Origin of the sequence: Azospirillum isscasi (assembly GCF_030849505.1) — a bacterium.
Lineage (GTDB): Bacteria > Pseudomonadota > Alphaproteobacteria > Azospirillales > Azospirillaceae > Azospirillum > Azospirillum isscasi.
Map to the genome: position 1 here is coordinate 1 of NZ_JAUJFI010000014.1, position 57,451 is coordinate 57,451.

Consider the following 57,451-nt stretch of genomic DNA (forward strand, 5'->3'; position numbering starts at 1 on the left):
TGCAGGACCTTCGGCAGGTCCGACTTCATGCGGGTGCCTTTGCCGGCGGCGAGAATCACGCAGGCGAGCGGGCGGTGAGTTGTCATGACGGAGGCTCCGGCTCCATGGCATGGTTGTTGTGATGGAACGGGCGCGTGAACGTCCGACCCGCGCCCCACACCGACATGCGGCTGTTGCCGCAACGTGGCGGCAAGAAAATAAAGTTGCGTTAACTTTTTCCCTTCACATGGGCGGTCAGCAGGCCCGGCAGCGCCCGCCACAGCAGCGCGCTGCCGCGCAGGACGGCACGGGCGTCCGCCGGAGACCGCGCCGCAACCGCGTGCACCAGCCGCGTCACCGGCTCCACCGTCAGGGTCGCCGCCGTCACCAGACCCGCGGCCACGGGGTGGAAATGCTTCGCCGCGAACAGGATCCGGCTGCGCAGAGCGTAGAACAGCCGCCGGTCGCGCACCTGGTCGGTGGTGCCGCAACCCTTGTGGAACGCTTCCGCCCCGGCGAAATGCACCACCTCCCAGCCGGCGCGCCGGGCGCGCAGGCACAGGTCCACGTCGTCGAAATAGACGAAGAAGCGCTCGTCGAAGCCGCCCAGCTCCTCGAACAGGGAGCGGCGGATCAGCAGGAAGGCGCCCATCACCTGATCGACGGGGCGGCTGTCCAGATGATCCCACTCCGTCATGAAATGCGGCGGGAACAGGCCGGGCGCCAGCCGGTCGAGCCCCACCGCCTGGGCGAGGATGCGGCCCGGCGTCGGCGCCCGCGCGCAGGACCGCTGGGTCCGGCCCGTCTCGTCCACCAGCCGGACGCCGAGGATACCGGTGCGCGCCTGCGCCGGCTCCGCCAGGAAGGCGAGCGCCGGGGCGAGCGACCGTTCCGACAGCCGGGTGTCCGGGTTCAGGAACAGAAGCCAGTCGGCCCGCGATCCGGCGGCGCCCTGGTTGCAGGCGGCGGCGAAGCCGCGGTTCTCCGGGTTGCGCAGGACGGTCGGCGGCCCGCCGCCTGCAACCGGGGCGCCGGCCTCCAGCCCGTCCGCCGACCCGTCGGTGGAGGCGTTGTCCACCACCACCATGCCTTCCAGCGCCATGCCTTCCGGTGGGGCGGCGCCGGTCAGCGCCGACGGCACCGAGGCGGCGCAGGCGCGCAGCAGGTCCCCGGCGTTCCAGTTCACGGTGACGATGCGGACGCTTGGGATCATGGCCGGTGCGGGGACGATTCGGCGTTCCAGCCGCCGGGGGAATGTGGTCTGTTACCGCGCTCTCCCCGTCCGGGGCAACGCCTGTCCGCCGCGAAGGAAGAAAAAAGAGAGGATGCCCGGCCGCATGCGCACGATCTCCCGGCATGAGCCGGCCCGGTCCGGTCCGCGGCTGGCCGCCGCACTTCTTTATGCCGCCGCGGCGCTCTTCTATGTGGTGTTCAGCGCGCAGCTTCTGGTGAAGACCCCGCCCTATGCCGGGCTGGACGAGCCGTTCCACTGGCAGCGGGTGCTGCAGATCGCCCAGGGCCGCTTCCTGGCCGAGGAGCTTGGCCCCAACTCCTGGGGCGGGCCGATCGACCGGGCCAGCTACCTTCACATGCTCCACTACATCGTGCTGATCCAGAAGCACGCTCCGGTGGACGCCGCGGAGGCCCGCGCCCTGTCCGACCAGCTCGCCGCCCAGCCGCCGCGGGACGAGGTGGTGCCCTTTCCCAGCTCGGCCAGCTTCGCGCCGCTCGCCTACCTGCCGCAGGCGGCCTTCACCGCCGCGGCGCGCGCCTGGGGGCTGGGTCCGCTCGACCAGATGCACGCGGGGCGGATCGGCAACGCCGTGACCTATGGGCTGATGGTGCTGGCGGTGCTGTGGGCGCTTCCCGGCGGGAGGCTGGTCTTCGCGGCGCTCGCCCTGTCGCCGGTCGCCCTGCAGAGCGCCTGTTCGCTCAGCGCCGACCCCCTGAACCTGACCATTCCCGCCCTGCTGCTGGCCCTGGTCTGGCGGTTCCGTGCCCGCGCCGCGCCGCTCGGGCCCTGGGAGGTGGCGGGGCTGCTGGTCCTGTCGGCGGCGCTCGGTTTCCTGAAGCTGACCATGGCGCCCTTCGCCGCGGCGGTGTTCTACCTGCCGGGCGCGGTGGCGGGCGGGACGCGGGGGCGGATCGCGCTGACCGCGCTCTGCCTCGGCCTCGCGGTGGGCATCGCGCTTGCGTGGAACATGGCCTATCCCTTCGTCCCCGGCCCCTACTGGGGCACCGCCGCCGACCCGGCGGCCCAGGTCGCGGCCATGCGCGCCGACCCGCTGGAGACGCTGCGGATCTTCGCCACCACCACGCGGGACTGGGCGATCATGTGGTGGCGCGACGGCTACGGGCGCTACGGCGGCCACCCGCCGCCCTGGAGCGGCTACGCCGACGACCGGCTGATCCTGGCGGCCTTGTGGGTCCTGCCGGCCCTGGCCCTGTGCGACGGGGCCCGCCGCCGCGATCCGGTGGTGGCGGTGGGCTATCTGCTGCCGGCCCCGGCCTATGTGCTGCTGGTCATGGCGGCCTTCTGGGTCGGCTTCACCCCGGTCGGGGCGGACACGGTGCTGGGGCTCCAGGGCCGCTACTTCCTGCCGGCACAGGTTCTGGTTGTCCTGGCGCTCGCCGCGGGGGCGGGACCCTGGCACCCGGCGGGTCTGCGCCGCGGGCTGCGGTTCGGGCTGTTCGCCGTCTTCATGGCGCTGAACGGCGCGGTTCTTCTGGACGTGCTGGCCGCCTGGGGGCGGCTGTGGGTTCCGGCGGGCGGCGCGAATTGACAGCGGCGCCGTACAACGCCTATCTGTTGCGATCCGTTTTCTCCTTCCCGCGCCGGTGGCGGTGCCGCCTGCGGAGCCTTCCAGGACAGTCGCATGGAACAGCGCCCTTCCGCCCTCCGCCTCGCCGCCAGGACCCTCCGCACCGCCCTGACGCGGACCGGCCTGACCCCGCCGCCGCCGTCGCGCAAGCCCTTCGTCTACGCGGTCGAGGTCTTCTGGTGCGACCGCGACGGCGCCTATCTGGAGGGCTGGATTCACGCCTATGAGCGGCGGATCCTGACCCTGCGCGTCGCCGCGGGGGAGGACGCCTATGAGATCACCAGCTTCGCCCCGCGCCCCGACGTGCTGCCCCATTACGCGGAGTTCCCCAACAGCGCGGAGAGCGGCTTCAAGCTCTATCTCCCCTGGCGGGCCGGCACCCCGGTAACCTTCGAGGTGATCACCGCCGACGACCGTTTCGTCGAGACGATCGAGCTTCCCCGCTCCCCCGAGGCCACCCGCAAGCCCTACTGCCTGACCGACGGCAGCGCTTGGCAGGACCCCAAGCCGGAGCACGGCGCCGCGGAGCGGGCGTTCGAGGACTTCCAGCGCGCGGTGAACGAGCGCAAGCTGGTCGTCGCCGAGGTCGGCGCCCGCGTGGTCAGTTCGCAGATGAGCCCGCTGCGCGCCGCCTTCGCCGGGGCGGAGCGCTACATCGGCATGGACATCCACGCCGCCCCCAACGTCGACGTGGTCGGCGACGCCCACTACATCCACGACCTGATCGGGAAGGAGGCCGCCGGGGCGGTCTTCTCGCTGTCGGTGATGGAGCATCTGGCCCAGCCCTGGCTGTTCGCCTACGGCGTGAACCGGGCCTTGCAGGTGGGTGGCCTGACCTATCACCTGACCCACCAGTCCTGGCCCCTGCACGAGGAGCCGAACGACTTCTGGCGCTTCAGCGACGAGGGGCTGAAGGTGCTGTTCGGCCCGGCCATGGGCTTCGAGGTCGTCGCCGCGGGGCTGAGCAGCCGCGTGCGCATCTATCCGGACCAGCGCCAGCCGGCGCAGGCGCTGATGCCGCTGGTCTCCTCCTTCGGCGGCGCCTTCGTTCTGGCGCGCAAGGTGCGGGACCTGCCGGACGGCGCGGTGGCCTGGCCGACCGACCGCGACACGTCGGAAAACCGCGCCAAGCACTACCCGCAGCGCGGCTGAACGCGGCATCAAAGGCGGGGCATCAAAGGCATTGCGCTTTGCCGAGTGTTTCTCTTAGGTCATCCCGCAGTGTTGCGGGTGGATACCGTATTTCGGGACACCGTTTTTTGGGGACAGGGGACTGATGGATACGATCTCGTGGGATTCCGTGTCGTGGGAAGACGGCGGCGAGACGATGCCGGCGGTCTGCCCGGCCTGTGGCGACGCGGCGGCCAAGCCGGTGCGCCTGAAGGTCCGTTCGCCCTGGCCGCCGAACCCGGTCCAGTCGCTGGTGGTGTGCAGCGCCTGCGGCACCGCCGCCTACCCGACGCTGACCCAGCCGCCCTACGAGGCCGTGTTCGACCCCCTGGTCGCCTGCTATCTGGAGCAGAACGCCGGCATCGACAGCATGGCCCGCGTCCTGTCCTCGGTCGAGCCGTCGCAGGTGAAGCGCTATCTGGAGCTGGGTTGCGGCTACGGCCTCCTGCTCGACTACGCGCGGACGGTGTTCGGCTGGCAGGTCCGCGGCTTCGACCCCGGCTTCAGCGCCCAGGAAGGGCGGCAGACGCTGGGCGTGGACATCTCCCACAGCTATCTGGAGAAGCCGGAGGACGCCGGGGAACCCCATGACCTCGTCTTCTGCTCCGAGGTCATCGAGCATGTCTTCGACCCGATCAGCCTGCTGGCTCTGCTGCGCACCGTGCTGACCCCCGGCGGCACGCTGATGCTGACCACGCCGAGCGCCGGGGCGATCCATGCCGGCACCCGGCCCGGCACGCTGCTGTCGCTTCTCAGCCCCGGCTATCACTTCGTGCTGTTCAGCAAGGAGGGGATGGAGACGATCCTGCGCCGCGCCGGCTTCGCCGACGTCCGTGTGGTCGACCAGGGCCATTCGCTGCTGGCCGCCGCCTCGCCGGGGACGCTGTCGGTCGACTTCGACCGCCCTTACGACCGCCGGCTCTACCGCTCCTACCTGGAGACGCGCATCCCGACGCTGGACCCGGCGTCGCCGCTCGGCCTCGGCTACCGCTACCGCCTGCTGAAGGAACTGACCCACGCCGGCGACTACGCCGCCGCCCGCGGTGCCGCGGATCAGGTGGCGGAGGCGCTGCGCCTGCGCTGGGACCATCTCGACCTGTCCGACCCCGCAGCCCTGCTGGCCCATCTGAAGGCCGCCCCGGTGCCGCAGGGGGTCGAGCCCTACCACGCGACGGCGCCCTTCAACCTGTGCGGCATCCTTTATTTCCACGGAATGCTGGCCTGGCAGCTCGACGGCCGCCGCGATCTGGCGGCGCTGTGGTTCGAGGCCTCGGCGCTCGCCGGGGAGCGGATGCGCGCGGCCCTGCACGTCATCGGCGCCGACGACGGCGAGACGGAGGAGCTGTCCTGGCGCGCCCGCGCCAACATCCCGCACGTGCTGGCCTGGGACGCTCCGGACCGCGCGGCGGGCGGCGCCGCCGGGCTCGGCACCCTCGAAAGCCCGCTGCTGCGCGAGCGCATTCCCGGCGACATCCTGGAGGACGCGCAGCGCAAGATCTTCGTGGATCTGGTCAATCTCGGCCAGTACGGGGCGGCGGACCGGCTGGCCGCGGCGGTGGAAGCCGCCCTGCCGGAGAGCGGCGCCGTTCTGGCCTCCACCGCCTTCGCGCTCGGCATCCTGACGCTGAACCACCGCAAGGCGCCGCGCAGCGCCGCGGCCTTCTTCGGGCGCGCCCACCGCGCCTGCCTGGAACTTCCCGACCGCGCCACCGCGCCGATCGTCCAGGCCCTTGTGTGGCCGGCGCTGTTCCACCAGGGGCAGGCGCTGGTCAACGCCGGAAAAAAGGAGGAGGCGGGCGAGGCCCTGCGCGGCCTGCTGAAGCCGGAAGCCGGCCTGCCGTCCGTGTCGCTCGATCTGCGGGCGCGGACGGAGCTTCTGGTCCGCACCCAGCGCCTGCCCACCTGACCGCGAGCCAGAGGACGGAAACGCCCCCATGCTGAGCACCCTGATCCGTCTTCCCTTCCGCCTGCGCTTCGTGATCGCCTGGGCGATCGTGCAGAGCAAGATCCTCGCCGGCTATGTCTCCTACGCGGTCAGCGCCTTCCGCAAGGACAGCTATGTGCGGGAGCGCTGGGACGGGCGGGTGCCGCTCGCCGGGGCGCGCCGCGTGGTGGTGTTCGTGCATTACGACCGGCAGGGCGTCGTCCATGATTTCGTGTGGCATTACCTGCGCCAGCTCCACGCGCTCGGCTTCGCCATCGTCTTTTCCAGCAATTCCCCGCGTCTGGCCGACTCCCAGATCGAGCCGCTGCGCGACATCTGCGCGCTCATCCTCCGGCGCGACAACGTCGGCTACGACTTCGGCGCCTACAAGGAGGGCATCGCCGCCGTTCCGGATCCGTCTGCGCTGGACATGCTGCTGCTCGCCAACGACAGCGTCTATGGCCCGCTGCACCATCTGGCGGGCCTGCTGGAGCGCATGGACCCGCAGGATGCCGACGTCTGGGGCGCGTCGGACAGTTGGGAGTTCTCCTTCCACCTGCAGAGCTATTTCCTGCTGTTCCACAAGGCGGCGCTCGCCTCTCCGGTCTTCGGAGCCTTCTGGGGCCGGCTGCGCTACGTCCAGTCCAAGACCTGGATCGTCCGCAAATACGAGATCGGGCTGACCCGTGCGCTGCGCCGCGCCGGCCTGCGCTGCCGCGCCGCCTTCCCCTACCGTCAGGCGGCGACCGCCCTGATCGAGGCGGTGGTGGAGCGCAACATCGCCGGCGACGGTCTGGACCCGGTGCGCAAGTCCTTCATCCAGCAGGTCTTCCGCACCATCAACGCCGGCGTGCCGCTGAACGGGACGCATTTCTTCTGGGATTACCTGATCGCCCAGATGGATTTTCCGTTCCTGAAACGCGACCTGCTGCAGAAGAATCCGGCGCGCATTCCGCTGCTGAACTACTGGGAGCGGGTGGTGAAGCAGTCGAGCGACTACGACACCGAACTGATTTTGCGCCACCTGGAGTTGTCCTTGAAGAACCGTAGCGTCTGAGCCGGTTCTCCGGTTCGCGCTTGTGAGGGATGGGGGGCACACCGGTTCGGAAATCGATCCACAGTGCGCGTCGCCCCTTCCCGTCGCGCAGGGTGCTGCCCTATGGTCGGAGCGCAACGGTTGCCGTGCCGCGAACGAGATCGTCGATGGAAGAGCCTCTGGTCAGCGTCGTCATACCGGTCTTCAACCGGGCTCACACGCTGCGCCGTGCCATCGAAAGCGTGCTGACGCAGGACATCGCGTCCTGGGAATTGATCGTCGTGGACGACGGCTCCACCGACGGCAGCCTGGATATTCCCGATTCCTTCGGCGATGCGCGCATCCGCCCGGTCCGGCACGAGACCAACCGCGGGGCGGCGGCGGCGCGCAACACCGGGGTGGAGGCGTCGCGCGGCCGCTACATCGCCTTCCTCGATTCCGACGACGAATGGCTGCCGGGCAAGCTCCGCGCCCAGATCGACGCGCTGGAACGCGGGCCGGACGCACCGCAGGCGCTGTGCACCGGCTTCATCCTGCACCGGGAGGAAACCGGCCGCTGCATGAAGCGGTGGCCGAAGCCCGAAGGAACCTGGTTCGAGACGATTCTCGACGGCTGCTACGTCTCCCCCGGCTCCACCCTCATGGTGCGGCGCGACTGCTTCGCCGCCGTCGGCCCGCTCGACGAGACGCTGCCCCGGCTCGAGGACTGGGACTGGCTCCTGCGCTGCATGGAGCGTTTCACCTTCGACTGCCTGCCGGTGCTGGGGGCGGTGGTGCATGTGGGACGGCCCGCGCGCTCGGGTCCGGTCGCCGTCGCCATCGGCCGCCTCGAAGGGCTGCACGCCGACCGGGTTCTGCGCGTCGCCGGGCCGGAGGGGCTGCGGCGTTTCCGGGCCAGCCTGGCCATCGAACAGGCGGTCGCCGCCGTGCACGAGGACGCCCATGCGAAGGCCCTCAGCCACATCGGGCGCGCCTTCTCCTGGTCGCCGACGCGCACCGCGCGCTTCCTGGCCCGCTGCGCCGTCCGCGCCTTCTGACGGCCGCCCGCGTCAGCGGTGGGCGGGCAGGCGGCGGTAAAGGGCCAGCAGCCGGTCGGCGGCCCCCGGCCATGTGAAGTCCTGGACGCGGCGGCGCCCCCCGGCGATCAGCCTGCGGCGCAGGGCGCCGTCGTCGAGCACCCGCTCCAGGGCCTCCGTCAGGCTTTCGGGATTGGCGGGGTCGAAATAGACGGCGGCGTCGGCGGCGATCTCGGGGAAGCAGCTCCGGTCGCTCAGCACCGCCGGACAGCCGTTGGCGAAGCTCTCCAGGATCGGCAACCCGAACCCTTCGTACAGCGACGGGAAGACGAAGGCGGTTGCGTGCGCGTAGGCGTAGGCGAGGTCGCCGGCGGCCAGCGTGCGCTGGTGGAGGCGGTCGGCGCATCCGGCCTCCAGGAAGGGCTGGCGCTCCTCATCCAGGATATGGCCGCCGCCGACGCAGACCAGATGCAGATCGGGCCGGCACGCCAGCAGGGCGGCCAGGCGCCGCGCCGCGCCTGCGAAGTTCTTGTAGCCGTCGCGCCGGCCCACGATCAGCAGGTAGCGGTCCGGCAGCGCGATCCCCGCCCGGCGCCCCGGCACCCACACGGCGTCCCGCGACAGGCCGTGGTGCACCACCTCCACCCGCGCCGGATCGATTCCGTAAAGCCGGACCAGATCGGCCTTGGTGTGCTCCGACACCGCGACGATGGCGGCGGCGGCGGTGCAGAGCGCCCGCTTGCCGGGGTGGATCTCCTCCGGCTTGGCGAAGATCTCCGGCATCAGCTCCGGCGCCATGTCGTGGACGGTCACCACCATGGGGCGCCCATGCAGGAGGCCGGTCAGCTCGGTGTCGTAGAAGGTCTGGTGGAAAACGTCGAAGGCCCCGCGGCTCAGCGCCCGGCGGATCAGCCTGCGGTTATGGGCGCGCAGCAGGCTGCGCTTGCCGGGGAAATGCCGGTTGCCCAGGAAATTCCGGACGTCCAGGCCCGGCTGGTCCATCAGGTGGCTGTTGATGATCTGCCGGAAGGGCAGGAGCACCTGCACGCCGGGACGGGCGCGCAGCTCCGTGATGATCTCGGCGAAGCAGCGCGATACACCGCCGTGGCGCTGGATGGAGAAGATGTGGTCGTCGAAGAGGACACGCATGCCGCGGCTCAGCGCCGCCAGTTCACGCCGAGCCGCACCAGGACGCCCAGCGTGACCGCGCGCAGCCGCCAGAAGGGGCTGTTCTGCATGCTGGTCAGCTCGTTCTGGACCGTGCGCAGATGCTGCTCGCTGCGCTCCAGGCGGCGGCGCAGCACCCAGGGCGACTCATCGTCCTCGTCACCGGCGCCGCTGGCCATGCCCACCGCCTGCGCGGTCCGCAACTCCTGCCACACCGGCGGCGGCGGGGACAGCCGCCCGTCCTTCAGCTTCTCCGCGCTGTCCAGCAGGTGGGCGGCCATGGTTGCGGCCATGTCGCGGAAGGTGAAGCGGACGGCCTGCTCCAGCCCGCGGGCGACGAGGCCGGCGCGGCGTTCCGGGTCGCGGGCCGCCGCGATGGCCGCCACCACGCCGGCGGCATCGTCCTCGCCCACGAACAGCGCGGCGTCTCCGGCCACCTCGATCAGCGAGGAGTTGGCGCAGGTGATGACCGGGCAGCCGCAGGCCATCGCCTCGACCACCGGCATGCCGAAGCCCTCGTAGCGCGACGGGTAGGCGAGCGCCTCCGCCCCGGCGTAGGCCAGCCGCAACTCCTCGTCGCTCAGCGACAGGCGCAGCGTCCGGGTGTCGGGAGCCAGGGCGCGGAACATCGGCTCCACCTCCTTGGCCCCGCCCACGCACAGCACGGTCAGGCCGCGGGTCGCGGGATCGCCGAGGCCGAGCGCGCGGAACAGCAGCAGGCCGTTCTTGTAGCCCTGGTAGCCGGACCGCTCGCCGACCATCAGCACATAAGGGCCGGTCAGCCCGTGCGCCTTGCGGAAGGCGTCCACCTCCGCCGCCTCCGCCGGGCGGAAGGCGTCGCCCGCCCCGCAATAGGCCACCGCCGTGCTGCCCGCCGGCACCGAGGGAAACAGCCGCTCCAGGTCGCGGGCGGAATTCTTCGAGATCATGATGTGGGCCGAGGCGTGCAGGATCGCCCGGTGCTTCTCCCGCCACGTCTCGTCGGCGAGCGGAAAGCCCAGCGCCTCCGGGATCATGTCGTAGCCCATGAAGACGGAAGGCGTGGCGGTCGGCGCCGTGTAGTAGGTCGAGACGAAGAGATCGGCCCCCTCCTCCCGGCAGATCCGTTCCAGGTGCAGGCTGTCGGCGCCGGGGGAGGCCTTGTCGTGGGCGCGGATGGTCCGGGTGTGGATGCCGGGGATGCGCGGCGCGGTGCCGGCGCGGTCGAGCAGAACGACATGCTCCGCGAAGCCGGAGGCCGCCCAGGCGTGCAGCACCGCGGTCCAGACCCGCGCGATGCCCGAACCGAGATGCTGGTAGAAGACCCCGTCCACCAGGATCTTCGGGTGGACCGCCGTCAGGGCCTTGCGCCGTTCCGCGACCTCCGCGGGATCGAGGAAGCGCCAGGCCCCGTTCCCTGCCCCGTTCCCTGCGGCGTCGTCCGGCACGGCGATCGGCACCACGCCGCGGGAGGCGGCGGTGTCGGCCAGGGTCTCGTCGCTCACCCAGGGCAGGTAATCGCGCAGCAGCGCCGACCCCGTCACCTCCTCCTGAAGGCGGCGCCAGTGGGCACGGGCGTCCTTGTAGCCGTAATAGCTTTCCTTGAAGGCGGCCTGCGCCTCGGTCGCGTAGGCGAAATGCTGGAAGACGACGCCGGCCTCCTCCATCTCGTCCTGGGTGAAGGGGTCGATCTGGGCCAGATCCTTTCCGTCGGCCCCGACGAGGGTCGGCGGCTCGTGCGCCGCCCAGGCCATGCCGGGCTCGAAACGCCAGGTGCGCAGCCATTCCTGCCGCGGGTTCTGGGCGTAGTTGTGCCGCGTGCTGATGATCCGCTCCGGCCCGACGAAGTAGTCGCACCAGTAGAAGGCGGCGGTGCGCTTCGGGTTGGCCTCGAACATGGCGTGGACGGTGCGGATCTGCTCCGCCGTCCACAGCTCGTCGGCGTCCACCTGCCAGAGCAGGCCGGGTTCGCGGATGTGGGGCAGGGGGGCGTTGACCATCTCGCGCTTGCCGTCCCAGAAGGAGTCCAGCGGCTTGCGGTGGATGGTGACGCGGTCCGGATAACGGGCGGCCAGCTCGTCCAGATAGCCGGAGGTGCCGTCGTTGCTGCGGCCCCGGTCGTGCACGCTGTCGAGCACCCGGCCGCCCGACGCCAGGCTCCAGCCGGTGTCGTGGGACAGCGAGGCCACGCCTTCCACGATGTGCCAGTGCCACCGCAGGGGCAGCGAGGCGAAGACCGCCTCGTGGTAGCGGATGAAGGGCTCGCCGTTCAGGACGATGGTGAAGAAATGGATCGGCAGGCCCGTCTCGGACTCCAGCGGGGACCGCCGGAAGGCCGCCCAATCCTCGCCCTGGGCGATCATTTCCCAGCCGGACTCCTTCCGCAGGCGGCGGCGCATCACCCAGCCGCTGCCGCCGCCGGCCCGGATCACCACGGTGGCGGTGTCGTCGGCCCGGTCCAGCGCGCGCAGCCCGGCGAAGCCGGCCTCCTCGATCATCAGCAGCCCGAAGCCGCCGCGGGGACGCTGGGCGCCGGCCCCGGCCGGTGCGGCGGAATGCCCCCTCATGTCCTGTTCGAGTTCGGAGAGCAGATCGGCCAGCGGCGGCAGATCGGCATCGTTGCGGAACCGCAGCCAGGTCTCCCCGATCTCGTGGGCGTTCGGAAGCGGAATGGCGACGTCGTCCGTCTCTCCGTTTCCGGCCCGTGCGCTCGCCAGGGTCGGGCGCAGCGGGTTGCGCGCCATTCCGCGGAGCAGGGCGTCCCGTCCCGGTCCCGCGCCGACGGCCAGAATCCGGGCGACGGGCTCGGTGCTGGCAAGCCGCTCGACGATGTCGGTGAAGCCGGTGGTGGACGAGGACTGCGGGAAGGACATGAAGAGGGACTCGGCTGGAAAGGCGGGGGGTATCAGGATGTACCGGGGGGTTCCTTTGCCCGTTCGTGGCGGCGAAGGCAATAGTGGCGAAGGCAATAGCCGGTTGCCTGAAACGCGAAACGGGCCGCCCAGAGGGGGTCCGCGGCGGTGCCGCCGACCGCCAGCCGGGCCGCCGTCCCCGCGGCCCCGGCGGCCAGAGCGCGGACGGCGGCCCGGCCCACCTCGAAGGCGTGCCAGTCCCGCGCCTCGCGGCGCAGGGCGGGTGGGCTGGCCGGATCGTTCATCACCCGGCGGGCGATCCGCAGATGCTCGCCGAGCCATGGGACCGTGTGTCGCATGCCGCCGACGATGGTCATCGAGCCGGCGTGCTGGCGGTAGACGTAAACCCGGTCCGGGACCGGAATTGTCTTCATGCCGGCGGTCCAGGCGCGGATCAGGAACTCGCGGTCGCCGGCGTAGCGGTAGGACGGGTCATAGGTGCCGACCCGCTCGTACAGGCCGCGCCGGAAGAAGCGCGCGTTGATGATCGGCACGCCCCGGCACAGATCGGCCGGGCGCAGCGCCTTCAAGCCCGGATCGTCGTAGCCGCAGACGTCGTGCCCCGACCCGACCCCGTCGGAACCGGCGGCCACGACCGTGGCGCCCCCGCAGGCCGCGTCGGCGTCCGGCGCCGCGGCCAGGGCGCGGGCCACGGCGGACAGCGCCCCCGGCAGCAGGAGGTCGTCGCTGTTGAGATGCCCGATGATCGACCCGCGCGCGATGGCCAGCCCGCGGTTGATGGCGTCGTAGACACCCCGGTCGGGGCCGCTGAGCACGCGCAGATGCGGGTAGCGCGCCAGCACCTCCAGCGTGCCGTCGGTGGAGCCGCCGTCCACCAGGATGTGCTCCACCGTCACCCCGTCCTGGGCCAGCACGCTGTCCACGGCTTGCGCGATCAGGGCCGCCCGGTTCAGGCAGGGGGTGATGATGGTGAAGAGGGGGGTGGCGCCCTGTTCCGTCACGGCCGGTGCGGTCTCTCCGCCGCCGGTTTCCGTGGACCGTCCTCCAAGCATGCCCGTGATCGTCGCTTCCCCCTGGATTCGGGCTCCGGAACGCCGGCCCGTCGACGCGGCGGCCCCACCGCCGGCGAGGGCGCAAGGTGCCGGATTTCGCTGTAGCATGCCTGCGGCAAAACCTCTACACAGGGAGTCGAGTTCTTAACCAAAGGTGCAGTTTCGCCAGCCATGACGAACGCCTCCCAGAACAGCCGGATACATCCCGTGATCTTGTCCGGCGGTGCCGGGGTCCGGCTCTGGCCGATGTCGCGGGAGCAGTATCCGAAGCAGTTCCTGCCGCTCTGTTCGGAACGCTCGATGCTGCAGGACACCGCGGGGCGGGTATCGGACGCGGCGCGCTTCGCCGATCCGCTGATCGTCTGCAACCAGGAGCACCGCTTCGTCATCGCCGAGCAGATGCGTCAGACCGGGCGCGGCGCGGCGCGGATCGTTCTGGAGCCGGTTGGGCGCAACACCGCCCCCGCCGCCGCGGTCGCCGCCCTGATCGTGGCGGAACAGGACCCCGACGGTCAGATCCTGCTGCTGCCGGCGGACCACGCGATCCAGGACCAGGGCGCCTTCCTCCAGGCCGTCGCCACGGCGTCCGCCGCCGCCGCCGCGGGGCTTCTGACCACCTTCGGCATCGTCCCGACCGCACCGGAAACCGGCTACGGCTACATCCGCCGCGGCGAGATGGTGAAGGATCATGACGGCGCCTTCCGCGTCGCCGCCTTCGTGGAGAAGCCGCCGCGCGAGCAGGCCGAGCGCTATCTGGCGGAGAAGGACTTCTTCTGGAACAGCGGCATGTTCCTGCTGCCGGTGCGCCAGTATCTGGACGAGCTGGAGCGCTGGGCGCCGGCGGTCCTGGACGCCTGCCGGGCGGCGCTCGCCCGGGGCCGGTCCGACCTCGACTTCTTCCGCCTGGACGAGGAGGCCTTCGCGGCCTCTCCCAACATCTCCATCGACTATGCGGTGATGGAGCGCACCGAGGCCGCCGCCGTGGTGCCTTGCAGCATCGGCTGGACCGACGTCGGCGCCTGGTCGGCGCTGTGGGAGATCGGGGAGAAAGACCAGGGCGGCAATGTCTGCCACGGTGACGCCGTCGCCTGGGACAGCCGCGGCTGCTACGTCCGCAGCGAGGACGGCGCGCTCGTCGCCCTGCTCGGCATGGAGAACGCGGTGGTGGTCGCCACCGAGGACGCCATCCTGGTCGCCGCCAGGGACCGGGCGCAGGACATCAAGCCGCTGGTCGAGCACTTGAAGACGCAGGGCCGCAGCGAGCCGCTGCTGCACCGCCGGGTGCACCGTCCCTGGGGCTTCTACCAGTCCCTGCACGCCGGCGACCGCTTCCAGGTGAAGCGCCTGACGGTGGCGCCGGGTGCCCGCCTGTCGCTGCAGAAGCACTATCACCGCGCCGAGCACTGGGTGGTGGTGAACGGCACCGCGCTCGTCACCCGCGGCGATGAGCAGATCCTGCTGCGCGAGAACGAGTCCGTCTACATCCCGCTGGGCACCCTGCACCGGCTGGAGAATCCCGGCAAGGTGCCGCTGAACCTGATCGAGGTGCAGTCCGGCTCCTATCTGGGCGAAGACGACATCGTCCGTTTCGACGACCATTACGGCCGCTCCTAGTTTCGCCCGCCCGGTCCGGAGGCCCCCGTGCCGCGCGGGGGCTTTCCGCCGGGATGGCGCGGCGCACGGCCTGCGATGGAATGCCTCCCGGATGCCCCCGACACAGATCAGCCTGCCCGATGATGCCGTCATCCTGACCCTCGCCTCGCCGGGTTTCGACGCCGCCTATCCCCGGATTCTCCACAAGGACCTGATCCCCCAGCCCGTCCTCGACGTCATGGAATGGGCGTGGAGAACGCCGCGCTTTCCGGAACGGCCGGTGCGCGTGGCGCGCCTGTCCGACGTCTGGGTGGCCCGGGAAGGGCTGGTTTTCGACCGGGAGGGCCGTCTCTACCACGAAACGATCACCCAGCATTCCGGTGCGGAGATCGAGGAGGCCCACGCCGCCGTGCTGGCCGCCATGGCGGCCTGGCCGGAGCGGGAGCGGGGCGCCGACGGCAAAGGGCCGGTCCTGCTGTGCAAGAAGCGCGGCATCGGCAATTATGGGCACTGGATGATGGAGATGCTGCCCAAGGCGCATCTCGTCCACAGCCGTCTGCCGGACCTGGACGCGCGGTTCCTCGTGGCGCAGGCGCCCGGGCATCTGAACAACGCCATGGCCTTTTCCCTGTCCATGCTGGGGATCGACCTCGCCCGGACCATCGTCGCCAACGACGCGCCGCGCCGCTTCGCCGACCTGCTTCTGGTGGACGGCTTGAGCGAGCATGGGGGCTACATGTCGCCGCTCGTCCTGGAGGGGGTGGACGCCATGGCCCGGGATACGGCGCCCGCCGGCGCGGACCGGCTGTTCGTCACCCGCCGCTCCACCGGTTTCCGCCGCGTCGTGGACGAGGACGCGCTTGCCGCCCATGCGGAGGCTCACGGCTACCGGCTGGTCGAACCGGGGATGCTGTCCCTGCCGGAGCAGGTCGCCCTGTTCAAGGGGGCCTCGCGGATCGTCGGGGTGATGGGGGCGGCGATGACCAACATCGCCTTCGCCCCGCCCGGTGCGCGCGTGGTCAATCTGGCGCCCGCGGGCATGCCCGACACCTTCTTCTGGTTCATCGCGACCCTGCGCGGCCTCGACTACACCGAGGTCCGCTGCGTGCAGGACGGCCCGGTCCGCGGCGTCATGCCCTGGGACACCGACCTGATCCTTTCCCCGGACGACCGGGACATCATCTTCGGCGGCTGACGCCGGGCGCGGAACGACGGGGGTATGCGGGGATGACGACGCCCGAACCATTCGACCACTACATCGAACGCATCGAGGTCGGCACCGAGCTTCGGATCGAGGGCTGGGCCTTTCACCGGACGCATGGCCTGTGCGGCTTCGACGTGGTGATCGACCGGGGGAATTCCCCGTCCGCTCTCCATGTCCGGAGGGGGATCGACCGGCACGACGTCGGCCTCGCCCTCGGCAACCCTCTGGCCGACCGTTCGGGTTTCGTGGTGCTCGCGGCCGTGCCGCTCAGCACCTCGGCGGTCGTCCTGCGGCTGACCGCCGGGGGGGAGGAGTGCATCATTCCCCTGATGCTGCGCGAGGGGTTGTCGCTGCGCAGTTGGCAGGTCGCCTGCGAACGCGCGCCGACGGCCGTCGAGTACCGCTTCCTGACCGAACGCGGCCTGCGCTACGCCGCCGCCCTGCCGGCGCCGCTGACGCGGGCGCGGAACGCGGTGGATGCCGGTCTTCCGGCCATCGCCGCTCCCGTCGCGACCGCCCCGGTGACGGGCGCTTCTGTGACGGGCGCTTCTGTGACGATCGCCCCGGTGACGATCGCCCCGGTGACGATCATCGTACCGGTGTATGGCGGCAAGCGCTTCCTGACCCCTTTGGCGCACGCGCTGATCGAGACGGTCGATCCCCGGCACCACATCGTCTTCATCGACGACGGCAACCCCGACCGCAGCATCTCCGCCTTCCTGGTGGCGCTCGGCACCGCCCTCGACCATGTGACGGTCGTCGCCAAGCCGCGCAACGAGGGGTATCTGAAGGCCGTGCTCACCGGGCTGGAGATGGCGGAGCGGCTGAATCCCGACGGGCATGTCGTCCTGCTGAACACCGACGTCGAGGTGCCGCCGGGCTGGCTGGAGCGGCTGGTCGGGCCGATCGAGGCGACGCCGTCCATCGCCAGCACCACCCCCTTCACCAACGCCGGCACCATCTGCGGCTTCCCGGCCATGCCGGAGGACAACGACCCCTTCCTCGGCGCCACGGTGGCGGAGATCGACGCGGGCTTCGCGGCCCTGGGGGATCTGCCCCCGGTGGAGGTGCCGACGGGAGTCGGCTTCTGCATGGCGCTGAACCGCCGGGCGCTGCGCGAGGTCGGCGTTTTCGACCAGCAGGCCTTCGGGCGCGGCTATGGGGAGGAGGTGGACTGGTGCCGGCGCGCCATGCGGCGCGGATTCACCAACGCCGCGGTGCCCAACCTCTATGTCCACCACCGGCACGGCGGCAGTTTCTCCAGCGCGGAGAAGAAAGCCCAGATCCAGGCGTCGGGCGACATCATCCGGCAGCGCTACCCGGAGTTCGACGCGGAGGTGCAGGATTTCATCCGCGCCGACCCGCTGCGCCCCATCCGCGCCGCGGCGGCGGTCCGCATCCTGGGCGCGGCGGCGGCGGGCCGTCCGCAGACGGTGCTTCTCTTCGACCACGCCGGCCACGGCGGGGCCGCCGCCTTCCGCGTGAAGGAGATCGCGCGCCTGCACGCGCAGGGGCGGGCGGTGCTGCTGGTGCGGCCCTGCGTGGAACCGGCCTTGGGAATGCCGGACGGCGCGCTGGACATCGAGCTGCTGCACCGCGAGGCCGCCTTCCGCTTCCCGGCGAACGATCTCGCCGATCTCGGCGCCCTCGCCGCCGCCCTGCCGCTGGCGGAGGTGGTCGTCAATTCGCTGGTCGGCTACGCGGCGCCGGACGCGGTGATGGGATTCCTGCGGACCCTCCGGCGGGAGCGTGGGGTGCCGTTGCGCCTGATGCACCACGATTTCTTCCCGGTCTGCCCCTCGCTGAACCTGATCGACGCGGAGGACCGTTTCTGCGGCGTGCCGGCACCGGGACGCTGCCGGACCTGCGCGCCGGCCAACCGGCATTTCCGCCACCCCGGCGGGGAAGGGCCTCCGGGCGAGGGCTTCGACATCGTGGGTTACCGCCGGGCGTGGCAGGAGCTTTTCGACCTCGCCGACCGCCACGTCACCTTTTCCCGAAGCGCGCTCGCCACGCTCCGGCGGGCCTTCGTCCTGCGCGATGACCGTCTGCGGATCATCCCGCATCTGGCCGACCATGTGACCGTGACGCCCCTGCCGCCGCCCGCTCCGGATCGGATCGCCCGCGTGGCGGTGGTCGGCGGCATCAACGTCGCCAAGGGGTCGGGGATCCTGAAGGCGATGGTGCGGCTGGCGGAGACGCAGCGGTTGCCGATCCTGTTCGAGCTGTTCGGCGACAACGACCAGCCGGTCGTCTCCCCGCACCTGCACGACAACGGCCGTTACGAGCCGGAGCGGCTGGCCGGCTTGCTCGCCGCCCGCGGCTGCCACGCGGTCTTCCTGCCGTCGGTCTGGCCGGAAACCCACTGCTACGTGCTGGACGAGGTGGTCGGGCTGGGGCTGCCGGTCGGCGTCTTCGACATCGGCGCGCCCGCCGAGCGGCTGCGCCACTGGCCGAACGGCTTCATCGTCTCCACCATCACCCCGGAGGCGGCCCTGTCCGCCCTGCTGCGCGTGACCGGCCACGGGATGCCGGCGCTCTCCGCAAGTGGCGGGGGCAAGGCGCCCCCGCCGCACGGCGATCAGGCGTCGTAGCCGCGGGGCAAGTAGCTCTGCCCCGTCTGCGGGTAGAGGCGGGGGTTGTACCAGCGGCTCGTCCGCGGCACCGCCACATTGAGAGCCGCCAGCAGCGTCCCGCTGGGCGGCGGCGGCTGGATGCAGGCGGGCTTCGCCAGTTTCCAGGCACTGAACGGCGTGTAGAGCACCCGTTTGCCGTCTCCATGGGCGCGCAGCGCAATGGCGCCGGCGATCTGTCCGGCGGTGGCGTCGCGGGGAAGCTGCCGCAGGAGGCCGCTCAGGAAGTCGCTGCGGGCCAGCCAGTGGCTCGACGACACGCCGTCCACGGACCGTTGGCAGAAGGCCATGCCGTGATAGCCGCCGTCGTCCGCGTCGCGTCCGTAATCCGCGGTGGCCAGGAAGCCGCCGAACCCGAAGAAGCCGCCGGCCCAGGCGACGCGGCCATCCGGGCTCAGGACGCGCCCGCCGATGGCTGCCGCGTCCTCCACCCCGTTCAGCAGCCCCACGAGTTCACGCAGGGTGCCGGTCTTCGCCGGCACGCAGCCGGCTTGCACGAAGGCGACGAAATCGGCCTCGGCGCAGGCGCCCGCGAGCAGGGTGGCGAGCGGGGCGTCGTGCAGGGTCAGGCCCGCCAGGGTCCAGCCGGCCCCCCGGCGGTCGAGAAGGGCCTTCAGCCGCTCCGCGTCCTCGGACGAGGCCACCCGCACCCGGACCGGACCGGACGACGGGCTGCGCTGCATCAGGAGGGTGGTGATGGCCTTCTCCACCGTCTCGTCGATCGTCGGTCCGGCCTCGATCACCATCGCCATGGGCGCGGACACGCCGTCCGCCGGTGCCAGCCGCCAGATTCCGGGATGGGGGAACAGCGTGTTCTCGACGACGGCGAGCTTCCGGTCGCGCCCGGTCAGGGCCAGATGCTGCTCCAGGACGTGCCGCTGGCTGTCCAGCGCCTCCGGCTTCATGCTGGTCTCGACGGAGGCGGTGGAGCCGGGGTTGATCCGCCATGCGTAGAGCAGGTGCGGAACATGGACGATTTTATGGCCCGCCCGTTCGACGCGGGTGAAGGTGTCCCAATCGTGGCTCCAGGTCGCCCGCAGGTCGGTGTAGGCGCCGATCTCCACCGCCACGTCGCGCCGCAGGGCGCAGAGGTGGCAGGTGAAGCAGATGTTCATGTGCAGCACCCAGTCGAAGTCCGGCTTGTGGAACGGGGAGAACAGCCGGGACTGCGGGTTGCTTTTGAACTCGTCGGAATAGAGCACGGCGGGGAAGCCGTTGGCGTGGATGTGCTCCGCCATGACCTGGAGCGCGTCGAGCGTCAGGAAATCGTCGGCATCGACCGGCAGGACGTAATCGCCGGAGGTTTCCCGGAAGGCCAGCCCGTATCCGGCCATGATGCCGCGGTTCTCCGGGCTGACGATGACCTTTACGTTGTCATGGGCGGACACGTCGCGCAGCCAGTCCAGCAGCTCGGGCCGGTGGTCGCCGTCGCTGACGATCACCCATTCGAAGTTCCGGTAGAACTGGTTGAGGATCGTCTTCTCGATCTCGCGCAGGAACCGGATCGGCTGCTTGTAGGTGCTCATGAAGAAGGAGAAGCGGATCGACTCCTCGACGGGAGGCCGGGTCCGCGACGCGGCGATGCGCGTCATGATCTGCTCCTCCACGTCGCGCACGGGCCGGTCCGTGGGGGTGCGCGCGATCTCGTAGAAGGGGGTGGCGGTCGAGAAGTTCGGGTTGACGTTCGGGTCCCGCTCGATGCCCCAGCGCCGGATGAAGTTCTGCAATTCCCAGTTGAAGGTTCCTTCCTTCGACAGGGACTCGAAGTGATACAGCTCGATGGCGGGATCGACGACGATCCGCAGCCCCCTCGCCCGCACCTTGTTGCAGAAATCGACGTCGTTGTAGTTGAGGCAGAGGCCGGTATCGAAGCCCCCCACCTCCTGGTAAAGCCTGCGGGAGACCAGCAGGCAGGCGGCGGTCGTCGCGGCGGCGTTGTGCGTCAGCTGCGCGATTCCCTGCGGCCCCGGCGACAGGCGGTGCTCGCCGATCAGAGCGTGGGTCGGGCTGCCGTTCAGCAGCATGATTCCGATGTGCTGGATCGTGCCGTTGGCGAACAGCAGGCGCGGGCCGACGATGCCGACTCCCGGCTGCGAGGCCAGCCCGACCATGTCGCGCAGGAAATGCGTCGAGATGGCCTGGATGTCGTCGTTGAGCAGAAGAACATAGTCGCCGCGTGCCTGCTGCACGCCGATGTTCACGCGCTCCGAGAAATTGAACACCGGGCGCTGGGCGTTGAACTCGCGCACGTTCGGGAAGGCGCGCAGGAAGCGCAGCGTGGAGTCCTCCAGCTCGCCGTTGTGGACGACGACGACCTCGAAATTGCCGTAGCACTCGCTGCCGAAGAGGCTCATCACGCAGTTCGTTACGAGATCGATGGTCATCCCGGAGATCTCGCCCTTCCGGCCCGCCGTGGGGATCACGACGCTGACGGAGGGGGGCTGGGCGGGCGGTGCGTAGACCACGCGCCAATTGCCCGTCGACCAGTGGGGGCGCACCTCGAAGGGCGTGGCCGCCCGCTGGGCCACGGCGTCCTCGATGGCCTTCCTCTGCCGTTCCACGGCATAGCTCTTGGCCGACAGGACCTCGGCGGTCGATCCCGGAATGGCCACCCAGTGGTACAGGATCTTCGGCACATGGACGAAGCGTTCGGTCACCGCCGCGACGCGGAGCGCCAGATCGTAGTCCTGCGTTCCGTCATAGGCGCTGCGGAAGCCGCCGACCGAGCGGACGACGGAAGCGCGGTAGCAGGTCAGGTGCCCGATGTACATCGTGCTGCGCAGCAGGTCGGGCGACCAGCCGGGCTTGTGAGTCGCATCGTAGAAGCGCCCGTCGACGCTCATCTTGTCTTCGTCGGAATAGACGGCGTCCGGCTCGTGCTCGACGACGGCCGCGGCAATCTCATAGAGCGCGTCCGGCGTCAGCAGATCGTCGTGGTCGAGCAGCGCGATCCATTCGCCCTTGGCCAGGGACAGGGCGGCGTTCGACGCGGCGGAGATGCCGCCGTTGGCCGGCAGGGTCGTGACGCGGATGCGGGAGTCGCGCGCGGCGAATTCGGCCAGCAGTTCCCGGACATGCGGGCTGGGCGAGGCGTCGTCGGCGATGCACAGCTCCCAGAACGGGTAAAGCTGAGCGAGCACGGAATCGACGGCCCCCCGCAGCCAGCGTTCCGGCGTCTGATAGACCGGCATGACGATGGAGATCGTCGGCCAGCCGTCCCGGGCGGCGATCCGCTGCACGATGTCGTTGACCGCGATGGTCCGCGGGGCGGGTTCGCCGTGATCGAGCCCGCCCTTGCGCGCTTCCAGATGGCCGTGGCTGAGGAAATGGTGGTATCCCGAAGGGATCGCGCCATTGGACACGGCCTCCGACACGTCGGGATTGTTTGAAAGGTATCGGTTCTCGCAATAGCCCGGGATGCGGGGCGCGGTTCCGGTCAGATCCTCCAGCAGCCCATGGCTGCGCCAGTGTTCGGCGGCGCAGGGAAGCTGGCGGCTGGCGATGGCGTTGGACACGTCGGGACGGTGGGCGCGGTAGATTGCCTCGGCGAAGCTGGCCGTCGCCGGACCCGCGGACAGGCTTCTGGCGTTGGTCGCCGCCCAGTTCCGTCCGGTCGGGCCGGGCACTGCCGGCCCGCCGTTGAGTTCGCCGCTGACCATGGCGGCAAATTCGGGCCGGTCCAGCAGATCACGGAGGCGGAGCTGCGGCAGCGCGCTCCACGGCGCCGTGGAGCGGCCTTCGGCGGCGCCGAACATGAGGTAATGGCGGTAACCGCTGACCAGGTGGCGCTCTTCCACCAAGTCGGCAACGTCATCGTTGATGGACAGGTAGGACTGTTCGTCGAATCCCGGGACGGCGTCGAACCGGAACACGCTTCCCGCGACGTAATAATGATCGACCGGGTTGGCCGCGCGGACCCCACGCATGCCGCGGATGACGGTTCCGTACCGCTCCACATACCATGACTCGTTCATGGGAACGTGGGGCAGGCGCTTCTGGGCGCGGCCGATGAACAGGTAATGCAGATGGGGCGATGCCCCGGTTTCGTGGCACCATTCGGCGACGTCGGGGTAGAGCTGCCCATACCAATGGGCGTCGAAGATCCCGCCGCCGGCCAGCATGGCCACATCGCCGAGGGCATCGACCGGCCGGTCCTCCGGGGCGATTCCCGCATCGGCCAGGCTCGCCGGACTCCGCCCGCCGAACAGCGCGCGGAGCGGGGTCGGGCGGTCGGACGGGCTGATGGAAGCGCTGCCGATCAATTCGCCGCCGGCGACGACGTGGAAGACCCGCGGCGCGTGGTGGGGCACATGCTCCATCGGGATCAGGATGGAGAATGCGTGAAAGCCGCAGCCCCTGCCGCTCTCGAAAAGATCGCGCCGGTAATAGCGCGCCGTGGACGTTGCGATGCATTGTCCGTCCGCGATGACGCTGACGGCGACCTTCTGATCGGTTCTGACGTTGTCGGCGGCCCAGCCGGACAAGCAGTAGCCGTAATTTTCGTTAAAATCTACAGAATCAAGATTGCCGATGATATTCGTCTGTTGAGTCATTTTCAGTGTCATCTTGTGCCGGTATATGTCGTTGCTTCTTGAAAGCAGTCCCGGTTTTGCCGGGAGCAAGACTGGCTTATAATCGGGGTCTGAGCGGCAGCCGCGCTCCAAAGGGCCGGAGGTCGGGTGGACGGCTCCGGCGGCTCGGGCACAACTCACGAAGGCAATGGGCTTTGCGCCGGCATCCTTGCCCGCTGGGCAGAGAGATGTCCGATGTCGCATTCATGCGGATCACGGCGCAAAACCTCATTCTGTTCAGGATTACGTGCAGGCGTGCAAGGAGCCAAAAAATTTTATCAGAAATAACATTATGTTTATCTATCTTTTTCTGGATCTCTTCGTAAGATTTCGCTTTCTGAACATGAATAAAATCTGTGCAAGTATGATGTTGTGCGTCGCCAATTTTCGGTTGAGGCATGTTGCCTGGCGTGTGAAACGCTAGGGCAACTCCCTGTTCCTGACCATACGGCTCATGCAGAAGTGGGCTATGTGTGCGTGATTCCATTGTTAGTGTCAATGTGCTTATACTGTGACAGTGGATTCGGTGGAAAGTTGTTCCATTCTCGAGGGGCCGTACTTTCGGCAGGCTGCCGGAGCGATGATCCCAATCCTTCGGACCAAACCGGCGGGCCCGACAAACCCGATGGGGGCAAAAGCAGGGCAGGCTGCTTCCCAGCCGCGCGGCCGGCGCGCATCAGACCCTCCACGCACGGCATTGATGCCCCTCATGCCGCGGCTGGCGGGAAACTGCCCCTTGGTGTTCCGTCCGGAGAACAATCTTTATGGCTGGCCTTTTCGGGTCCTGTTGCAAGGACCGCGTGGAGTACAATGCCAAGAATTGAAGAGATAGATACCCTTGTATCGTCAAGGGTTATGCATCCGCTGAACGGGTTTTTCTGAGGCGGTCCCCGCTTTCCGGACGGTTCGGCGGCTGGAACAAGCTTGGTTCAGGTCCGTGTCAGGGACAGAAAGCCGCGGCGCATGGGAATGCATGTGATATCGCGGCCCCACACTGGTCAGGATGGCCCGTGTTCATCGACCGGAGGCCTTGCGCAAAAAAATCCCGCTCCACGGCCACACCGGCCGATCATCGCGTGCCGCTTCCCCGTCATCGGGGCCGCTCTTCCTCGTGGGCGAACCAAGCTTATCCGGCTGTCCGGGGAACGGGGAGCACCTCAGCGCAGGACTTATGGGCTTCCAACGCCGTCGGCGTCGCCGGGGGGAGGGCGCAGCAACCGGTAGGTCGGGCCAAGCGGCTCGAAATGCGGGTTGTAGAAGGGGTCGTTGCGCAGCCGGTCGCCCCAGCGGGTGCGCAAGTGGCTGGCTTCGCCGGCCAGGCGCTTCATCTTCTCCGGCGTGTCGTCCGTGCCGCGGGTCTGGGTTTCAAAGTGATGGAGCCGGGCGTGCGGGGTCCACAGCACGCGCAGCCCCGCCTGCTGGAGTTTCAGGCAATAGTCCACGTCGGCATAGGCCACCGGCAGGTGGACCATGTCGAATCCGCCGACCGCCTCGAAGGCGTTGCGGGAGGTCAGCAGGCAGGCGCCGGTGACCGCCGAGACGGTGCGGGGCAGCATGGCCTGGCCGAGATGGCCGGGCTCTTCCGCGCCGAGGCCGACGAAGGCGTGGCCCGCGGCCTGCCCGGCGGCATCCCCGGCGCCGAGCACCACGCCTGCGTGCTGGATCGTTCCGTTGGGGTACAGCAGCTTCGCCCCGACCGCCCCGACGCCGGGACGGACGAGCAAGGACATCATCTCGCTCAGCCAGGACGGGGTGATCGCGACCACATCGTTGTTGAGGAAGCATAGAGCGCTGCCCCGGCAGGCCGTCGCCGCGGCGTTGTTGATCGCGGCCCAGTTGAACGGGCCGTGGAAGTCGACGACGCGCACCCGCGGGTCCCGGGCAAGGCTGTCGAAGAACGGGCGCGAGCGCGGGTCGGCGCTGTCATGATCGACCAGGACGATTTCGTAGTTTGGGTAATCGGTCTTGGCCAGCAGGCTCGACACGCAATCGCCCACCAGCCCGGCGGCGTCCTTGGTGGGCACGACGATGGACACCGCCGGGGCGGGCATCGGCAGAGGATGGCGGACGCGGGCGGAGAAAAGCCCGCCGGAGCGGCTGTGGGCCTCGTGGTCGGCCGTGGCCGTGGCGCGGGAGCCGGTCCGCTGGAGATGCTCGCCGACCACGCGCCCGATGCCGGCCAGGATGGCGGCGGGATCGCCGGCTCCCGACAGCGAGGCGGGGTTGATGCGCCAGTGGTAGAGGATGCGGGGAACGTGCCGGATGCCGGCGGCGCCGACGCGCTCCAGCAGGCGCAGCACCAGATCGTGGTCCTGGACGCCCTCGGTCCCCTCGCGCAGCCCGCCCACCTCCAGCAGGCGCCGCCGTTCGACCACCAGGAGGTGGCAGACGTAGTTGATGGCGGTCAGCAGCTCGGGGTCGAAGTCCGGCTTGAAGGCGGGGGCGACGTGGCGGCCATCGGGCGCGATGCGGTCCTCGTCGCTGTACAGGACCGGCACGGGTTCCCGGCACAGGGCTTCGGCCATGCACAGCAGCGCGTCGGCGGACAGCCGGTCGTCATGGTCGAGGAAGGCCACATAATCGCCGGACGCCAGCGACAAAGCCCGGTTGGTGGCGGCGCTCACCCCGCCGCGGGTTTCGCCGAACACGGCCCGGATGCGGGAATCCCGCGCGGCTTCCCGGCGGATCAGCAGGCGGACGGCGTCGTCGCGGGACGCATCGTCGGCGATGCACAGCTCCCAATGCCCATAGGCCTGGGCGCGCACGGACTCGATCGCCTCTGCCAGCATCCACAGCGGCGGATCGCAGACCGGCATCACCACCGAGAAGAGCGGACGCGCCGGCAGGCCGGCAGCGCGCGTGGAAAGCCGCAGGCGGCGGGCGGCGGTCTCGGCGTAACACTCGTTGAAGTAGGCGGTGTAATCGGCGACGGAGCGGGCGGCGGCGTGGCGGCGCCGCGGCACCTCGGCCCGGATCTCCCGAAGAACTTCGGCCAGCTCGTCCAGCCGGTCGGCCAGCCGGTCGTCCGGGATGGTGTTGGCCTCGTCCAGGGCGATGGGAAGGGGGCCGAAGAGGACGGCGCCGTCGCGCCGGTCGCGCAGTTCGAGCGTCCGCCCCGACCGGACGGACAGCAGCACCTCGAAGCCGTGATCGCAGGTGGCGAAGCGCGACAGCAGATCCCGGCGCTGCTGGTTGGCCACCACCCTGGCGGCGGTGACGCCGTCCACCACGACGTCGACCTCCACAGCCTCCCGCTCGTCCTCGGTGTTGACCGCCCAGCCGACGATCCGCGGCCCCTCGACGCTGTCGATGTTGGCCTCCACTTTGCGGGCAGTGGGCGCGGACAGGCCGTTCTCCAGGAGGTGGCCGGTTGCCGCGATCCGCACGGACACCGGTGTCCGGGACGGGTCCAGGCCGGGAAACAGGGCTGTGAGGTCCAGTTCGAAGCCGCAGCGCACCGGCCGGCCGAGCAACTGCGACAAGACGCCGCTCTCGCGGTCCGGGACGGCGACGACGGTGGCTGGCGCATCGGCCGGTCCGGCGGAGACGCGGAGCGGGACGGGAGCGTCCGGCTGGTCCACCGACAGCGCCCAGCCGGTCAGGCGGGTTCCGCTCCATTCCTCCACGCGCCCGTAGAACGGCTCCGCCGGCGACCGCCGCCCCAGGTCGCCGGTGGTGGCGGAGTCGGGCATTACTATGAAGGCGTCGGTTCTGGCCATGGAAGATCCTGTGCAGAGCGCTGTGCCATCGGCGAATTGGCAAAGGTAGAAAGATTCCACCCGCTGTTCCGGTTGGGGGCTCTGTTGTCGCAGCTAAGGCGCAACTTCGTCAAGGAGCGGTGCCGAGCCAGATCAGCTCTTGCGGTGCGTGACCATTCCTCATTGCCCGCTGCAAATGTGAGGCGTGAAGTGCCGAAGCAGAGCAGAGTTGGCTTCAGCTTTGCGTCTCGCCTGTTGTTAAGCTTGACATCGCTGCAATTTAATTTATTTTGTCATGCGGAATTTTTTCTAAAGGTTGACGAGGCGGATCGTGAAATATCCATCAAATAAAGTTGGAAATATTTATATCTTCTGCATGCCGAAGGGGCGGACGGGTGGTCCGGAAGCGCTTCATCAATTGGGCAGCACTTTGCGATCTCTCGGTAAAAACGCATATATGGTGTATATTAATTGTGAGATTCCAGATCTCCAGAAGAAGCGATCTGCAAATGGATTGCATGACGTTTATGAATTTAAGAAGTTTGATGACCCGATTGTTCCAGATTACATGAAGTACGGCGTGCCTTACACTTATGACATTATCGATGCTCCGGAAAACATCATAGTGTTGCCGGAAGTTTGGTCTTATTGGCTGCAGTTCGGCGAACACTTGCAGAAGTATTTCTGGTGGCTTAGCTATGACAATGCTCTATCATTCGTGCATGCGTCCGGCGGGTGGGATAATTTCCATCGCCATGATTGTCGTCACTTGGTGCAGTCAGAATACGCAAAGGTTTCACTGAGGAATCATGGGATTAATGAAGTCTATCCGCTTTTTGACTTCATCGGCTCCAACTACTTTGTGCCGTCTCCGTCTGATAAGCGTGTCAATCGCATTCTTTATAACCATAAAGGAGCTGCGCCTGCGCAAAAACTTGCGGAAATGGCACCGGAGTTTATCTGGCAGCCATTGATTGGCCTGACATCCGAAGAGGTCTGGTCTTTTTTCCGAACTTCAAAGATCTACATGGATTTCGGATATCATCCTGGAAAGGATCGAATGCCTCGTGAGGCGGCAATCTCTGGGTGCTGCGTAATCACCGGGTTGCGCGGCGCGGCGAGACATTTTGAAGACATTTCTATTCCTGGGAAGTACAAAGTTGAGGACCCTGAGCAGGATGCTGCCAAGGTTATCGATCTTGTGCGTGACATCATGGAGAACTTCGACGATCACTCTGATGCCTTTGAATATTATAGGCGAAAGATCCTGAGTGAGCGCGAGGAGTTCTTTTTGCAGGCGCGAAATCTGTTCTGACGGAAATCGGCTGTTGACATACAAAGCGCCTCGCCGAACGGCAGCGATGCTGCTATGTCTTGCTCCCCGTGCGAGGGGGTGGTTTCGAGGTGGCTCCAGCCAGAGCGCGCAAGCCACCGTGTTGATGTGAAGGCAGATACTATAAATGTACGATTACTTGATTGTTGGTTCTGGCCTCTATGGAGCGGTGTGTGCCCGGCTTCTCGCCGATTCTGGTCGGCGGGTCCGAGTGGTGGAGCGACGCAGTCATATCGGTGGGAACGTTTTCACGGAAGAGCGGGAAGGTATCGTTATACACAGCTATGGCGCCCATATCTTCCACTGCTCAAATCAGGAAATTTGGGACTTCGTCAATCGCTTTGCGTCGTTCCGCCCCTTTGTCAATCGGCCGGTTTCGATTTCAGGGGGCAAGCTGTATTCGCTTCCGTTCAATATGTTCACATTTAATCAACTCTGGGGCGTAACGAGCCCGGACGAGGCTCGGGCGATTATTGAGCAGGAGCGTCTTGTTCTCGACCGCGAGCCGAGGAATCTGGAAGAGCAGGCGTTGTCGATGGTTGGGAAAACTATCTATGACCTGCTAATCCGCGGCTATACGACGAAACAGTGGCAAAGAGACCCTAAGGAACTCCCCCCTTGGATCATCAAGAGATTGCCGCTTCGATTTACATATGACAACAATTACTTCAATGACACTTACCAAGGAATTCCAGACGGCGGATATACAAAATTAATCCAGGGATTGCTGCGTGACATTAAGGTTGACACGTCCGTAGACTTCCTAAATAGCCGCACCGAATTGGCGGCCCAAGCAAAGCACGTCATCTACACCGGCGCTCTCGATGAATTTTTTGGCTATGACCTCGGGGTCTTGGAGTATCGCGGACTTCGTTTCGAACATGATCGGTTCGAATCTGAGAATGTTTTGGGTAATGCGGTTATCAACTATGGTGATGAGGATGTGCCTTATACCCGGCGCATTGAGCATCGCCATTTCAGCCCTACGAATTCGACAGTTTCAATTGTTTCTCGTGAATATCCGACAGCTTGGCGGCCTGGAGACATTCCGTTTTACCCTGTGAATAGTCCGCACAATGAGACTCTCCATCGCAAATATTGTGAGCGAATTGCAGAGTTCAAAAATTATCATATTGGAGGACGTTTGGCCGATTACCGCTATTACGATATGCATCAAGTCGTTGGTGCCGCCATGAAGTTTGCCCGTTCTCTGACGACAGGTTGAGTGCAGTTTACCTCATCCTGTATTGGGCTTGGGATTGGGGTATGAAAAGGGACTTGGAAAATGAGTGATGCTCCAACCTCGCATGTGGCAGACGGACACGACTGGCGCGCGATGTTCTCCGTTGCAGCGGAGCAGATTTACCGAGACGGGGGCTTTTACGATGGCGAGGTTCCGTTGCCCTCGCTGCTGGATTTAGCGGGTGCTTGCAACGGGGCGGTCCAGGTTGTGGCGGAGCTGTTTCCTCCATCCCCCGTTACGCGCCCAATGCCAGATCTCCTGGCTGGATCGGATGAGGCATTCATCCGCCTGATACAGGATAATTACAGGCATTTTAACGATTTTTTCTCAAAGATAGCGGCCTCGGTATTGGTCCGGATTCGGCAGGCGGCAATTTACGATAACGTCGTCTTCGTCGTTCACAATGGAACTTTGATTCCGGTCTACGAAATGCTTCGTACGGTTGATCGTCCGGTCAAAGGGCGGGAGATGGCGGTTCGGGCGAGCCGAAAAGGCGAAAGCAGGAGCATCGACCCAGACGGTAACGCGTTCCTGTTCATCGGGTCGGTCGGTTCCTCCAACTATGGCCACTGGCTCATTGATGATCTGCCGACGATCAAAGCAATGGAGTTCATCGCGGAGGAGACACCGATCACTGCGCTGATGTCGTCCTTGGGCGACCGGATCGATGCGGTGCGTGCCGATGGGGTCGCGTTGGGGCGCTCGCAACCGGGAATGGTCAAGCCGATGTTCCTGCCGGTCGAAGATCTGGTCTTCGTGGATAATTTGTACTATGCGACGCCCGTATCTTATCACCCCATTCTCAAGCATCCGCAGGCACTTGCCCACTTGCTTGCGATCTGCAACGAGCGTTTCGGAGCGTCATCGCTCAGGGAGGACCGGCGCAGGCTGTTTGTGAACCGCTCGACATCGCATCCTCGCCATATCACGAACAACGACGCCGTCAAGTTCATCCTCGCGGAGTATGGGTTCGAAGAAATCTTCCCGGAAGGACTGAGCTTCTCCCAACAAAGACAGGCCTTTCACGAAGCCTCTCATGTTGTTGGTATCATGGGGGCGGCAATGACCAACACAGTCTTCTGTCCTCCGGACGGGCACATTCTCCATCTTGCGCCGAATGGGTGGGGCGAGCCATTCTATTGGGATTTGGCTGCTATGCGCGGACAATCGTACAATGCATTTTTTGGCGTGCCGCAGGGGAATATTGATCAGGTTCATCAATGCTCCTTCGAGGTGAACATCGACCAGCTTCGCGCTTGGTTGGAACGCGTGGTCCCGAAGCCGGCATGAGGCGCTGTCTTTCATAGGCATCTGCTCCGGAAGCGGTGTGCTGCCCCGGAGTCGGGCATTCAAAATTCTGAAACTGGGAAGCAAAGAGGTTGACGTGTGCGCATGATCCGCGCACTCATGCAACGCCCGTATAAGGGAGCCGCGGTTGCAAATTTCCAACTTTGCCCATGCGCGGGCGGAGTTTGGGAAAACTGCTTAGTGCCAGTGGAACGTCGCTCATCGAGCCGGCGCCATACCGCCCGGAGCGAATTTGAGATAACCCTTTAGAAAAAAATAGGAGCGAGCGTTGAGCAAGGTTGCTTTGATCACGGGCGTCACGGGACAGGATGGCGCCTATCTCGCGGAGCTTCTGCTCGCGAAGGGCTACACCGTCCACGGTGTCAAGCGGCGCTCGTCCTCGTTCAACACGGAGCGTGTGGAGCACCTGTACCATGACGTCCACGAGGGGGACGTCCGCTTCCGGATGCATTACGGCGACCTGACCGACGCGACCAACCTGATCCGCATCGTTCAGGAGGTGAAGCCGGACGAGATCTACAACCTCGCCGCCCAGAGCCATGTGCAGGTGAGCTTCGAGACGCCGGAATACACGGCGAATTCCGACGGCCTCGGCACGCTGCGTCTGCTGGAGGCGATCCGCATCCTCGGCCTGGAGAAGAAGACGCGCTTCTACCAAGCCTCCACCTCCGAGCTGTACGGCCTCGTGCAGGAGACGCCGCAGAAGGAGACGACGCCCTTCTATCCGCGCAGCCCCTACGCGGCGGCCAAGCTCTACGCCTACTGGATCACGGTGAATTACCGCGAGGCCTATGGGATGCACGCCTCCAACGGCATCCTGTTCAACCATGAAGGCCCGACCCGCGGCGAGACCTTCGTCACCCGCAAGATCACCCGCGCCGTCGCGGCCATCCAGCTCGGCCTGCAGAAGACGCTCTATCTCGGCAACCTGGACGCCAAGCGCGACTGGGGCCACGCCCGCGACTATGTGGAGGGCATGTGGCGCATCCTGCAGCAGGACAAGGCCGACGATTACGTGCTCGCCACCGGCGAGACCCATTCCATCCGCGAGTTCGTCGAGCTGGCCTTCGGCCATGTCGGCCGCAAGATCGAATGGCGCGGTACGGGCGTGGACGAGAAGGGCGTGGACACGGCGACCGGCGACGTGCTGATCGAGGTCGATCCGCGCTATTTCCGCCCGACCGAGGTGGACCTTCTGCTGGGCGATCCGTCCAAGGCCCACGCCAAGCTGGGCTGGAAGCACACCACCACCTTCCCGGAACTGGTGCGCGAGATGGTGTCGAGCGACCTCGCGCGCTGCGAGCGCGAGGTGGCGGGACGACCGGCCTGATCCCGCCGGAGCCGCCGCCGTGGCGCGGACCGCACTGATCTTCGGGATTTCCGGGCAGGATGGAAGCTATCTCGCCCGGCATCTGCTCGACCGCGGCTACACCGTCCACGGGACCTCGCGGGACTGCGAGATCGCGTCGTTCCGCAATTTGACGATCCTGGGCGTCCGCGACCGGGTGAGCGTCCATTCGGCGACCCTGCACGATTTCCGCAGCATCGTGCAGGTGATCCGGGCGGTGAAGCCCGACGAGATCTACAACCTCTCGGCCCAGTCGGCGGTGGGCTTGTCCTTCGAGCAGCCGGTCGAGACGATCGACAGCATCCTGAACGGTACGCTGAACATCCTGGAGGCCATCCGCTTCCTGGGGGTGGACACGCGCTTCTATCACGCTTCCTCCAGCGAGAGCTTCGGCAACACCCTGGACGAGCCGGCCGGCGAGGCGACCGCCTTCCGCCCCTGCAGCCCCTATGGCGTCGCCAAATCGGCGGCGCACTGGATGGTTGCGAACTACAGGCAGGCCTATGGGCTCTACGCCTGCTCGGGCATCCTGTTCAACCACGAGTCGCCGCTGCGGCCGGCGCGCTTCGTCACCCGCAAGATCGTCCGCGGCGCCATCGCGGTGGCGCAGGGCCGGGCGAAGACGCTGGAGCTGGGGAACCTCGCGGTGGCGCGCGACTGGGGCTGGGCGCCGGAATATGTGGACGCCATGTGGCGGATGCTCCAGCAGGATGAGCCGGACGACTTCGTCATCGCCACCGGCCGGATGCATGCGCTGGAAGATTTCGTCCGGACGGCCTTCGCGCATTTCGGCATGGATTGGCGGGAGCATGTGGTCCAGGGCGCGACGAACCTGCGGCCGATGGACATTCATTGCAGCGTCGGCAACCCGGCCAAGGCCGCGGCCCGTTTGGGCTGGAAGGCCGAAACCCTTATGCCGGATCTCGTCAGCCGGCTGATCGAGGCGGAACTGGCCCTGGCGTCGCCATAGGACGTGGGCTGAGAGAGGGGCCAGGAGAGGGGACTGTGAAGGCGGCCGGGATCGGAGTATAGAACCGGCCCATTCCCGCCTGGGATCGCAGGGCTGCCGCCCGTGGCTTTCCCGCCCCGCCGGCCCGGTTTTGAGTGGATTGCGAGAGATGACCACCGAGAGCTTTCCCGGCTCCGCCGCCCGGCGTAGGAGCGGGGCCATCTACGACTCCGGAGACCGCAGCGAGGCGGCGCGGGCCTGGGACGATCTCAGGGAAGGAGCCCTGCGTTGGCGGCTGTGGAGCCGGCTCGGCTGGCACGACATCCGCAAGCGGTACCGCCGCTCGGTCCTGGGGCCCTTCTGGCTGACGCTCAGCATGGCCGTCATGGTGGCCAGCCTGGGGCTCATCTACGGCACGCTGTTCCGGCTGGACCTGGAGGGCTATCTGCCCTTTCTGGCGGTCGGGCTGGCCACCTGGACCCTCATCGCCTCCTTCCTCAACGAAGGCTGCATCAGCTTCATCGAGCTGGAACCGCTCATCAAGAACGTCCGCATCCCGATGTCGGTGCACATCCTGCGGGCTTTGTGGCGCAACCTGATCATCTACGGCCACAACATCGTGATCTTCGCGGTGGTGGCGCTGATCTTCGGGATCTGGCCGGGGGCGGCGGGCCTCCTCGCGGTGCCCGGGCTGGCGCTGCTTCTGGTGAACGCCGGCTGGATCATGCTGCTGCTCGGCATGATCTGCACCCGTTTCCGCGACGTGCCACCGATCATCGGCAGCGTGATCCAGCTCCTGTTCTTCGTGACGCCGGTCATGTGGAAGCCGGAGCTGTTGGGCGACCGCCGCTATCTGATGGTGCTGAACCCCTTCTATCACCTGCTGGAGGTCATCCGGGCGCCGCTGATGGGCCATGTGCCGGGCTGGGAAAGCTGGGTGGCCGGTCTGCTGTTCGCCGCCGCCGGCTGGGCCTTCACCTTCGCCTGCTTCGCCCGCTTCCGCAAACGCATCGCCTATTGGCTCTGAGATGGCTTCGATCCACCTGAACAACGTCTCGGTCGACTTCGTCCTGTATCAGGGAAGCGCGCGCTCCCTGAAGAAGACGCTGCTGCGCACCTCCACCAGCGGCGCGCTGAAGCACGACGCGCACCACCGCATCACCGTGAAGGCGCTGAACAACCTGAACCTGACGCTGGAGCACGGCGACCGGGTCGGGCTGGTCGGCGGCAACGGGGCCGGCAAGACGACGCTGCTGCGCGTTCTGGCCGGCGTATACGAACCGACCGCCGGGCGCATCCGCGTCGAGGGCAGCGTCACGCCTCTGTTCGACCTGGGGCTGGGGCTGGACATGGACGCGTCGGGCTATGACAACATCCGGATGCGCGCCGCCTATTTCGGCATCGACGGAGACGAGATCGAGTCCAAGATGGACGACATCGCCGCCTTCACCGAGCTTGGCGACTATCTCGACCTGCCGGTGCGCACCTATTCGGCAGGCATGACGCTGCGGCTGGCCTTCGCCGCGGCGACCGCGGTCGATCCGGAAATCCTGCTGATGGACGAATGGATCGCGGTCAGCGACACCCAGTTCCTGGAAAAGGCGCAGCGCCGGGCCGAAGGCTTCGTGAACCGGTCCAGCATCATGGTCGTCGCCTCCCATGTGGACGAGGTTTTGAAGCGGCTGTGCAACAAGGCCCTCTGGCTGGAACGCGGCGCGGTCGTGCGCATCGGCCCGGTTGACGAGGTGCTGGCAGCGTATCACAAACACAACGCGGGCGGCGAACCGCCGCAGCGAGGCGGAGACGAGTGATCGGATGACGACGGGTACGGCAGCCTTCCCCCTGGACGGCAAACGTGTGTGGGTCGCGGGGCATCGCGGCATGGCGGGTTCGGCGGTCGTTCGCCGGCTGGAGCGGGAACCCTGCGAAATCCTGACCGTGGGCCGCGAGACGGTCGATCTGCGCCGTCAGGCCGAGGTCGAGGCGTGGATGGCAGAGGCGCGGCCGGACGTCGTTTTCCTCACCGCCGCCCTGGTCGGCGGAATTCACGCCAACAGCACCCGCCCGGCCGAATTCCTCTACGAAAATCTGGCGATCGAGACCAACATCATCCACGCCGCCAAGCAGGTCGGGGTGCGGAAGCTGGTCTTCCTGGGGTCGTCCTGCATTTACCCGCGGATGGCGCCGCAGCCCATTCCGGAGGAATCGCTGCTGACCGGCCCGCTGGAGCCGACCAACGAGTGGTACGCGATCGCCAAGATCGCCGGCATCAAGATGTGCCAGGCCTACCGCCGGCAGTACGGCTGCGACTTCATCTCGGCCATGCCGACCAACCTCTACGGCTTCGGCGACAACTTCGACATCGAGCAGGGGCACGTCGCCGCCGCCCTCATGGTCAAGATCCACCGGGCCAAGACGGAGGGTGCCGCCAGCGTCGAGCTGTGGGGCGACGGCAGCCCGCTGCGCGAGTTCCTGTTCGTCGAGGATCTGGCCGACGGGCTGGTCTTCCTGGCGAAGCATTATTCGGGCGAGCCGCAAGTCAACCTCGGCTCCGGCCACGAGATATCCATCCGCGGTCTGGCCGAACTGCTGGCGGGTGTGATCGGCTATGAGGGCGACTTCCGTTTCGACCCGTCCAAGCCGAACGGCACCCCGCGCAAGATCATGGAGTGCAGCCGGCTGGCCGGGATGGGATGGAGCGCCCCGACCCCGCTGCGCGAAGGGTTCGAGCGCACCTACCGCTGGTATCTGGAGAAGCTGGACACCGGCACCCTGCGCGGCCTGCCCGCGGGCCGCTGAGGCGGTTCGAAGCCGAAGCGAACGGATGTTCGCTTCGGGCGGGCGCCGCGTCAGCCCTGCCGGAGGCGGCGCAGCAACCGCCGCAACCGGTCGCGTCCGCGGCGTGCAAGGCCGCGGGCCAGCCGGCGCCAGGGAATATGGGGAAGGCCGCCGGTCCCGGCCTCGGCGAGCCGGCGCTTCAGTTCGGCGTTCTCCAGCCGGACCGCCAGGAAGCTTTCCTGATACAGCTCGATCCGCCGGCGCAGCCACGCCTCGGACTGGTAGAAGGGCAGGGCGTTCTGGATGGCGTAGACCTCCGGCTGGCCCTTGGCGAGGTTGCTGGAGGTGCCGCCCAGCCCGAAGGACGCCACCGTCACCGGCATGTGCATCAGCGTGACCGAGGGGTCCGCGATGGCCTTCAGGAACCAGTCGTAATCGGCGTGGACCCGCCACCGCGTGTCGAAGGGGCCGGTGCGATCGAACACCGCCCGCCGCGCGAAGGTCCCCTGGTGCGGCAAACAGCCGCACACCATCGCTTCCGCGGCCTTGTCGGCCTCCTGGGGGGTGTGGATGACGGACCCGCCCTCCGGCAGGCGGACCTCGATGTCCCCATAGAAGAGGTCCCCCTGCGGATGCCGTTCGATGAAGCGCACCGCGTTCTCGACCGCGCGGGCGTCGTAGAACCAGTCCTCGGCGTTCAGGAAGTGGATCAGATCCCCGGTCGCCCGTGCCAGACCCTTGTTCATCGCATCATAAATGCCGCCGTCGGGTTCCGAGATCAGGACCGCCGGACGGTGCCGGTGATTTTTTAGGATATCCAGCGTTCCGTCGGTCGAAGCCCCGTCGATGACGATATGCTCAATGTTCTGGTAAGACTGCTGTGCAACGCTTTCCAGTGTGCGGCCTATGCCGTCATGGACATTCCGGCAAATCGTAATAACCGAGATCTTCATCCACCTGCTCCTGTCGGGCTCGCTCAAATTGAGCGCTCCGAGCGCAACGCTTGTATCGGATGAAGGTGGTACAGTACAGTCGGCACCGCCGGTGAGGCCACCGGAAGAGCGACTGGGGCACAGGGGCCAGATGCAGAGCAAGACCGCCGCCGATTCACAACAAGCTTCCTCGGAGGCTACGCGAACCACCAGCCTCCATGCGCTCGCCGTCGTGGCTCTGCATCATGGGCTGCATTTGTCCGTCGAGAAGATGCGGCGCGATTACGGCATCGAGGCAGGGGAGCCATCCTCGGCGACCCTGTTGAAGATCGCCGAGGACAATGGGTTGACCGTCCGTTCGGCCAAGCTCGGCTGGAAGCATTTGTCCCGCCTGGGCAAGGCGTTGCCGCTCCTGCTCCGGCTGCGCGACGGCAGCACCATGGTGATGGTCGCCTTCCGCAAGGACGGCGGCGCGCCGGCGGCGATGCTGCAGGACCCCCTCAGCCATGACCAGGCCTGCGTCGCCGTGGACGAGTTGCGGCTGGAGTCGGTCTGGGACGGCGAGGCGATCTTCGTCAAGCGCCGCTACCGGATGAGCGACGAGGAGCGGCCGTTCGGCTTCGCCTGGCTGATGGGCCAGATTCTGCGCGAAAAGAAGATTTTCCGCGACGTCGGCATTTCGGCCCTCATCCTCAGTCTGTTCGCCCTGATTCCGCCTCTGGTCTTCATGGTCATCCTGGACCGCGTGCTGGTCCACCAACGGCTGTCGACGCTGTATGTGCTGCTGACGGGCATCGCCTTCCTGCTGCTGTTCGACACCCTCTTCGGCTATCTGCGGCGCTATCTGGTGGCGATCGGCACAGCCAGGGTGGACGCCCGCATCAGCACCTACATCTTCGATCGGATGATCAATCTGCCGATCGATTTCTTCGAACGGACCCCGACCGGCGTCATCAGCTACAAGCTCAACGAGATCTGGCGCGTCCGCAACTTCCTGACCGGGCAGTTGTTCGGGACGCTTCTGGACTCCATGACGCTGGTCGTGCTGATCCCGGCGATGTTCGTCCTCAGCGCGCCCCTGGCCTTCTACGTTCTGGCCATCGCCTTCATCATGGGCCTGGTGGTCGTCGTCTACATCGGCCCACTGGCCCATGCATACGGCAAGGTCGTCGTGGCGGAGCAGCGCAAGGGCTCCTTCATGATCGAGGTGCTGCACGGCATGCGCACGGTCAAGTCGCTCGCCCTGGAAGGGCGCAAGCGGCTCGACTGGGACGTGCGGGTGGCCGAGGCCGTGCGTGCCAACACGAACATGCAGCTTCTCTCCAACCAGCCGCAGACCATCCTGCAGCCGCTGGAGAAAATGATCTACGCCGGTTCGCTGGGTCTCGGCGCCTATCTCGCGATCGGCGAGGGCGCCGTCGTCTACGGCGGTTCGCTGGTTGCCTTCAGCATGATCGCCAGCCGCGCCACCCAGCCCTTCGTGCAGATCGCCAGCCTGATGCAGCAGTTCCAGGAGGTGCGCGGCGGCATCGCCCAGGTCGCGTCGGTGGTCAACCAGGAGCCCGAGCAGGTGGCGGGCCGCCAGGGCGTGCGTCCGGAGATCAAGGGCGACATCACCTTCTCCGAGGTCCGCTTCCGCTACCCCGGCGCACAGAACCCGGCGCTCGACAGCGTCGGCTTCTCCATCAAGGCCGGCCAGGTCATCGGCGTCATGGGGCGCTCCGGCTCCGGCAAGACGACGGTGACGCGCCTGCTCCAGGGCCTGCACCAGAATTACGAGGGCCTGATCAAGATCGACGGCGTGGACCTGCGCGAGATCGACCTCAGCCATCTGCGCTCCAACCTGGGCGTGGTGTTGCAGGACAATTTCCTGTTCAACGGCACGATCCGCGAGAACATCATGGCCGCCAACCGCAGCGCCAGCCTGGAAGAGGTGATGCGGGCCGCCCGGCTCGCCGGCGCGGAGGAGTTCATCGAGCGCCTGCCGCGCGGCTATGAGACGATGATCGAGGAAGGCTCGGCCAACCTGTCGGGCGGGCAGCGTCAGCGCATCGCCATCGCCCGTGCGCTTCTCGTCGACCCGAGCGTCCTCATCATGGACGAGGCGACCAGCGCGCTCGACCCCGACAGCGAGGCGATCATCAACAACAACCTGACGCGCATCGCCCAGGGCCGGACGATGATCGTCATCTCCCACCGCCTCGCCTCTCTGGTCAACTGCGACCAGATCATGGTGCTGGAGCGCGGCAAGCTCTATGACATGGGCAAGCACGACGAACTGCTCCAGCGCTGCGACGTTTACCGGCACCTCTGGTTCCAGCAGAACCGCCACCTTTCTCCGGGAAGCACTCATGACCGCGCTCCTCTTACGCCGGCCGCAACTGCCTGATCTGGCCGCCGAGCAGGCCATCAACGATTTCCAGGGGGAAACCGCGGAAATCACCGGCGCTCCGGAGCCGTTCAAGGCCCGGCTCGCCGTGTGGGCGCTTGCCGCCATGGTGGTTCTGTTCATCGTGCTGGCGTCGGTCATGAAGCTCGACCGCGTCGTCAGCGCGACGGGGCGCGTGGTCTCCCAGTCGCCGACCATCGTCGTGCAGCCGCTGGAGATCTCGATCATCCGCAGCCTGAACGTCCGTGCGGGCCAGACCGTGCGGCGCGGCGACGTGCTGGCCACGCTCGATCCGACCTTCTCGGCCGCCGACGTCGCCCAACTGGAACGGCAGGCGTCCAAGTTCGCGGCGGAGATCGCCCGCCTCGGCGCCGAAGCCGAGGGCGTGCCCTTCAAGGTCGCCAGCAAGGATCAGGACATGATCCTTCAGGAGTCGATCTGGCAGTACCGTCAGGCCGAATACGCGGCCAAGCTCGCCAATTTCGACCAGCGCATGGCGACCCTGCAGTCCACGATCAAGAGCAGCCGGGCCGATGCCGACCATTACCGCTCCCGCCTGAAGATCGTCGGGGAGATCGAGGAGATGCGCCGGACGCTGGAAAAGAACCAGACCGGCAGCCGCCTCAACTCGCTGGTCGCCAGCGACACCCGCGTGGAGACGGAGCGGAACCTCGGCCTCAGCGAGAACGCCATCCGCACCTCCACGCATGACCTGGAGGCCCTGCGCGCCGAGCGGGAGGTCTATATCCAGCAGTGGCGCAGCACGGTGCTGACCGACCTGTCCGCCCGTCAGGTCGATCTGGAGCGCGTCCGCGAGGAGCTGTCCAAGGCCCAGAAGCGGCGCGACCTGGTCGAATTGCGCGCGGTGGAGGACGCCGTGGTGCTGGAGGTCGGGAAGTACTCCGTCGGGTCCGTGGTGGAATCGGCTCAGCCGATCTACACTCTGATGCCACTGAACGCGAAGCTTGAAGTGGAGGCGGAAATCGCCGGCATCGACCAGGGCTTCGTCAAGCCGGGCGATTCGGTGCAGGTCAAGCTGGACGCCTACCGCTTTATCGAGCACGGGATGGCGAAGGGCGTGGTCCGGACGATCAGCGAGGACTCCTTCACCCGCCGCGAGGATCAGAGCCAGGCCCCGCGCCCGTTCTTCCGCGCGAAGATCGAGCTGATCGAGGTGAACCTGCGCGACGTGCCCTCCGATTTCCGGCTGGTGCCCGGCATGCCCCTGATGGCGGACATCGTGGTCGGCAACCGGACCATCATCGCCTATCTCGTCGAGGGGGCACTGAAGAGCCGGGCGGAAGGCATGCGCGAGCCGTAACGGAGACGGCGCTCCCCGCGGGATCAGGGAAAGCCGGGATCGAGGGAAAGGGTGTGAGGCCGATGCGCAACCTCATCAAAGCCGCGGGGCGGCTGTTCGGCTCCACGTCGCCGGACGACGATTACGAGCGCGGGGTCAAGGCGCACGATCGGGAGGACTACAAGGCGGCGCTCGAAGCGTGGCTGCCGGCGGCGAAGGCCGACCACGCCGCCGCGCAGTACCGCCTTGGCCGCCTGTACGATCTGGGGAAAGGCGTGGTGCGCAACGCCGTGGACGCGGTCGGCTGGTACCGGCGTGCGGCCGACCAGGGGCATGGGGAGGCCCAGGCCCGGCTGGCCGAGATCTATTATTACGGATGCGGTCAACCCAAGGGGATCGTGCCGACCGACGAGGCGCTGTCCGTTCTCTTCCCCAACGGCTTGACGATCGAGCAGGACTACAAGGAAGCGCTGCGCTGGGCGCGGGCCGCCGCCGAGGGCGGCGTCGTCGGCGCCCAAGCCATGCTCGGCTACATGTACGCTTCCGGTTTCGGCATCGCCCCCGATTATGCGGAGGCGGAGCGCTGGTACCGTACCGCTGCCGAACAGGGGAATGCGGCGGCCCAGCTCGGGCTGGGAACCCTGCTGGGTGGCGGCTACAGTGGCCCCCCCGATCCCGTCGAGGCGCACAAGTGGTTCCGCAAGGCGGCGGAGCAGAAGAACGTCATGGCCTGGTACTACATCGGCACCCAGTACGCTGCGGGGCTGGGCGTCGAACAGGATCATGCCGAGGCGGCCAACTGGTTCCGCAAGGCGGCGGAGGCCGGTGCCGCGGCCGCGCAAAGGGCGATCGGCCTGCTCTACGCGCGCGGGCTGGGCGTGCCCGCCGATCCACACCTCGCGGAGACCTGGCTGCGCAAGGCCGCCGTGCAGGGCGACGCGGAAGCGATGCTGCAGCTTGGCCACCTGAACAGCCGGGGCGGCGGTATGCAGCCCAATCTGTTCGACGCCGCGACCTGGTACCGCGCGGCGGGAGAGCTTGGCCACCGCGAGGCCCAGAAGATCATCTCCCAAATGTATTTCACCGGATCGGGCGTGCCGCGCGACGAGATGGAAGCCGCCCGCTGGCTGGAGCGGGCGGCCGGGCAGGGCGACCCTCAGGCGCAGTTGCGTATCGGCACCTTCTACGCCGAAGGGCGCGGCGTGACCCGTGATTACGACCGGGCGCTCGACTGGTTCCGCCGGGCCGCCGACCAGGGCAACACCGATGCGGTTTACAACATCGGCATGTTGCACAGCCTGGGTCTGGGCGTTCCGCGCGACCCGGTGGGCGCGATCCAGTGGCTGGAGCGCGCGGCGGGTCAGGGCAGTGTGCTGGCCCAGTTCCGCCTGGGGGCGGCGCTCGCGGCCGGCGACGGCGTGCCGCAGGATTATGCCGCTGCCGCCCTGTGGTCGCTGAAGGCTGCCGAACAGGGCCATACCGGCGCCATGGTCAATCTGGGCCGTTTCCGCATGCAGGGTCTCGGCGGGGAGCGCGACATCGTGGAAGCGATCCGCTGGCTGACCGCCGCCGCCGATCAGAAGGAGCCGGCGGCGATGACGGCGCTTGGCGAATTGTACGGCCATTGGAGCGATCGCAAGGACTTCATGCAGGCCCGCGCCTGGCTGGAGCGGGGGGCGGCGCTCGGCGATGAGCGCGCCAAGGCGCTGATGGAACGGTTGCCGGTTCCCTCGCCGTCCAATGCATCCGAACCCAACACCGGGGACCGGCCGCGCGCCGCCGGCGAAGCCTGACCGTTCCGCGCGCTTACAGGACGAGGATGACGCCGCCCCGCGGAGCGCCGCGCGGCGGCAGGGGCAGCGCCATGTGGCGGTGGATCTCGCCCGTGGCCGGATGCACAACGGCCCCGAGGTCGGCGTAGCCCAGTTTGCGGTACAGGGCCAAGGCACGGGCGTTGTGCGGCAGGACCGCCAGATCCAGCCGGACGCCGCGCCCGGTCGCCCAGCCTTCCGCCGCCCGCATCAAGGCATGGCCCAGGCCGTGGCCGTGGACATCCGGGTGAAGCTCGATGCCCAGGGCGAGCCCGCCCGACCCCGGTGCTGCCGGCCAGTCCGGCCCGATCCGGCAATGCCCGACAAGACGCCCGTTCCGTTCCGCCACCAGCCAGCCGCGCTCCGCTCCGTCCCGTCCGGGCGTGGCGAGCCAGGAGCGGATGGTCTCGGCGTCCGGCACGGCGGAGACGCAACCGCCTTGCAGACGGACCATGCCGGCCAGCAAATCGTGCAGCCGTTCCACATCGCCGCTTTCCGGGTGCACGGCGCGAAGCGTGACGGGGCCGAGCGCGGGGATGGCGCGGCGCGGGGCGCCGCTCAGGCGAAGGTCGGGGAAACCGTGCAGCCGCACGTCCACATCATGCTCGCGCGCCGCGAGCGCGTCGGGAACCGCCAGGGCGAAACCGTAGCGCCCGTCCCCCTTGCCGGCGGCTTGCAGGTCGCCGCGGTCTCGGTCGGCCAGCGTGTCCAGCCGCAGGACGTTCCCGGAGCCGGCGTCCAGCAGGAGTGACAGGCGCAGCCGCCGGGCGGGATCGGCTGGCAGCCACGCCCATCCCGTCACCCACGGGCCGACGCTTTCGAGGAAGCCTTCGACGCACACCGTCATGGTGTGTGCTCCGGCGCCCGGACAGCGGCTACTCGATCAGCAGGTTCAGCAGGTAGCTGCCGTAGCCGCTCTTGGCGAGCGGGCGGGCGATGCGGGCGAGCTGTTCGCCGTCGATGAAGCCCTTGCGCCAGGCGATCTCCTCCGGCGAGGCGATCTTCAGGCCCTGGCGGGCCTCGATGGTCTGAACGAACTCCGCGGCCTGAAGCAGGGACTGGTGCGTGCCGGTGTCGAACCAGGCGTAGCCGCGGCCCAGCTTTTCCACCGCCAGGCGGCGCTGTTCGAGATAGACGTTGTTCAGGTCGGTGATCTCAAGCTCGCCGCGCGGCGAAGGCTTGATCGTCGCGGCGATGTCCAGGACGCTGTTGTCGTAGAAATAAAGGCCGGTGACCGCGTAGTTGGACTTCGGCTGGGCCGGCTTTTCCTCGATGGCGTTGGGGCGGCCCTCGGCGTCGAAGCTGACCACGCCGTAGCGTTCCGGGTCGCGCACATGGTAGCCGAAGACGGTCGCCCCGTCCGTCCGTCCGGCGGCGCGGACCAGGGCCGGCTCCAGATCGTGACCGAAGAAGATGTTGTCGCCCAGGATCAGGCAGACGCCATCCGAGCCGACGAACTCCCGTCCGATGATGAAGGCCTGGGCCAGCCCCTCGGGCTTCGGCTGCTCGGCGTAGGTGAGCGAAATGCCCCACTGGCTGCCGTCGCCCAGAAGGCGCTGGAACTGCTCCTGGTCCTGCGGCGTGGTGATGATCAGGATGTCGCGGATGCCGGCCAGCATCAGCGTCGACAGCGGATAATAGATCATCGGCTTGTCGAACACCGGCAGGAGCTGTTTGCTGGTCACCTGCGTCAGCGGATAAAGCCGCGTGCCGGACCCGCCGGCCAGAATGATGCCCTTCATGCCTTCGTTCCCACGCCCTGGGTTTCGTCGAGAATGTCGTCCAGCACCCGGTCGAGGCCGGTCATCCAGTCCGCCGGCGGAATGCCGTAGGCCTGGCCGAGACGCGCGGTGTCGAGGACGGAATTGGCGGGCCGCCGGGCCGGTGTCGGGAAATCGGCGGTCGTGATGGCGGTCACGGTCGGACGGCGCCCGATGCGGTCGGCGGCGCGTTCGACGATGCGGTTGGCGAAGCCGTGCCAGGTGGTGGCCGGCGCTCCGCCGTAATGGAAGGTGCCGGGCGTCCAGCCCCCGCCGCCCAGCCGCGCCTGCGCGATGGCGGCGATGGCCGCGGCGATGGCCGCCGCCGGGGTGGGGCAGCCGTGCTGGTCGGCGACGACCCGCAGCTCGTCCCGCTCACGGGCCAGCCGCAGCATGGTCTTGACGAAATTGTGCCCGTGCGCCCCGAACACCCAGGCGGTGCGCAGAATCACATGGTCGGGCTGGGCGTTCCGCACGGCCTCCTCGCCGGCCAGCTTGCTGGCGGCGTAGACACCCTGCGGGGCGACCGGATCGTCCTCGCTCCAGGGGGTGGTCTTGCTGGTCCCGTCGAAGACATAGTCGGTGGAGATGTGGATCAGCGGCACCCCGGCGGCGGCGCAGGCGCGGGCCAGATTGGCCGGGCCGTCGCGGTTGACCGCGAAGGCCGCGTCCCGTTCGCTCTCCGCCTTGTCCACCGCGGTGTAGGCCGAGGCGTTGACGACCAGTGCCGGGCCGTGGGCGGCGATGGCCGCGGCCACCGCCTGCGCGTCGGTGACGTCGCCGGACGCACGGTCCAGCCCCACGGCGCTCAGACCCGGAGCCCAGGCGGCGCGCAGCAGCTCGAAGCCGACCTGGCCGTTGGCACCGAAAACGAGAACGGTCCGGGTGTGGGATGCGGACTCAGCCATGGGTGCCTTCGGCGGCGGGGGCCACGCCGAGACGCTGGCCGGCGTAGCCGGCGGACAGACGCTCCCACCAGGCGCGGTTGTCCAGATACCAGGCGACCGTGCGACGGATGCCGGTCTCGAAGGTCTCGGCGGGCGTCCAGCCCAGCTCGGTCTTCAGCTTGGTGGCGTCGATGGCGTAGCGGTGGTCGTGGCCGGGCCGGTCGGTGACGTGGGTGATGAGCCCCCGCCGCGGGCCGCCGGGCAGCGGGCCGGCCAGTTCGTCCACCAGATCACAGATGGCGTGCACCACGTCGATGTTGCGGCGCTCGCTGTCGCCGCCGACGTTGTAGCTCTCGCCCAGCCGCCCGGTGGTCAGGATGGTCCACAGCGCCGAAGCGTGGTCGTCCACATACAGCCAGTCGCGCACGTTCAGGCCGCTGCCGTAGACCGGCAGGGGCTGGCCCTGCAACGCCTTCAGCGTCATCAGCGGGATCAGCTTTTCCGGAAACTGCCAGGTGCCGTAGTTGTTCGAGCAGTTGCTGGCCACCGTCGGCAACCCGTAGGTCTCGTGCCAGGCGCGCACGAAATGGTCGGACGCCGCCTTGCTGGCCGAATAGGGGGAATTGGGCGCGTAGGGCGTGGTCTCCGAGAAGCGCCCGTCGTCGCCCAGCGTGCCGAACACCTCGTCGGTGGAGACGTGGTGGAAGCGGAAGGCGGTCTTCGCCTCGCCCTCCAGCCCGCGCCAATAGTCGAGCGAGACGCGCAGCAGGGTGACGGTGCCGACGACGTTGGTCTGCACGAAGGCCATCGGGCCGTCGATGGAACGGTCCACATGGGTTTCCGCCGCCAGATGGATGACCGCCGTGGGGCGATGATCGGCGAAGACGCGGCGCAGTTCCGCCTCGTCGCAGATGTCCACCTGTTCGAAGGCGTAGCGCGGGTTCCCCGCGAAGGGAGCCAGGCTTTCCAGATCCGCGGCGTAGGTGAGTTTGTCTACGTTGACGACCGAGGCCGTCGTGTTCGCCAGGACCCAGCGGATGAAGGCCGAGCCGATGAAGCCCGCACCGCCCGTCACCAATATGCGCATACCATTCCCCCTGCTGCGCTTTCAAAAGCGCCATCGAACCGTCAGAAAAGAACCGTCAAGAACTTCGGCACCGGACGAACGCCGGTGTCATGCAGGCCGCATGTCGAACAGATCCGTCGCGTCCGCCAGCCGCGGCGCCACCGCGTCCTTGTCCGAAACCGACGCGCCGGCCAGGGCCGGCCAGTCGATCCCGAGCGCCGGATCGTTCCAGAGAATCGCCCGCTCGCACTCCTTCGAATAGGGAGCGTCGACCTTGTAGGCGACCGTGGTGTCCGGCTCCAGCGTGCAGAAGCCGTGCGCGAAGCCGGCCGGAATGAAGAGCTGTTCCAGCCCGCCGGCGGTCAGTTCCACCGCAATGTGCTGCCCGAAGGTCGGCGACCCGCGGCGGACGTCCACCGCCACGTCCAGGATGCGTCCGGTCAGCACCCGGATCAGCTTGGTCTGCGCAAAGGGATCGAGCTGGTAATGCAGGCCGCGCACCGTGCCCGGCGTGGCGGACAGGGATTGGTTGTCCTGGACCCAGCGCCGTTCCAGGCCGTTCAGGGCGAAAGCCTGCTCGTTCCAGGTTTCGACGAAATATCCCCGCGCATCGCCGAACCGCTTCGGCACAACCAGTCGGACATCGGATAGCGGGGTTGACGTTACCTGCATAGGGAAGGATTCCATCGATCAGAAAGCCCCGCGCAGCGAGGCTGAGGGGGTTCCAAGCGCTTCGCCGCGGTTGGTGAAGCGACGTGCCAGCATGGGCGGACCATCGGTTGCATCGATTGTTTCGTCAGGATGCCCGCCGTCGACAAAAACAAGTGGAATAGTCCACTCTTTAGCGCAAACCCCTGTTGCGTCGCAAGGGAAAGCGGGCTGAATCCCGTGCATAACTTAGGATATTGTCCCCTGTGCTAATCCAGCTTCGTGAACGAAGCCGTACTTCATCAGGTGGACGAGGCTGCGCAGCAGCAGCAGGCGGCGCTCCTCCGGCACCAGGGTCAGGATCCCGGAAACCGGGCGGCCGGGCGGATCCAGGGCTTCCAGCACCAGCAGGAGGTCGGTGGCCGGAGACACGGTGCCGCCGCGTGCCGTGGAGTTCAGCGGGTCGGCGTGCAGCGCCGCCAGGGCATCGGCGATCCCCGCGCGGGCGAGGCCGCCGGCCCGCAGCAGCCGCGTGGACGGGGACAGGTGGCGCGTCGGGTAGGATTCGAACATCCGCAGCGGATCGGGGCGCAGCGGGTTGCCGTCGCGGTCGGGGCGGCGCGGGGCGCGTTCCGCGGCGTGGTTGCGGATCTCCGCCAGTTGGCGCCAGACGTCGAGATACTGCGGGATGATCGCCTTCCAGTCGAACATGGCGATGGCGCGGGCGCGCCCGGCCTCGCCCATGCGCCGCCGCAGCGCGGGGTCCGCGGCCAGCCGCGCGTAGGCGTCCGCCGCCGCCGCCACGTCGACGGCGGTCACCTGCGAGACGCGCCCGATGAAGTAGTCGTAGGTGTCCAGCCCGGCGGCGTAGCGGTCGGCGAAGTCGGGCCCGGTGCCCGGCGGCGGCAGGATGGTGGGAATCCGGAATCCGTCCACCCCGTCGCGCACCGTCTCGCGGTAGCCGTTCCAGTCGGTGATGACGCAAGGCAGCCCCGCCGCCATGGCCTCCACCGGGGTGATGCCGAAGGTTTCCTGCACGTTGTCCACCAGCGAGGTGAACAGGTCGGCGGCGGCCCAGATGCGGGTCCGCACCTCCGGCTTGCGGCCGTCCAGGAAGATGGCGTTGACGCTGGGGCAGTATCGCCGGGCCCCCTGGGTGAAGGCGGTGCCGATGGCGTCGTTGCCGAACCAGCCGGCCTGGATCAGGTGGAACCGCTTGCCGGTCCGCCGGGCGGCCTCCTCCAGCGCCAGATACATGGCGATCGGGTGCGCCTTGGCGTGGAAGCTGAGGCGCCCCATGAACAGCACCGCGACATCCTCCTCGCCGATGCCCAGCGCCGCGCGCTCCGCGCTGCGGGTCGCCGGGTCGAAGCGGAAGGCGCCCGTGTCCACGCCGAGCGGGATCACCGGCAGATGCGGCATCGGCACCTCGGCGGCGCCGAGCCGGTCGCGCAGATACTCCGCGTAGGGCGCAAGGACCGCCTCCACCGAGGCGCGGGCCGCCCAGGAGGTGCAGATCACCGCATCCCACGGCTGCACCGGCGCGGTGGCCAGGGCGCCCAGGGCATGCGGCGATTCCGAGGTCGTGTGGGTGATGCCGCACAGGCTGTAGCCCCGCTGGTCGCGGGACCGGCGCCGCCAGGCGAACTGGTCGATGCCCGGCCCCGGCACGAACAGGCACCCCAGGCGGGCCAGCCGCGACGGTTCGCCGGTCGGGTAGAGCGCCACCTCCCGCCCCGGAGCGTGGCGGGCGGCGAGATCGGCGAACAGCCGCGCCTGCTCCGGCCCGTCGGCGTGGCAGGCGAAACCGTTCAGGCCGGAGTGCCGGAAGAAACCGACGAGGAAGGATTCGCCCGCCACATGGCGGCCCTTCAGGTCCGCCCGTGCGGTTTCGTAACCGTCGGGATGGAAATAGATGGCGGCGTTGGACACGGGTGGTCGGGTCCTCGGGCGGTTGTGAAGACGCTGGTCGGGCAATGCCGGCGGGAGAGTACCCGCCCGGCCTTGTCAGAGCAACGCGCCCGAACGGACGCCCGCACTCCGTTCAACCGGTCAGCCAGACCGCCAGATAATCGGTGCCGTTCACCGTGCCGGGCATCGTCGTCAGGGACCCCACGGATTTGCCGCTCAGCGTCAGGCTGGCGTCGGTATGGCCGTTGCCGTCGAGGTCGATGTGGGCCGTGGCGCCCGTGAATCCGCCGGCTCCGTCCATCTCCGTCCAGGTGAGGGCCGATTGCCCCGGCTGCCAGCCCCAGACGGTGACGATCTCCCCCGCCTCCAGGTCGGTCACGGTGGACCAGACCGGTTCGCCCGAGCGGGCGTCGAGGAAGAAGGTGTCCTGCCCGGCGCCGCCGGTGAGGAAGTTCGACCCCGTGCCGCCGTCCAGCACGTCGTCGCCGGCCCCGCCGTCGATGGCGTCCATGCCGCTCCGGCTGTTGATGAAGTCGTTCCCGTTTCCGCCGACGATCGCCTCGCCGTCGTCGCTGCCGATCAACTGCCATTGCAGGGTCTGGACCGGGCCGGAGTAGGTCGAGGCCTCCTGAAGGATCTGCGTTCCCGACACGCTGCTGACCACACCGAAGAAGGTGCTGGCCACCGTGCCGGGGGTGGCGTCGCGGCTCAGCGCCAGGGTCATGTCGCCGAAGGACAGATGCTCGATGCTGCGCAGGGTGTTGGTCCCCTGCGGGCCGTCCACCATCACCTCGCCCGCCCCGGTGTGGCGGATGGTGTAGGAGGAAGGCGCCCCCTCGAACACCGCCGTGTCGAACCCGTCGCCGCCGTCCAGCAGGTTGTTTCCGGTCCCCCCGCTCAGGGTGTCGTTTCCGGCCCCGCCGAACAGGGCGTTGTCCAGCGCGTTGCCGATCAGGGCGTCGTTTCCCGATCCACCGATGGCGTTCTCGATCCAGCAGTCGTAGGCGATGCCCAGCGTCCGGGATTCCATGGAGAAGCCGGCCCTCCAGGCCGGTCCCAGGTCGCTGTAGGAGCCGGGGCGCAGGTCGATCCGGGCGTCGCTGGTCTGGTTGGCCCAGCTGATGGTGTCGTTGCCGCCGCCGTCCCAGATGGTTTCGAAGATCGCCTGTCCCGGCTGCCAGGAATAGACGGTGTCCCCGGCGTTGGTGGACATGTTGGCGCCGTACAGATACTGGATGGCGGCGATGTCGCTGACCATGGGGGTGGTGGGGAAGCGGTCCTGCCAATAGCCCATCTCCGGAGACGCCCCGGGATAGGAGCGGTAGCTCATCGTGCTGTGGAGCTGGGAGTCGATGCCCGTGGGGGCGGCCGGGAAAGCCCCGTATTCCTCGTGCAGGTGCTTCAGGCCGAAGGCGTGTCCGATCTCGTGGACGATGGTCTGGTGGATGTAGGAGCCGGATGCCCAGGACAGGGACGGGTCGGCGAAGAGCTTGCCGAACCAGATGTCGCCGGCTTCCGGCAGATCCACCACCGGCAGGACCGTGTAGGCGGTCGCCGGCGCGTTGCTTCCGCCGAAGCGGATGTCGCCGCAGGACAGGGCGCTGTCGGTGACCTCGGTGCAGGTGATGTTCGCGACCGCCGTCCAGGTCCCGATCGCCTGGCGAATCGCCGCCTGGGCCGTTCCGGACAGGGTCCAGACGCTTCCCGGGTCCGGCGTCAGATAGCCGTCCCGATAGGCCGACAGGCCGGCGACACCGAAAGAATAGGTCAGGGAAACGCCGTTCCCGGGTTGACTCTCCGCACCCCATTTGTACCCGGCGAGCAATGAATCGATTTGAATGCGCCCGCTTCCGGCGATTTCGGATACGGGAACCACGTAATCCGGTGTGCTCATCGCTGCCACCTTCGAATAAAAGAGGGCCTGTTTGTGAAAACAGCTCTTCAATTCAGAAATGAGTGGCATGCATTCAATGAATGCCGAAGAATTATCGACCAAATCAACTCATAGCGTCAAAAAAGTAAGTCAACAGAATCAATTTTATCATGTGGTTATTTTTTGATGTCCCGGGTCTTAATGCGAGCGTGCGGATGAATCCAGAGGGTGACGTTTTCTGGTCTGGCCTTGCCCGACCGGACGCCTCTTGCGGGGCGGCGGGCCTAAGGGGAGTGGTCCATCCGGGGATGCCGCGTCTCCATCCCTCTTGCGCATCCCTCTTGCGCATCCCTCTTGCGTGCCCGGCTGCTTTTGCGGCCTTGTTGGCCTTGAGGAAGCCTTTGGATCAGCCCTTTTGAAGGACCGGAGAGGAACGATGGAGCGGGTGGACTGCGTGGTGGCCGGGGCCGGGGTGATCGGGCTGGCGGTGGCCCGGCGGCTGGCCCGCGCCGGGCGGGAGGTGGTGGTTCTGGAGGCGGCGGACGCCATCGGCACCGGCACCAGCTCGCGCAACTCGGAGGTCATCCACGCGGGCATCTACTACCCCACGGGCAGCCTGCGGGCGCGCCTGTGCGTGGCCGGGCGGGACGCGCTCTATGCCTACTGCGCGGCGCATGGGGTGGAGCACGCCCGCATCGGCAAGCTGATCGTCGCCACGGAGGAGGCCCAGCTGCCCCGGCTGGAGGCCATCCGCGCCCAGGCCGCCGCCAATGGGGTGGACGATCTCGTGGCCCTCTCGGCGTCCGAGGCGATGGCGCTGGAACCGAACCTGCGCTGCGTGGGCGCGCTGCTGTCGCCATCGACCGGCATCATCGACAGCCACGGCCTGATGCTGGCCCTGCGGGGCGACGCGGAGGCGGCGGGCGCCATGCTGGCCTTCCTCAGCCCGCTGGAGCGCGTCCACCGCGGCGCGGACGGCTTCGAACTGGAGGTCGGCGGGGCGGAGCCGATGCGCATCGCCTGCGGGACGCTGGTCAACGCCGCCGGGCTGGGGGCCTGGGGCGTCGCCCGGGGGCTGGAGGGTTTCCCGGCGGGGCATGTGCCGCCGCGGGTGCTGGCCAAGGGCAACTACTACGCGCTGGGGCAGGGGCGCTCACCCTTCGCACGGCTGGTCTATCCGGTGCCGGTGGAAGGCGGGCTGGGCGTCCACCTGACGCTGGATCTGGCCGGGCAGGCCCGTTTCGGCCCGGACGTGGAGTGGCTGGCCCCCGCGGATTACGACCGGCTCGACTACCGGGTCGACCCGAGACGGGCCGACGGCTTCTACGGCGAGGTGCGGCGCTATTGGCCGGGTCTGCCCGACGGCGCCCTGGTTCCGGCCTATTCCGGCGTCCGCCCGAAGCTGAGCGGCCCCGGCCAGCCGCAGGCCGACTTCCTGATCCAGGGGCCGGAGACGCACGGGGTGCCGGGCCTGGTCAACCTGTTCGGCATGGAATCGCCGGGCCTGACCTCCTGCCTCGCCATCGCCGACGCGGTGGCGGAACGGCTGGGCGGCTGACGGCGGCGGGGTCAGACGAAGGCGTTCTCGACCAGTTCGCACAGCATGTGGCCGGCGGCGATGTGCATTTCCTGGATGCGCGGGGTGTCGGTGGAGGGCACGCACAGGCAGACGTCGCACAGCTCCTTCATCCGCCCGCCGGCGGCGCCGGTCAGCCCGACGGTGCGCATGCCGAGCGCGCGCGCGGCTTCCAGGGCGGCCACCACGTTGCGGCTGTTGCCGCTGGTCGAGATGCCGACCAGCACGTCGCCGGCCCGGCCCAGGCCGCGGACCTGCCGGGTGAACACCTCGTCGTAGGAATAGTCGTTGGCGATGGCCGTCAGGGCGGAGGTGTCCACCGTCAGGGCCACCGCCGCCAGGGGGGCGCGGTCCCGCAGATAGCGCCCGGTCAGCTCCGCCGCGAGATGCTGGGAATCGGCGGCGGACCCGCCGTTGCCGCAGAACAGCACCTTGCCGCCGCCCTTCAGCCCGTCGATCATCAGCCCGGCGGCGGCTTCGATGCGGTCGGCCTGCGCGGCGAAGGCCGCAAAGTTCCGGGACGTCTCAAGCAGGGCTTCGCGGACGCGGTCGGCGGCGGAGTGGCTCATCTTCAAGTCCTGGGCTTCGGAAAACGGACGAACCATACGACGGGGCGCCGATGGGCGCCACAGCCCTTTCCGGCGCCCCGCCTTCCATCACAGGAGGCCGAGCCGCTGCCACACGGGCAGCTTCTGCGGCAGGAAATCGGCCAGCTTCGCGGCGACCAGCGGGCGCATGGCCTCGGGATCGGAGATGGGGGCCCCGTCCTCGGCGAAGATCGCGCGCCCGAGCGCGCGCAGCGCATCCGTCACGAAGCCGGCGAGCCCCTGGACGTCCACCGGCTGCCCGCCCAGAAGGCCGGCCAGGACGAGGCGTTCCAGGGAGTCGGCCCCGACGCCCAGCCCGACCACGGGAGACGCCAGGAAGAACAGGCTTTCATCGACCAGCATGCGCCCGGCGATCGCCCGGTTGAGCCGTCCGGCAGCCTCGCGTGCTTCCTCCGAAGAGTCCGCCAGGGGGTGGGCGTGGTTGGCGGAAACCAGGAGCGCCACGAAGCGGGAGATGGTGCCGAAATCGTGCCGGGCCATGTCCGGCAGCGCCGCGATCTCGCCGAGGCCCGGCGTGCCCGCGGCGAGCGCGTCGAGGATCGGCAGGCCGAGCCCCGGATCGTGGCGCAGCTCGCCCAGCGGCACCGGAACCGCCAGCCCGGCCTTCTCGCGCGGGACCATCAGCGTGAAGCGAAGCCGCCGGAGTTCCGCGGCGGTCTCCGCGGCGGACAACCGGTCCGGGCCGCGGACGAAGATGTCGCGGCGGAACACCTGATTCATGGCGAAGTCGCGCACCGTCTCCACCAGCGTCGGGTCGGCGATCTCCGCCAGGATGGTCCGCAGTTCCGGACGCACCGACAACTCGTCGAAATTGTGCGGGATGTTGGCGGAGCAGGCATAGCCCAGCTTCGCCCGCGCCATGTCCTGCGCCACCTGGGCATGGCCCAGCGGCTCCCAATGGGTGTTCAGATACTCGTGCGTCAGATAGCGGCGGTCCTGTCCCGCCATCGTGGCGAGATGCTGGCCGACGGTGGGGTTGGCGGCGAAATAGCCGGCGCCGGCCTCGTTCAGCCGGTTGACGAAGCCCAGCGCGGCGTCGAACTGCCGGTCGCTGCGGGCCGGGTTGGCCGCCGCATGGGCCAGCATCAGCTTTTGCAAGGGCAGAAGCGGCGCCCAGCCCGGCATGGCGTTGTAGCTGACGAAGACCAGCCCGCCGGGCTTCAGAGTCTTCTCCAGGATGTCCACCACCGCCCGGCGGTTCTCCGGGCTGACCCAACTGTAGACGCCGTGCAGGACGATGAAGTCGAAGCCCTCGCCGGCCTCCGCCGCCGGCAGCGCCCCGGCGGCCACCTCCTGGAAGCTCCGCTCATGGAAGGCGACGTTGGCCAGCCCGGCCTCTTCGGCCATCCGGCGCGCCCCGGCGACGTGCAGCGGGTTGAAGTCGATGCCGGTAAAGCGCCCCTGGGGATGGGTCGCCGCCAGGATGTTCAGGGTCATCCCCTGGCCGCAGCCCAGCTCGCAATAGCGGAAGGGCCGGTCGGTGCGCGGCGGGCGGACGCCGTTCAGCAGGCAGACGTAGGACAGGTAACCCGGCGTCAGCTCGCGGTAGGCACCGTGGGTGTAGGCAATGTCGGCGTTGTAGCCGTCGCTCCACGCGCTCATTTCGGGGCCCTCTCCGCGGGGTTCCGCCCGGCGATCAGGTCGTCGATGAGCGCAAGGTGGCGGGGCAGGGTGACGGTGCGGAGGTCGTAGTTCTCGACCACCGTCCGGCGCGCCCGGTCGCGCAGGGTCTGCATCCGGTCGGGATGCTCGAACACCTCGTCGATGCGGTCGGCCAGGGCCGCCCCGTCGAAGAAGTCCACCAGAAGCCCGTTCTGCCGGTCGCGCAGCACCTCTTCCACCGGAATGGTGGAGGAGCCGATCAGCAGACAGCCCGATGCCATGGCCTCCAGGAAGGACCAGGACAGCACGAAGGGATAGGTCAGGTAGACGTGGGCCGACGAGACGCGCAGCACCGACAGGAAGGTGCCGTAGGGAACCTTGCCCAGGAAATGCACCCGCTCCCGGTCGATGCCCTGCCCGACCTCGGCCAGCAGGATGTCGCGGTAGCTCCGCCCGTCGCTGGACATCTGGCCATAGCTGACCTCGTCGCCGCCGACGATCAGCACATGGGCCTTGGGCCGCCGCTTCAGGATGCCCGGCAGGGCGCGCATGAAGACGTGGAAGCCGCGGTAGGGCTCCAGGTTGCGGGCGACGTAGGTGATGACCTCGTCCTTGCGCGTCAGCGTCAGGCCCGACGGCAGGCGCAGCCATGCCTCGGGTTCCGGCCGGACGATGGCGGTGTCCACGCCCTCGTGGATCACGCTGATGCGGGCGCGCATGTAGTCGGGGTAGAGCGACCACTGCCAGCCGGTCGGGGTCTGGCCCCAGTCGGCGGCCTCGAAGCCCAGCGTGTTGATGACGTTCTTGGTGCGCACCCGCGGCCCGTCGTTCTCGATGACCGGGACCATGGGATCGAAGCCGATGTCGGCCCCTTGCCGGTGGTAGAAGAATTCGAAATAGGCGAGCAGCGGAACGTCGGGCCAGACGTCCTTCATGTACAGCGTCTCACCCCAGCCGTTGTGCCCGATCATGATGTCGGGGCGGAAGCCTTCGGCCTTCAGACGGCGGCAGACCTCGTAGACGCTCTGCCCGTAGACGACCGCCAGCTCCAGCTCCTGGATGTAGTGGTGGGTCGTCGATTTTGCCGTCCGGAAGGGCTGGTAGACGGCGCGCTCCACGCCGGGGATCTGCGCCGGGCTGTCGTGCGAGATGAAGACCACCCGGTTGCCCGGCTGGGACGCCAGATGCTGCACGATGTGCTGGTACTGGCCCGGGAAGTTCTGGTGGACGAAGAGATAGTTCATCGCGTGCCGCCGATTCCGCAGAAAAGGCCCGCCATCCGCCGCGGGCCAGGATGAGCATGGTCCCGGAGCGTCAGCCCACGGGCGGGTGCAGGGCGATGCCAAGCTCCTCCAGCACCCCGGCCGGAGCGGGCGGGCGGAAGGCCTTGACCTGCAACTCGTACGCCTCGGCCCGCCGCCAGATCGCCACCGGTTCGAACCCCGCCTCCTGCAGCAGCCGCCCCAGCAGGTTCGGGGTGAAGCCGGTGCGGTGAGCCATGAAGCGGTTTCCCGCGGCAAGCGCCGGACCGTAGCCGTAGACGACGTCCAGCGGCCGGACCGGACCCTGCCGGGAGCCGTAGAGCGGCTCGTCCAGCCGGTCCTCGGCCACCAGCTTCGCCACCGCCTGCAGGTCGGGCACGGTCAGCAGGAGCGTGCCGCCCGGCTTCAGGACGCGCAGGAACTCCCGCAGCGCCACCGAAACCTCGTGCGGGTCGAGATGCTCCAGATTGTGCGACGACCAGACCGCGTCCACCGACCCGTCGGGCACCGGGGCCATGTCCGTCATCGAGGCGACAATGTCCGGATCGACCTTCGGATCGATGTCGAGACGCAGCTCCCGCCACCCGTCCGCCGGCAGGGAGCTGCCGAGGATCGAAATGGCGCGCTGACCGCATCCGACATTGAGCACGGTCTTGATGTCCATCGGTCTGGAATCGCTCCGGATCAATAGGGGCGCTGCTTTTCGACGAAACGCAGCAGGATGCCTTCCAGGGCGTCGCCGATCGCGTCGGAGCGGCAGGGGCTGCCGCTCTGCCCGGCGGGCGAGCGGTAGCCGCTGACGAAGGCGCCCTCATAGACGCAGTCGAAGCGCTCGGCCGCGGCACCGCGCAGACGGATCGAGAAGCCGATCAGCGGCGTGCCCAGGCCGCGGCTGCCGCACATGCCGCCGCCGGTGATCCAGGGGGTTTCCCAGCCGTTGGCGGTCAGGCCCTTGTACTCCAGATCCTCCGGAGCGATGCCCTCGACCGGGGTGATCGAGAAGGCTTCGATCCACAGCCGCTGCCCGACGGCGCCGGCCCAGGTGGAATCCGCGAAGCGCAGGTCGCCCTGGCGCTGGACGTGGGCCAGGATCTCGGCACGCGGGCGGACGGCGGACGGGGCCTGCACCGGAGCCGGAATGGGAGCGCTCTGCACCGGCGCGGCGACCGGCGCCGGGGCGGCGGCGGCCTGCTGGGTCCCCGGCGTGTCGTCGATGCGGGAGAACTGGAGCGACAGGAGCGCGTTCGGGCGGTCGACGTGCTTGTAGGAAGACAGAATCACGGTCGCAGGGCCGCCCGACACTTTGATGATGATGGTGTCGCCCGGCTTGCTCAGCCAGTTGCCCGGCACGCTGCCGATCATCTCGACGCTGCTGCCGGCATGGTTGCCGGGGGACGGCGCGAGCTGGACGCTGGGCAGGGGGAACTCGCCCGCCGCCGCCGCCCCGCCGCCGTTCGTGACGATCAGGGAATAGAAGCCGGGCGCCAGGGCCAAGGTCTGGGCCGTTGCCTTGATCTGAATGGATTGTTGGGCTTCTGCGGACGCAACGCTGCCGATCATCGACGACCCCCCGTGGAACTGGAAAATTGAACAGCAGCCGTCCGGACCATCCGAATCCACCGCTGGAACGCTTGGCCTGTAATCTGGCCGAAAGGAAGAAGATTGTCCGATTGCTACGCCATGCGGCGTATGAGCGTCAAGAATGCCCAGGAGCGTGTCGTTGATTGTCGCAGGCTCCAGCGATGGTGGCAGCAAATGGCCGCCGCCTTGCTGCCGGATGCGTTCGGACATCGCCCCCAGATCGAAGGCCGCCACCTCCAGCCCGGCCTTCCAGGCGGTGGACAGGGCGTAGCACCAGGTCTCCGGCGAGATCGAGGGAAGGAAGGCGATGTCCGCCTCCTGCGCCCGCACCAGGGCGACCGCCTCCTCCTCCGTGAAGCGGCCGGTGACGAAGCCGTGCCCCGTCTCGAACAGGGGCGGGTCCTCCTCGCTGAAGCCGACGACCACGAATTCCAGCGGCAGGCCACGCGCCGCGGCGTCGCGGGCGCAGGCCAGCAGAACCTCGTAGCCCTTCTGGATGCCGACCGCGCCGATCGTGCAGACGCGCCACCGGCGGTCCGGGCCGCGCGGCGGGCGGGCGGCGGCGGGCG

Annotated in this window: 40 protein-coding genes; 21 read left to right on the forward strand and 19 right to left on the reverse strand. The window is 67.9% G+C overall.

The genetic code is table 11. From position 1 onward, the window contains the following. Window positions 1–208: 208 nt before the first annotated feature. On the reverse strand, window positions 209–1,192 hold the full coding sequence (locus QSG27_RS05080; protein WP_306704051.1) for a glycosyltransferase family 2 protein: 984 nt from the start codon (window positions 1,190–1,192) through the stop codon (window positions 209–211). Between the two features lie 124 nt (window positions 1,193–1,316). Here QSG27_RS05080 and QSG27_RS05085 point away from each other — a divergent pair, with 124 nt between their 5' ends. From QSG27_RS05085 to QSG27_RS05105, 5 genes are all read left to right on the forward strand, one after another. Then, window positions 1,317–2,762, forward strand: coding sequence for a DUF2142 domain-containing protein (locus QSG27_RS05085; RefSeq protein WP_306704052.1), 1,446 nt, complete (start codon window positions 1,317–1,319; stop codon window positions 2,760–2,762). A 93-nt stretch (window positions 2,763–2,855) separates the two neighbouring features. Further along, window positions 2,856–3,953, forward strand: a complete 1,098-nt coding sequence (locus QSG27_RS05090; protein WP_306704053.1) for a hypothetical protein — start codon at window positions 2,856–2,858, stop codon at window positions 3,951–3,953. A gap of 124 nt (window positions 3,954–4,077) precedes the next feature. Further along, a complete protein-coding gene (locus QSG27_RS05095) occupies window positions 4,078–5,877 on the forward strand; it encodes a class I SAM-dependent methyltransferase (RefSeq protein ID WP_306704054.1) in 1,800 nt (599 codons plus the stop codon). A gap of 28 nt (window positions 5,878–5,905) precedes the next feature. Beyond that, window positions 5,906–6,952, forward strand: coding sequence for a rhamnan synthesis F family protein (locus QSG27_RS05100; RefSeq protein ID WP_306704055.1), 1,047 nt, complete (start codon window positions 5,906–5,908; stop codon window positions 6,950–6,952). A 146-nt stretch (window positions 6,953–7,098) separates the two neighbouring features. Then, window positions 7,099–7,968, forward strand: coding sequence for a glycosyltransferase family 2 protein (locus QSG27_RS05105; protein ID WP_306704056.1), 870 nt, complete (start codon window positions 7,099–7,101; stop codon window positions 7,966–7,968). Between the two features lie 12 nt (window positions 7,969–7,980). On the opposite strand, the gene QSG27_RS05110 is transcribed toward QSG27_RS05105, so the two are convergent. The 3 genes from QSG27_RS05110 to QSG27_RS05120 are packed head-to-tail and all read right to left on the reverse strand — an operon-like array spanning window position 7,981 to window position 12,967. Next, on the reverse strand, window positions 7,981–9,096 hold the full coding sequence (locus QSG27_RS05110) for a glycosyltransferase family 4 protein (RefSeq protein WP_306704057.1): 1,116 nt from the start codon (window positions 9,094–9,096) through the stop codon (window positions 7,981–7,983). A gap of 8 nt (window positions 9,097–9,104) precedes the next feature. Next, window positions 9,105–11,966, reverse strand: coding sequence for a glycosyltransferase family 4 protein (locus QSG27_RS05115; RefSeq protein WP_306704058.1), 2,862 nt, complete (start codon window positions 11,964–11,966; stop codon window positions 9,105–9,107). A 32-nt stretch (window positions 11,967–11,998) separates the two neighbouring features. Beyond that, window positions 11,999–12,967: a glycosyltransferase family 2 protein gene (locus QSG27_RS05120; RefSeq protein ID WP_306704059.1), complete on the reverse strand. Its 969-nt coding sequence runs from the start codon at window positions 12,965–12,967 to the stop codon at window positions 11,999–12,001. A 258-nt stretch (window positions 12,968–13,225) separates the two neighbouring features. On the opposite strand from QSG27_RS05120, the gene QSG27_RS05125 reads away from it, so the two are divergent. The 3 genes from QSG27_RS05125 (at window position 13,226) to QSG27_RS05135 (ending at window position 18,409) form a co-directional block, all read left to right on the forward strand. After that, window positions 13,226–14,632, forward strand: a complete 1,407-nt coding sequence (locus tag QSG27_RS05125; RefSeq protein ID WP_456062060.1) for a mannose-1-phosphate guanylyltransferase/mannose-6-phosphate isomerase — start codon at window positions 13,226–13,228, stop codon at window positions 14,630–14,632. 91 nt (window positions 14,633–14,723) lie between these two features. Beyond that, complete coding sequence (locus QSG27_RS05130) at window positions 14,724–15,806, forward strand: glycosyltransferase family 61 protein (RefSeq protein WP_306704061.1); 1,083 nt, start codon at window positions 14,724–14,726, stop codon at window positions 15,804–15,806. Between the two features lie 32 nt (window positions 15,807–15,838). After that, the gene (locus tag QSG27_RS05135; RefSeq protein ID WP_306704062.1) at window positions 15,839–18,409 is read left to right on the forward strand and encodes a glycosyltransferase; all 2,571 of its coding nucleotides are present in this window, start codon (window positions 15,839–15,841) and stop codon (window positions 18,407–18,409) included. On the opposite strand, the gene QSG27_RS05140 is transcribed toward QSG27_RS05135, so the two are convergent. Continuing rightward, the gene (locus QSG27_RS05140; protein ID WP_306704063.1) at window positions 18,397–22,758 is read right to left on the reverse strand and encodes a glycosyltransferase family 2 protein; all 4,362 of its coding nucleotides are present in this window, start codon (window positions 22,756–22,758) and stop codon (window positions 18,397–18,399) included. The genes QSG27_RS05135 and QSG27_RS05140 overlap by 13 nt on opposite strands. A gap of 30 nt (window positions 22,759–22,788) precedes the next feature. On the opposite strand from QSG27_RS05140, the gene QSG27_RS05145 reads away from it, so the two are divergent. Next, a complete protein-coding gene (locus QSG27_RS05145; protein ID WP_306704064.1) occupies window positions 22,789–23,043 on the forward strand; it encodes a hypothetical protein in 255 nt (84 codons plus the stop codon). Between the two features lie 1,145 nt (window positions 23,044–24,188). Here the strand turns inward: QSG27_RS05145 and QSG27_RS05150 are convergent. Further along, on the reverse strand, window positions 24,189–26,738 hold the full coding sequence (locus QSG27_RS05150) for a glycosyltransferase family 2 protein (RefSeq protein WP_306704065.1): 2,550 nt from the start codon (window positions 26,736–26,738) through the stop codon (window positions 24,189–24,191). A 310-nt stretch (window positions 26,739–27,048) separates the two neighbouring features. On the opposite strand from QSG27_RS05150, the gene QSG27_RS05155 reads away from it, so the two are divergent. From QSG27_RS05155 to QSG27_RS05190, 8 genes are all read left to right on the forward strand, one after another. Continuing rightward, on the forward strand, window positions 27,049–28,032 hold the full coding sequence (locus QSG27_RS05155; RefSeq protein ID WP_306704066.1) for a hypothetical protein: 984 nt from the start codon (window positions 27,049–27,051) through the stop codon (window positions 28,030–28,032). A 145-nt stretch (window positions 28,033–28,177) separates the two neighbouring features. After that, complete coding sequence (glf, locus tag QSG27_RS05160) at window positions 28,178–29,275, forward strand: UDP-galactopyranose mutase (protein WP_306704067.1); 1,098 nt, start codon at window positions 28,178–28,180, stop codon at window positions 29,273–29,275. A 60-nt stretch (window positions 29,276–29,335) separates the two neighbouring features. Next, on the forward strand, window positions 29,336–30,583 hold the full coding sequence (locus QSG27_RS05165) for a glycosyltransferase family 61 protein (protein ID WP_306704068.1): 1,248 nt from the start codon (window positions 29,336–29,338) through the stop codon (window positions 30,581–30,583). Window positions 30,584–30,869: 286 nt separating this feature from the next. Beyond that, window positions 30,870–31,931: a GDP-mannose 4,6-dehydratase gene (gene gmd, locus QSG27_RS05170; protein WP_306704069.1), complete on the forward strand. Its 1,062-nt coding sequence runs from the start codon at window positions 30,870–30,872 to the stop codon at window positions 31,929–31,931. Between the two features lie 19 nt (window positions 31,932–31,950). Continuing rightward, complete coding sequence (locus tag QSG27_RS05175) at window positions 31,951–32,919, forward strand: GDP-mannose 4,6-dehydratase (protein WP_306704070.1); 969 nt, start codon at window positions 31,951–31,953, stop codon at window positions 32,917–32,919. A 148-nt stretch (window positions 32,920–33,067) separates the two neighbouring features. Then, window positions 33,068–33,925 carry an ABC transporter permease gene (locus QSG27_RS05180; RefSeq protein ID WP_306704071.1) on the forward strand — a complete coding sequence of 286 codons (858 nt, stop codon included), beginning with the start codon at window positions 33,068–33,070 and terminating at the stop codon, window positions 33,923–33,925. A 1-nt stretch (window position 33,926) separates the two neighbouring features. Further along, window positions 33,927–34,709, forward strand: coding sequence for an ABC transporter ATP-binding protein (locus QSG27_RS05185; RefSeq protein ID WP_306704072.1), 783 nt, complete (start codon window positions 33,927–33,929; stop codon window positions 34,707–34,709). Window positions 34,710–34,713: 4 nt separating this feature from the next. Next, complete coding sequence (locus QSG27_RS05190; protein WP_306704073.1) at window positions 34,714–35,697, forward strand: GDP-L-fucose synthase family protein; 984 nt, start codon at window positions 34,714–34,716, stop codon at window positions 35,695–35,697. Between the two features lie 50 nt (window positions 35,698–35,747). Here the strand turns inward: QSG27_RS05190 and QSG27_RS05195 are convergent, their stop codons facing one another. Then, complete coding sequence (locus tag QSG27_RS05195) at window positions 35,748–36,629, reverse strand: glycosyltransferase family 2 protein (RefSeq protein ID WP_306704074.1); 882 nt, start codon at window positions 36,627–36,629, stop codon at window positions 35,748–35,750. 130 nt (window positions 36,630–36,759) lie between these two features. On the opposite strand from QSG27_RS05195, the gene QSG27_RS05200 reads away from it, so the two are divergent. From QSG27_RS05200 to QSG27_RS05210, 3 genes are all read left to right on the forward strand, one after another. Beyond that, complete coding sequence (locus QSG27_RS05200) at window positions 36,760–38,997, forward strand: peptidase domain-containing ABC transporter (protein ID WP_306704075.1); 2,238 nt, start codon at window positions 36,760–36,762, stop codon at window positions 38,995–38,997. Next, window positions 38,960–40,318, forward strand: coding sequence for an HlyD family type I secretion periplasmic adaptor subunit (locus tag QSG27_RS05205; protein WP_306704076.1), 1,359 nt, complete (start codon window positions 38,960–38,962; stop codon window positions 40,316–40,318). Before QSG27_RS05200 ends, QSG27_RS05205 begins: the two co-directional genes overlap by 38 nt. A 62-nt stretch (window positions 40,319–40,380) precedes the next feature. Continuing rightward, window positions 40,381–42,090 (forward strand): tetratricopeptide repeat protein, encoded by a 1,710-nt coding sequence (locus QSG27_RS05210; protein ID WP_306704077.1) that lies wholly within the window; start codon window positions 40,381–40,383, stop codon window positions 42,088–42,090. Window positions 42,091–42,103: 13 nt separating this feature from the next. On the opposite strand, the gene QSG27_RS05215 is transcribed toward QSG27_RS05210, so the two are convergent. The 7 genes from QSG27_RS05215 to QSG27_RS05245 form a co-directional block, all read right to left on the reverse strand. Next, a complete protein-coding gene (locus QSG27_RS05215; RefSeq protein ID WP_306704078.1) occupies window positions 42,104–42,955 on the reverse strand; it encodes a GNAT family N-acetyltransferase in 852 nt (283 codons plus the stop codon). 28 nt (window positions 42,956–42,983) lie between these two features. Next, the gene (rfbA, locus tag QSG27_RS05220) at window positions 42,984–43,850 is read right to left on the reverse strand and encodes a glucose-1-phosphate thymidylyltransferase RfbA (RefSeq protein WP_306704079.1); all 867 of its coding nucleotides are present in this window, start codon (window positions 43,848–43,850) and stop codon (window positions 42,984–42,986) included. Continuing rightward, window positions 43,847–44,776: a dTDP-4-dehydrorhamnose reductase gene (rfbD, locus tag QSG27_RS05225; RefSeq protein WP_306704080.1), complete on the reverse strand. Its 930-nt coding sequence runs from the start codon at window positions 44,774–44,776 to the stop codon at window positions 43,847–43,849. The genes rfbA and rfbD overlap by 4 nt, the downstream gene beginning before the upstream one ends. Next, window positions 44,769–45,842 (reverse strand): dTDP-glucose 4,6-dehydratase, encoded by a 1,074-nt coding sequence (gene rfbB, locus QSG27_RS05230; protein WP_306704081.1) that lies wholly within the window; start codon window positions 45,840–45,842, stop codon window positions 44,769–44,771. The genes rfbD and rfbB overlap by 8 nt, the downstream gene beginning before the upstream one ends. A gap of 87 nt (window positions 45,843–45,929) precedes the next feature. Next, window positions 45,930–46,508, reverse strand: coding sequence for a dTDP-4-dehydrorhamnose 3,5-epimerase (gene rfbC / locus QSG27_RS05235; protein WP_456062061.1), 579 nt, complete (start codon window positions 46,506–46,508; stop codon window positions 45,930–45,932). Window positions 46,509–46,718: 210 nt separating this feature from the next. Beyond that, window positions 46,719–48,401: a glycosyltransferase family 4 protein gene (locus tag QSG27_RS05240; RefSeq protein ID WP_306704083.1), complete on the reverse strand. Its 1,683-nt coding sequence runs from the start codon at window positions 48,399–48,401 to the stop codon at window positions 46,719–46,721. A gap of 112 nt (window positions 48,402–48,513) precedes the next feature. Further along, window positions 48,514–50,274, reverse strand: a complete 1,761-nt coding sequence (locus tag QSG27_RS05245; RefSeq protein WP_306704084.1) for a M10 family metallopeptidase — start codon at window positions 50,272–50,274, stop codon at window positions 48,514–48,516. 415 nt (window positions 50,275–50,689) lie between these two features. On the opposite strand from QSG27_RS05245, the gene QSG27_RS05250 reads away from it, so the two are divergent. Next, window positions 50,690–51,811 carry an NAD(P)/FAD-dependent oxidoreductase gene (locus QSG27_RS05250; protein ID WP_306704085.1) on the forward strand — a complete coding sequence of 374 codons (1,122 nt, stop codon included), beginning with the start codon at window positions 50,690–50,692 and terminating at the stop codon, window positions 51,809–51,811. An 11-nt stretch (window positions 51,812–51,822) separates the two neighbouring features. Here the strand turns inward: QSG27_RS05250 and gmhA are convergent, their stop codons facing one another. The 5 genes from gmhA to QSG27_RS05275 form a co-directional block, all read right to left on the reverse strand. After that, window positions 51,823–52,398, reverse strand: a complete 576-nt coding sequence (gene gmhA, locus QSG27_RS05255; protein WP_306704086.1) for a D-sedoheptulose 7-phosphate isomerase — start codon at window positions 52,396–52,398, stop codon at window positions 51,823–51,825. An 87-nt stretch (window positions 52,399–52,485) separates the two neighbouring features. Beyond that, window positions 52,486–54,039 carry a class I SAM-dependent methyltransferase gene (locus QSG27_RS05260; protein WP_306704087.1) on the reverse strand — a complete coding sequence of 518 codons (1,554 nt, stop codon included), beginning with the start codon at window positions 54,037–54,039 and terminating at the stop codon, window positions 52,486–52,488. After that, window positions 54,036–55,283: a glycosyltransferase family 4 protein gene (locus tag QSG27_RS05265; protein WP_306704088.1), complete on the reverse strand. Its 1,248-nt coding sequence runs from the start codon at window positions 55,281–55,283 to the stop codon at window positions 54,036–54,038. Before QSG27_RS05265 ends, QSG27_RS05260 begins: the two co-directional genes overlap by 4 nt. Window positions 55,284–55,353: 70 nt before the next feature. Next, window positions 55,354–55,965 (reverse strand): class I SAM-dependent methyltransferase, encoded by a 612-nt coding sequence (locus tag QSG27_RS05270; protein ID WP_306704089.1) that lies wholly within the window; start codon window positions 55,963–55,965, stop codon window positions 55,354–55,356. 20 nt (window positions 55,966–55,985) lie between these two features. Further along, window positions 55,986–57,451 (reverse strand): glycosyltransferase (locus QSG27_RS05275; RefSeq protein ID WP_326522681.1); only part of this gene is annotated, 1,466 nt, incomplete at its 5' end.

Bases quoted from the DNA above. Each gene is read 5' to 3' on its own strand.
- QSG27_RS05080 (WP_306704051.1), bottom strand. From the start codon at position 1,192: ATGATCCCAAGCGTCCGCATCGTCACCGTGAACTGGAACGCCGGGGAC.
- QSG27_RS05085 (WP_306704052.1), top strand. From the start codon at position 1,317: ATGCGCACGATCTCCCGGCATGAGCCGGCCCGGTCCGGTCCGCGGCTG.
- QSG27_RS05090 (WP_306704053.1), top strand. From the start codon at position 2,856: ATGGAACAGCGCCCTTCCGCCCTCCGCCTCGCCGCCAGGACCCTCCGC.
- QSG27_RS05095 (WP_306704054.1), top strand. From the start codon at position 4,078: ATGGATACGATCTCGTGGGATTCCGTGTCGTGGGAAGACGGCGGCGAG.
- QSG27_RS05100 (WP_306704055.1), top strand. From the start codon at position 5,906: ATGCTGAGCACCCTGATCCGTCTTCCCTTCCGCCTGCGCTTCGTGATC.
- QSG27_RS05105 (WP_306704056.1), top strand. From the start codon at position 7,099: ATGGAAGAGCCTCTGGTCAGCGTCGTCATACCGGTCTTCAACCGGGCT.
- QSG27_RS05110 (WP_306704057.1), bottom strand. From the start codon at position 9,096: ATGCGTGTCCTCTTCGACGACCACATCTTCTCCATCCAGCGCCACGGC.
- QSG27_RS05115 (WP_306704058.1), bottom strand. From the start codon at position 11,966: ATGTCCTTCCCGCAGTCCTCGTCCACCACCGGCTTCACCGACATCGTC.
- QSG27_RS05130 (WP_306704061.1), top strand. From the start codon at position 14,724: ATGCCCCCGACACAGATCAGCCTGCCCGATGATGCCGTCATCCTGACC.
- QSG27_RS05135 (WP_306704062.1), top strand. From the start codon at position 15,839: ATGACGACGCCCGAACCATTCGACCACTACATCGAACGCATCGAGGTC.
- QSG27_RS05150 (WP_306704065.1), bottom strand. From the start codon at position 26,738: ATGGCCAGAACCGACGCCTTCATAGTAATGCCCGACTCCGCCACCACC.
- glf (WP_306704067.1), top strand. From the start codon at position 28,178: ATGTACGATTACTTGATTGTTGGTTCTGGCCTCTATGGAGCGGTGTGT.
- QSG27_RS05165 (WP_306704068.1), top strand. From the start codon at position 29,336: ATGAGTGATGCTCCAACCTCGCATGTGGCAGACGGACACGACTGGCGC.
- QSG27_RS05180 (WP_306704071.1), top strand. From the start codon at position 33,068: ATGACCACCGAGAGCTTTCCCGGCTCCGCCGCCCGGCGTAGGAGCGGG.
- QSG27_RS05185 (WP_306704072.1), top strand. From the start codon at position 33,927: ATGGCTTCGATCCACCTGAACAACGTCTCGGTCGACTTCGTCCTGTAT.
- QSG27_RS05190 (WP_306704073.1), top strand. From the start codon at position 34,714: ATGACGACGGGTACGGCAGCCTTCCCCCTGGACGGCAAACGTGTGTGG.
- QSG27_RS05195 (WP_306704074.1), bottom strand. From the start codon at position 36,629: ATGAAGATCTCGGTTATTACGATTTGCCGGAATGTCCATGACGGCATA.
- QSG27_RS05200 (WP_306704075.1), top strand. From the start codon at position 36,760: ATGCAGAGCAAGACCGCCGCCGATTCACAACAAGCTTCCTCGGAGGCT.
- QSG27_RS05205 (WP_306704076.1), top strand. From the start codon at position 38,960: ATGACCGCGCTCCTCTTACGCCGGCCGCAACTGCCTGATCTGGCCGCC.
- QSG27_RS05210 (WP_306704077.1), top strand. From the start codon at position 40,381: ATGCGCAACCTCATCAAAGCCGCGGGGCGGCTGTTCGGCTCCACGTCG.
- QSG27_RS05215 (WP_306704078.1), bottom strand. From the start codon at position 42,955: ATGACGGTGTGCGTCGAAGGCTTCCTCGAAAGCGTCGGCCCGTGGGTG.
- rfbA (WP_306704079.1), bottom strand. From the start codon at position 43,850: ATGAAGGGCATCATTCTGGCCGGCGGGTCCGGCACGCGGCTTTATCCG.
- rfbD (WP_306704080.1), bottom strand. From the start codon at position 44,776: ATGGCTGAGTCCGCATCCCACACCCGGACCGTTCTCGTTTTCGGTGCC.
- rfbB (WP_306704081.1), bottom strand. From the start codon at position 45,842: ATGCGCATATTGGTGACGGGCGGTGCGGGCTTCATCGGCTCGGCCTTC.
- rfbC (WP_456062061.1), bottom strand. From the start codon at position 46,508: ATGGAATCCTTCCCTATGCAGGTAACGTCAACCCCGCTATCCGATGTC.
- QSG27_RS05245 (WP_306704084.1), bottom strand. From the start codon at position 50,274: ATGAGCACACCGGATTACGTGGTTCCCGTATCCGAAATCGCCGGAAGC.
- QSG27_RS05250 (WP_306704085.1), top strand. From the start codon at position 50,690: ATGGAGCGGGTGGACTGCGTGGTGGCCGGGGCCGGGGTGATCGGGCTG.
- gmhA (WP_306704086.1), bottom strand. From the start codon at position 52,398: ATGAGCCACTCCGCCGCCGACCGCGTCCGCGAAGCCCTGCTTGAGACG.
- QSG27_RS05260 (WP_306704087.1), bottom strand. From the start codon at position 54,039: ATGAGCGCGTGGAGCGACGGCTACAACGCCGACATTGCCTACACCCAC.
- QSG27_RS05265 (WP_306704088.1), bottom strand. From the start codon at position 55,283: ATGAACTATCTCTTCGTCCACCAGAACTTCCCGGGCCAGTACCAGCAC.
- QSG27_RS05270 (WP_306704089.1), bottom strand. From the start codon at position 55,965: ATGGACATCAAGACCGTGCTCAATGTCGGATGCGGTCAGCGCGCCATT.